Raw genomic sequence first — 55,574 nt, 5'->3', positions numbered from 1 at the left:
AAAGCAGTCCTGCGCGCAAATAAAACGGAGACGCCCGCATGCCCATGATCGATGCCGACGGTTGCCTGATCAACGTCTCCGTCGAGGGCCGCGACGGCGGGCCGACGCTGATGCTCTCGAACTCGCTCGGCTGCACGCTGCAGATGTGGGAGCCGCAGATGAAGGCACTGACGCAGATATTCCGCGTCATCCGCTACGACCGCCGCGGCCACGGCAAGTCCAACGTTCCGCCCGGCCCCTACACCATGGAGCGCTTCGGCCGCGACGTGCTCGCCATCCTGGACGACCTCAATATCGAAAAAGTGCACTGGTGCGGCCTGTCGATGGGCGGCATGGTTGGGCAATGGCTCGGCGCGAACGCGCCGGAGCGCTTCGGTAAGCTCATCCTCGCCAACACCTCCTGCTACTACGCCGAGCCGACCAAATGGCTCGAGCGCATTGACGCGGTGAAGAAGGGCGGCATCGCCGCCGTCGCCGACGCCGTCATCGCCGGCTGGCTCACCCAGGATTTCCGCGAGCGCGCGCCCGACATCACCGCCAAGATGAAGGAGATGCTGCTGGCCTCGCCGCTCGAAGGCTATCTCGCCTGCTGCGAAGCGCTGTCGACGCTCGACCAGCGCGCGTTGCTGCCGAACATCAAGAACCCGACACTGGTGATCGCCGGCCGCCACGACATGGCGACGCCGATTTCGGCGGGTGAATTGATCCGCTCAAGCATTCCCGGCGCGAGCATGACCATCATTGACGCCGCCCACATTTCCAATGTCGAGCAGCCGCACGCATTCACCGACGCGGTCGTGGGCTTTTTGACGCAACGCTAGCCACAACCGTCGTTGGGAGCACAGCGATGCAACCAGAAATCCGTCTGCCGTGAGAGACTGGATTGCTTCGTCGCTTCGCTCCTCGCAATGACGAAGGAGGAAACAGCATGGACGACCAGAAACGCCGCGATGCCGGTATGAACGTGCGCCGAAAAGTGCTGGGCAATGCCTGGGTCGACAAGTCGATCGCGGGTCGCAATGCATTCAACACCGATTTCCAGGACATGATCACGCGCTACGCCTGGGGCGAGATCTGGACGCGGCCGCATTTCGACGAGCGCACGCGGCGGGTGCTGGTGATCGGCACCATGGTTGCGCTTGGGCAATGGGATGAATTCCGCCTGCATGTGCGCGCCGCCCTCGCCGAGGGTGGCTTCACGCCCAACGACATCAAGGAAATCCTGCTGCAGCAGGCGATCTATTGCGGCGTGCCGGCGGCGAACCACGCCGTCAAGGAAGCCTCAGCGATTGTGCAGGAGCTCGGCCTGCTCAAGACCTAGCGGCGGGGTGGCCTCGACGGGCTTCTGAACGATCTTGGGCGCCGCCGCGGGCCGCTCGATCACCACCACGATGGCGGCACCCAGCAAGAGCAGAAGTTCGGTGGCGTGCAGCCGCAGCGCGGCCATCTCGCCGACCTTCGAGGCCATGATCATGCTCGCAAACGAGATCAGGCTGCCGATCGCAAGCGCAATGCCGAGCGCTTCGTCGCTGCCGCCGTTCTTGCGGATACGGGGGATGCAGAGCAGCGCAAGGTAGATCGCAAAGAACGCCACCACCGTTAAGCGCCCCACCGCCAGCAGCCAGGCGGCGCGCACCGTGTCCATCCCCGCCATCTGGAGATGGTCGCTGAGGAAAAGAGCGACTGCGACGCTCGGCCGCTCATAGAGGCCGTGCACCGGCGCCACCATGATGTTGAAGGCAACGAGGGTCCAGGTCGGGATGAAATAGGCCGCCAGAAGTGCGCCGTTGATCGAACCGATCCGCCAGTTTCCGAACATGCCGCTTCCCGCTTCGTTTGGCCCGCGCCTTCGATGAAAGGCTCTGCCGGGAGCTAACTCGCATCAGACTGTGGCGGCAATTTAAACCCTTTGTTTACCTTAACTGCCTCCCGACAGGCATCCGATGGCGCTGGCGGAGCCGGTTCCGCCCATTGCGGGGGAACCGGAGCGCCAAATGATCTCTGTAAAAGCCTTGATGCGGAGGCGAGGCCGGTTGCAGCCGCCAGTTCCCTCCTGTTACAAAACGAGAATGCTTAAGGGCTGCCGGGGCCCGAGAAGAAACCAGCACTCTCTCTCGAAGAGCTCCCTTTGAGCCGCGTCAGATTTGGGTACGGCAGCCTATGGATTATTTCGCCCAGCAGCTCATCAACGGCCTCGTGCTCGGCTCGATCTACGGGCTGATCGCGATCGGCTACACGATGGTCTACGGCATCGTCGGGATGATCAACTTCGCCCATGGCGATGTCTTCATGATCGGCGGCTTCATCGCCCTGATCACCTTCCTTCTCCTGGTCTCGACGGGCCTGACTGCGGTCCCGGTGATCCTTTTGATCGTGATCCTGGTCTCGATGGCGATCACCGCCCTGTATGGCTGGACCATCGAGCGCATCGCCTACCGTCCGCTGCGCCACTCCTTCCGCCTCGCGCCGATGCTGTCGGCGATCGGCATGTCGTTCGTGCTGACCAACTATTCGCAGGTGGCGCAAGGCGCGCGGGTGAAGCCAGTGCCGCCAGTGATCACCGGCGGCTATACGCTGCACGAGAGCGCTGATGGCTTCGTCATTCAGCTCTCCAATATCCAGATCGTGGTGGTCATCACCACCATCGTGCTGCTGGCAATCTTCACCTGGCTGGTGTCGCGCACACGGCTCGGGCGCGACATGCGCGCCTGCGAGCAGGACCAGACGATGGCGGCGCTGCTCGGCGTCAACGTCGACCGCACCATCTCCATGACCTTCGTGATCGGCGCTGCGCTCGCCGCAGTGGCCGGCCTGATGTACCTGCTCTATTACGGCCTGGTCGATTTCTTCATGGGCTTCGTCGCCGGCATCAAGGCTTTCACCGCGGCCGTACTCGGCGGCATCGGCTCGCTGCCCGGCGCCATGCTCGGGGGGCTCGCGATCGGGCTGATCGAGACGTTCTGGTCGGCCTATTTCTCGGTCGAATACAAGGATGTCGCCGCGTTCTCGATCCTGATCGTCGTGCTGATCTTCATGCCGACCGGCCTGCTCGGCCGTCCCGAAGTCGAAAAAGTCTGACGGTCGCGCGCGTGAAAGCTCCCTCGATCAATACGGCCAAAACCGCATCGGGCATCCCCGCTCTCCTGAAGACCGCCTGCGTCAACGCACTGATCGCGCTGGTGCTGTTCTCGCTGATGGTGGGCGTCCGCACCGAAGCCGGTTCCGACGGCCAGCTCACCTATTGGACGCGCTTCGGCGAGGTCGCCTCCCTCGTCGCCGCGGTATTCGGCGGCTCGATCGTGCTCGAGCTGCTCAAGCAATGGATCGGTCCGACCGGCGCCGAGAAGCTGGTGCCGCCGGCGGTGCAGAGCGGAATGTCGTTCCTCGGCCGCTATCTCGCACCGGCGCTGCTGATCTTCACCCTGCTGGTGCCTGTGATCTTCTATGACCAGCGCTACATCCTAGATCTCGCCATCCTCGTGCTCACCTATGTGATGCTGGGCTGGGGGTTGAATGTCGTGGTCGGGCTGGCTGGCCTGCTCGATCTCGGCTATGTCGCTTTCTATGCGGTCGGCGCCTATTCCTACGCGCTGCTTGCGACCAATTTCGGCTGGTCATTCTGGATCTGCCTGCCGCTAGCGGGCGTCCTCGCCGCATTCTGGGGCGTGCTGCTCGGCTTCCCCGTGCTGCGCCTGCGCGGCGACTACCTCGCGATCGTGACGCTCGCCTTCGGCGAGATCATCCGCCTCGTCATCATCAATTGGCAGGATCTGACCGGCGGGCCCAACGGCGTCTCCAGCATTCCCCGCCCCTCCTTCTTCGGCATCCCGCTCGACAACAGCGACAACGGGCTCGCCGCCAGGCTCGGCATCGAATATTCTCCGACCCATCGCATCGTCTTCCTGTTCTACCTGATCCTGGCGCTCGCGCTGCTCACCAACTGGGTGACGATCCGGCTGCGCCGCCTGCCGATCGGCCGTGCCTGGGAAGCCCTGCGCGAGGACGAGGTCGCCTGCCGCGCGCTCGGCATCAACACCACCACGACGAAGCTCACGGCATTCGCGACCGGTGCGATGTTCGGCGGCTTTGCCGGGGCGTTCTTCGCGACCCGCCAGGGCTTCATCAGCCCGGAATCCTTCACCTTCCAGGAATCGGCGCTGGTGCTCGCCATCGTCGTGCTCGGCGGCATGGGCTCGCAGCTTGGCGTGGCGCTCGCAGCGCTCGCCATGATCGGTGGTTTCGAACTGTTCCGGAGCCTCGAGAGCTATCGCATGCTGGTGTTCGGCATGGCCATGGTGCTGATCATGATCTGGCGGCCGCGCGGCCTGATCGGCCATCGCGCGCCGACCGTGTATCTGACCAAGGCCCACGCGATCTCATCCGACCTCGTCAAGGAGGGGCACGGATGAGCCGCGACCAGATTCTCGAGGTCGACCGGCTCACCATGCGCTTCGGCGGCATCGTCGCGGTGCAGGACCTGTCGTTTGCCGCCGAGCGGAAGAAGATCACCGCGCTGATCGGACCCAACGGTGCCGGTAAGACGACGGTCTTCAACTGCATCACCGGGTTCTACAAGCCGAGCGGCGGCGCCATCCGCCTCGGCCATGACGACGGCAAGGTGATCGCGCTGGAGCGGCTGAACGATTTCCGCATCGCCAAGCAGGCCAAGGTGGCCCGCACCTTCCAGAACATCCGCCTGTTTCCCGGCATGACGGCGCTGGAAAACCTGATGGTGGCGCAGCACAACGCACTGATGCGCGCCTCCGGCTTCACCTTGCTCGGGCTCATTGGCGCGCCCGTCTACCGCGAAGCCGAGAAGCGCGCGATCGATCTCGCCACCGACTGGCTCAAGCGCGTCAATTTGCTCGATCGCGCCGACGATGCCGCCGGTAATTTTGCCTATGGCGACCAGCGACGACTCGAGATCGCGCGCGCGATGTGCACCGAGCCCGCGCTCTTGTGCCTGGACGAACCCGCCGCCGGCCTCAATGCGCGCGAGAGCGCCGCCCTGAGCGAGCTGCTGCTGTCGATCCGCAACGAGCTCGGCACCTCGATCCTGCTGATCGAGCACGACATGTCCGTGGTGATGGAGATCTCCGACCATATCGTGGTGATGGACCACGGTGTGAAGATCTCTGAAGGCTCCCCGCGCGAGGTTCGCGACGATCCGAAGGTGATCGCCGCCTATCTCGGCACCGATGAGGAAGAGGCGGCGGCCGTGATGGAGAGCGGGTCGTGACGTCGCCCACTGCCCTGCTCGCGATCCGCGGCCTTCGCGCTGCCTACGGCAAGATCGAGGCGCTGAAGGGCGTTGACCTCGAGATCAATGCCGGCGAGATCGTGGCGCTGATCGGCGCCAACGGCGCCGGCAAATCGACGCTGATGATGACGATCTTCGGCAAGCCCCGCGCCCGCGCCGGCCGGATCCTGTACGAAGGCCGCGACATCACCGAAGTGCCCACCCACGAGATCGCGCATTTGCGCATCGCGCAATCGCCGGAAGGCCGCCGCATCTTCCCGCGCATGAGCGTGGCGGAAAATCTCCAGATGGGGGCGGACGCCACCGAATGCACCGACGCCGAACGCGAGGTGACGCTACAACGCGTGTTCACGCTGTTTCCGCGGCTGAAGGAACGCTACGGCCAGCGCGGGGGAACCCTGTCTGGCGGCGAGCAGCAGATGCTGGCCATCGGCCGCGCTTTGATGAGCCGCCCTCGCCTGCTCCTGCTTGATGAGCCCTCGCTCGGTCTGGCGCCGCTGATCGCGCGCCAGATTTTCGATGCGATCCGCACTCTGAACCGGCAGGACGGCCTGACCGTGCTGATCGTCGAGCAGAACGCCAATCACGCGCTCAAGCTCGCCCATCGCGGCTATGTCATGGTCAATGGCCTGATCACCCTGGCCGGGACCGGTGCCGAGTTGTTGCAGCGCCCCGAGATTCGCGCCGCCTACCTGGAAGGCGGCCGGCACGGCTGAGGCCGCCCAAGCCGAACCCGTGCGGCCGAATTTGGCGATATCTCTGCCAATGCCCGTATTTTGCCGGTGACTTCTCCTCGAATTCATTCAAGAATGGCGCCGGTTTGAACCGGGCATGCCCGGTAACTTCCACAGGCGACCACCCTCGAGGTATCTCATGAAATCACTGAAGCTCATCGGTCTGGCATTCGGCGCATCGATCGCGCTGTCGAGCGCGGCATTCGCGCAGGATGTCACCGTCGCAGTCGCAGGTCCGATGACCGGCGGCGAGTCCGCCTTCGGCCGCCAGATGAAGAACGGCGCCGAGATGGCCGTAGCCGATATCAACGCCGCCGGCGGCGTCAACGGCAAGAAGCTCGCGTTGTCCGTCGAGGACGACGCCTGCGATCCGAAACAGGCGCGCTCGATCGCCGAGAAGATCGCCGGCGCGAAAATTCCGTTCGTGGCCGGGCATTATTGCTCGTCCTCGTCGATCCCCGCGTCGGAAGCCTATGCCGACGGCAACGTGCTCCAGATTACTCCCGCCTCCACCAATCCGAAGTTCACCGATAGCGGACTGTGGAACGTGGCGCGCGTCTGCGGCCGCGACGACCAGCAGGGCCTGGTCGCCGCCCAGTTCATCGCCAAGAACTACAAGGGCAAGAACATCGCCATCCTCAACGACAAGACCACCTACGGCAAGGGTCTTGCGGACGAGACCAAGAAGGCGCTCAACAAGGCCGGCGTCACCGAGAAGATGTACGAGTCCTACAACAAGGGCGACAAGGACTTCAACGCGATCGTCTCGCGGCTGAAGCGCGACAACATCGATCTCGTCTATGTCGGGGGCTACCATCAAGAGAGCGGCCTTCTCCTGCGCCAGATGCGCGACCAGGGCCTGAAGACCGTGCTGATGGCCGGCGACGCACTCGCCGACAAGGAATACGCCTCCATCACCGGCCCGGCCGGCGAAGGCACGCTGTTCACCTTCGGCCCCGATCCGCGCAACAAGCCGACCGCGAAGAAGATCGTCGAAGCCTTCAAGGCCAAGAACATCGACCCCGAGGGCTACACGCTCTACACCTACGCAGCGATGCAGGTCTGGTCGGAGGCGGCCAAGAAGGCCGGCACCACCGACGCCAAGAAGGTCATGGCAGCCATCAAGGCCGGCAAGTGGGATACCGTGATCGGGCCGATCGAGTATGACTCCAAGGGCGATATCAAGCAGCTCGACTACGTCGTCTACAAATGGGACGCCAAGGGCGGCTACGCCGCGATCAGCGGCAACGGCACCTAAGCACGCTTGCCGGGGCCTGAAGGCCTCCTCCAATCATCATCGCGCCCCGGCTCGCCCGGGGCGTTTCTTCCTGCGTTAGGATCAGACTGCTGCTTGTATCGCGCCGTCCACCGCGGCTTGGGCCTTCCTCAGCGCTTGAAGAAGATCGTTCGGCCGAAACGGCTTTTGCAGGCAGACCACGCTGGCGAGGTGGGGCGATTGTTCCATGAAGTCCAGCGCCGTCATCCCCGACACGGCAACGACCGGGAGGCTCGGTGCAAGCTCGCGCAGGGTCGTGATGACCTCGACGCCACTGGTATCGCCGAGGAAAATGTCCACGATTGCCGCGTCGAAGCCGACCTCGGTGAAGGCTTTCACCCCGGCTGCGCCGCTGTCGGCCTCAACGACCTCATAACGGTTGACGCGCAGCACGATCGCGACCATCGCACGGACGTCCTTCTGGTCGTCGATGATGAGAACGCGGGGCATAGGGAACAACTCCCGGATCCTGAAATCAAAATGCCTGGTTCAAACCTGGAACCCGCAGCTGCGGGAGAGCATTATTGCACCATCCAGTAAAGCGCATCTTACCCGATCCCCGGTGCGCGTTCCCCCCAAAATTAAGTAAACTGTAACCTTCGGTTGAGTCGCAGTGGGTTTTGTCATGATGCGTGCCCAGAACCCGCTACCATGGGCAGAAATTGATTGGGCCAAATGAGATTGGCGAAGATGCTCAAAACCGATCTGCGCGAGCTGCACGTGTCTGCGACGACCGATCGAAGCACATTCCTTTCGACGTTGCCGGCTACCCCGAAGGACCGCACCGCAGCATTGGCGATCGTGGGCGTCTCGTCGATCCTGTTCGCAGTGGCCGTGCCCTTCGCGGGTATCTCGCTACTGCCCGTGCCAGCCTTCGTCGCCAGCTATCAATCCGCCCTTGTGGTCGCGGACATTGTCACCGCCGTCCTGCTGTTGTCGCAGTTTGCGGTGCTCAGGACCAGCGCGCTGCTCGTGCTCGCGACGGGCTATCTGTTCACAGCCGCCGCGGCCGTGGTCCATGCCCTCACCTTCCCCGGACTTTTTTCGCCGACCGGGCTGCTGGGGGCCAACCAGCAGACCACGGTCTGGCTCTACATGATCTGGCACGGCGGCTTTCCGCTCTGCGTGCTGGCCTACGCCTGGCTGAAGGAGGCCGACGGCGGCGCCCGGATCACGGGCTCGGCAAGCAAGGCGATCTACGCCAGCGTGGTCGGCGTCGTCACGATCATGATCGTCTTGACCTGGATCGTCACTGCGCAGCACGACCTGCTTCCGGTCCTGCTGCGCGATGGCGGCTACACGCAGATCATGATCGGCGTGGTGTCCTTTGTCTGGTCCTTGAGCTTCGCCGCGCTGGTCTCGCTGTGGTTCCGCCGTCCGCATTCGGTCATCGATGTCTGGCTCATGGTGGTGATGTGCGCATGGCTGTTCGACATCGCGCTGTCGGCGATCGTCAACGTGGCGCGCTTCGATCTCGGCTTCTACGCCGGTCGTGTCTACGGCCTCTGCGCGGCGACCTTCGTGCTCGCGGTGCTCCTGATCGAAAATGTCCGCCTCCAGGCGCATACGCTGGGTCTCGTCGGCAGGCTGCGCCAGCAGTCGGCATTGGATCGCGACTATTATGGCAAGCGCCTTGCCCTGTACGGCGCCGTCGTCGAATCCGCCAATGATGCCATCATCACGAAGACGCTCGACGGTGTCATCACGGGCTGGAACAAGGCCGCCGAACATCTGTTCGGCTATGCCGCCGCGGAGGCCATCGGGCAGCCGATCGACATCATCGTCCCGGAGGACCGCAAGGCCGAGGTCAGGGGTATCCTGAACCGGGTCGGCGGCAACGAAACGATCGCACAGCACGAGACGGTCCGGATCCGAAAGGACGGCCGGCGGGTCGACGTCGTCCTCAATGTTTCTCCGCTGAAATCAGCCAACGGACAGATCATCGGCGCTTCCAAGATCGCCCACGACATCACGGAAGAGAAGCAGGCACGAGAAAAACTGCGCCGCGAGGTCGAGGAGCGGCAGCGGATCTTCGAGACCTCACAGGACCTGATCCTGGTCACCGACGGTTTTGGCAATTTCATCCAGGTCAGCCCGAGCGTGAAGACCATTCTCGGCTTGAATCCGGAAGACATGATCGGGCACAGCGCCACCGAGTTCATTCATCCCGATGACCTCCAGAAGACGCGCGACGAGATGCGCGCGGCGCGGCGTGGCGCGGTCAAGCGCAGCTTCGAGGCGCGCTACTACCACTACGACGGTCACGAGGTCACGCTGAACTGGATGGGCACCTGGTCCGAGCCGGTCAAGCGCCATTTCTTCATCGGCCGCGACCTCACCGAGAAGCAGGCGGCCGAGGCGCAGTTCAGGCACGTCCAGAAGATGGATTCGATTGGTCAATTGACCGGCGGTGTCGCGCACGACTTCAACAATGTGCTGACCGTCATCACCGGCACGATCGGAATTTTGGCGGACGCGGTCGCTGACCGTCCCGAGCTCGCCGCCATCACCAAGCTGATCGACGACGCCGCCGAGCGCGGCGCGCAACTGACCAAGCATCTGCTCGCGTTCGCCCGCAAGCAGCCGCTCCAACCGCGCGAAATCGACGTCAACGCATTGACGCTCGAGGCCGCAAAGCTCCTGCATCCCACGCTCGGCGAGCAGATCACCATCATGCCGCAACTCACCGAGGATGCGTGGCCGGCACTGATCGACCCGGGTCAGCTTTCCACCGCGATCCTCAACCTCGCGCTGAACGCGCGCGATGCGATGCCCGACGGCGGAACGCTGGTGCTGGAGACGCGCAACATCTTCCTCGACGACGGCTATGCCAGCATGAATCCCGACGTGGTGGCCGGCAATTACGTCATGATCGCCGTCAGCGACACCGGCTCCGGAATCCCGCCGGAGTTGATGGACCGGGTGTTCGATCCCTTCTTCACCACGAAGGAGGTCGGCAAGGGCACCGGCCTCGGGCTCAGCATGGTGTTCGGCTTCGTCAAGCAGTCCGGCGGACACATCAAGATCTACAGCGAGGAAGGCCACGGCACGAGCGTGAAGATTTACCTGCCGCGCTCGAGCGGCGTGCAGGAGACCGAATTCGAGGCGCTGCAGAACGCGCCGGTCACCGGCGGCCACGAAAAGATCCTGATCGTCGAGGACGACGCGCTGGTGCGCCAATATGTCGTGACCCAGATCAAGAGCCTCGGCTATACCGCCCTCGAAGCCGCCAACGCGGCCGAGGCCCTCGTCATCATCGACGCCGACAAGGACATCGACCTGCTATTCACGGACGTCATCATGCCCGGCAACATGAACGGCCGCCAGCTCGCCGACGAGGCGGCTCGCCGCCGCCCCGACCTGAAGACGCTGTTCACCTCGGGCTACACCGAGAACGCCATCGTCCATCACGGGCGGCTCGATTCCGGCGTGCTGCTGCTGGCAAAGCCCTACCGTAAGTCCGAGCTCGCCAAGATGCTGAGGACCGCGCTCGCGGGTTGAGCCTGCGGCATCCCTGCGATATCGCTGAAGCGAGCGCCTTTCAGCCTGCGGAGCCGCCTTGAAAAACCTTCTCACCGATATCGCCGGCGTCCGCGTCGGCCATGCCGAGGATGCGAAAATCGCCACTGGCACGACCGCGATCATCTTCGACGCCCCCGCGGTTGCGGCCATCGATGTTCGCGGCGGCGGACCCGGCACGCGCGAAGACGCGTTGCTCGACCTCGCCAGCACCGTCGATCGCGTTGACGCCATCGCGCTGTCCGGCGGCTCCGCCTTTGGAATCGACGCCGGCGGCGGCATCCAGGCCTGGCTCGCCGAACAAGGCCGCGGCTTGCGGATTCGCGAGGCGGTGATTCCGATCGTGCCTGGCGCAATCGTTTTCGACTTGCTCAACGGCGGCGACAAGGCCTGGGGACGCTTCGCGCCCTATCGCGACCTCGGCTACGCCGCAGCGTTGGCCGCCAGCGACGATTTCGCACTGGGCAGCGTCGGCGCCGGCCTCGGTGCCACCACCGCGACCTTCAAGGGTGGACTGGGGTCGGCCTCCGCGGTCCTGGCCAATGGTATCAAGGTCGCCGCGATCATGGTCGTCAACGCGGTCGGCAGCACAACCGTTGGCGAAGGGCCTTGGTTCTGGGCTGCGCCCTTCGAGGAGAACGGCGAGTTCGGCGGGCGCGGCCTGCCGTCCACGTTCACACCGGACATGCTGGCGATGCGCATCAAGGGCGGACCCGCCGCGAACGCGCGCGAGAACACCACGATCGGCGTCGTTGTCACCGATGCCACGCTGACCAAACCCCAGGCCAAGCGGCTTGCGATGATCGCGCATACCGGGTTCGCCCGTGCGATCTATCCGGTGCATGCCCCGACCGACGGCGACGTGCTGTTCGCCGCCGCAACGGGCGAGAAGCCGATCGAGCCGCTGGTCGGCCTTACCGAGCTCGGAACGATCGCCGCCAACGTGGTCGCACGCGCCATCGCTCGCGGCGTCTACAATGCGACGGCCCTGTCCTTTGCCGGCGCAATGCCGGCGTGGAAGGACCGGTTCGGATAGAAACGAAACGGCTGACACGGCGTTACCCTGGCCGACAAGGTGCACAACCATGCCGTCTTCCGTGATCCGCTTTTTCCGCTACGCCCCCGATAGGCGCGAGCTGACGGTGACTTTCGTCAGCGGACGCGTCTATGTCTACGCGGACGTTCCGCCCGAGGTCGCCGCCGCGTTCAAGAATGTGCGCTCAAAGGGTACGTTCTTCAACCGCGAAATCCGTGATCGGTATGTCTATCGTGACATCACGCACGAATATGCAGGCTAGCCGTGAGCAAGGTTACACGCTCATCGACATCGATGAACCGACAGCCGCTGAGGCGCCTTGTCCCTGCCCGCCCTGCCGCTGCATCAACTGCGCGAACAGATCGTACGCCGAATTACGGGAGCTGGGGGCGCCCGGGACCGTCGTCGACATCTTGAAGCCGTCGGCATAGGTGACGGTGGTGGTGGTCGAACCGTCGGCGCCGGTCGTCGAGGTGGAGGTCGAGCCGCCGCTGGATCGCGAGGAGGAATCCGAACCGCTGCCGGAGGCATCGCCCGCACCTTGCGCGTGATGGTGGCCGCGATGGCCGCTCTTCAGCGCCTTCGACATCTCATCGAGGCTGACGCTGCCGTCGGTATTCGAATCCAGCTTCGAGAAAACGTCGTCGGCCTGCGCGAGATTGGTGCCGCCGGCGCCGAGCGCATTCTCGAATTCCGACTTGGTGATCTTGCCGTCGCCGTCCCCATCGATCTGCGAGAACAGATCCTTCAAGGCGGCGTCGCGGCGCGTCGAGGAGGAGGACGTCGAACTCGACGAGGTCGAGCTGGCGGCGCTGCCGGTGCTGTCCGAGGATTGGCTCTGCGCAGCGAACAGCGCGTTCATCGTCTCCGGCGAGATCTGCGGGGTCTTGCCCGCATTGACCGACGAGGCCGCGCCGGTCGTGCTGTTGCTGCCGCTCTCGATCGCGAACGGATTGGTCGCGGGCTTTTGCGAGGATCCCGTCTTCTGCGTCGACGAGGACGATTTCGAATTCGTCAGCGACTGGATCGCGTCGAGTGCGCTCGATACGGCCCCAAGAGCAAACAACATTGCACAACTCCAACCGATGCGGCATGCCGCGGCCAATGTTCTGTTCAGGTGAAGTCAGCAAGCGCCGTGCCAGCGCAAAAAGCTCAATGAAATCCGCTTTCACCGCACTTTGCACGGCCCGGAACACCGGCAATTCATGCCGGTCGCGGCAGAAATTTCCGCCCACAGGAAGCACGCCGCCCCTGCATTGCCCGGCTGAGAGGCCCATGTTAGGCGAGTCCATCTTCCACGGCCGCCACGGGAAACCGCCATGACCCAAGCCTTCGCTCCCCGCCCCCTGGCAATCGCGCCCTCGATCCTGGCCTCGGATTTCTCCAGGCTCGGCGAGGAGGTGCGCGCCGTGGACGCCGCTGGAGCCGACTGGATCCATCTCGACGTCATGGACGGGCACTTCGTTCCCAACATCTCGTATGGCCCCGACGTCATTAAGGCGATGCGCCCGCACACCAAGAAGATCTTCGACGCGCATCTGATGATCTCGCCCTGTGACCCCTATCTCGAGGCCTTCGCGAAAGCCGGCTGCGACCACATCACCGTGCATGCCGAGGCCGGTCCCCATCTGCACCGCTCGCTTCAGGCGATCCGCGCACTCGGCAAGAAGGCCGGCGTTTCGCTCAATCCGGGCACGCCGATCAGTGCGCTCGAATACGTCCTGGACCTGGTCGACCTCGTGCTGGTGATGTCGGTCAATCCCGGCTTCGGCGGCCAGGCCTTCATCCCCTCCGCGATCGGCAAGATCCGCGACATCCGCGCCATGACAGCGGGCCGGCCGATCGATATCGAGGTCGATGGCGGCGTCGGGCCCGACGTCGCAGGTCCCCTGGCTGCGGCCGGGGCCAACGCCTTCGTCGCCGGCACGTCCGTGTTCAGGGGCGGCACGCAGGACGCCTATAAGACCAACATCGCCGCAATCCGCAACGCCGCCGCGGGTGCACGCGGCGAGGCGATCTGAGGGCCCGCTCGACTCCGCAGACGTGCGGCCTCTACGGGTGTTGCGGCGCGTAATGCCTAAATTTGCAACTTGATCCGTACTCCTCCGGGCTTCCCTGATTCGCGCAAATCACCGCAAGTGATTCTTGCCTGTTTTCGCGGGAGCACATCATGACGACGACCCTGGTCTGGACTGGCGTGGCGTTGTGGCTTGGTTTTTGTGCGTTTGTTTTGTTTGGTCCATCGGCCGGACCGGTGAAGGTCTCGGTACGCTCGGCCCGCATCGCTCGTCGCGACTGATATCGGGCCTGACCCCATGCAGATCGCGCTCGTGAAACGTCAGCCGAAGCGCCGGTGCCGCATCCCGCGGCGCCCACATCCTGACCTCGATTTTTTCTTCGGTCGGCTCGAACGCACCGAAGGCGAGATGCGCGACGACACCGGGCCCGAGATGGACCTGGATCACCCGCTCCGGTCACCGCGCCGGCATTGAATTCTTTTCTGGACCAAGCTCATGAAGCCGCATTGCCCGAACTGCCTCAAGGAAATGACCAAGGCATCCGCGTCGCGTAACCTGTTCAACTGCGAGCCGTGCCGCGAGATCATCCAGTTCTTCGGCGGCAGCGCGGATCACTGCGAGCCCGGCCCGCAATTCTCCTGGCCGATCCGTCGCAAGCGCTCCGTCCACACCGCTCACGCGGCCTGAGCCTCCAGGATCCAGAGCGCGGCCCTATCCGGCCTCCTCGCCCGCATCCGCAGCCATTCGCGGCGGCCGTACCACGGTGACGGTGCAGGCCGCTTCCGAGGCCACCTTGGCCGAGACGCTGCCGAGCAGCGTGCGCCTGAACGAGCCCTGCCGCGCGCCGATGATGACGTGGTCGACGTGGTTGACCTCGCAAAACTCCAGGATGGCCGCCGCGGGATCGACGGCTTCCAGCACGTGAGCCGAGAGCCGGCTCTCATCGAGCTTGAGCGGCGTGGCCCAGTGTCTGAGCGCCACCAACCGGTCGATATGCTTGTTGGAGCCCTGCTCATCCAGCGTCCTGTCAATCGCGATGCGGTTGAGCCTCAGCACGTTGAGACAGGCGAGCCGCGCCGACGGCAGCGTGGCGAGAATACGCTCGGTGGTGACGTGCAACGCTTCGTTCAGCTCGGGGGCGCCTTCCACCGTGTCGAGCGCGACCGCGAGGATCGGGCTTGATGCGATCTGGGCTGCGACATCCGATTTCGCGCGCGGCTGCATGACGCCCTGGTTGAAGCGGCGCCGCCAAGCGACGCTTAACGGGTCGCGCTTCATCCGCTCCGAGCGTGTGGTGAGCCTGATCTGGTCCGGATGGGTCAGATCGAAGGCGAGCTGCGACGCCGTCGGATAGCGCCGCACCGGTTCGATCTCGAGGCACCGCAGCACCACCTCCTGGAGCCAGGGCGGATAATCAGCGCGCAAGCCGCGCGGCGGGTGCGGATCGCGCCAAAGCCGGCGCCGCATCGCACGCAGTGTCTCGCCCTCGCCGAACGGCCGCTCGCCGGTCGTGAAGAAATAGAGCAGCACGCCCAGCGAGAACAGATCGCTGCGCGGATCGTCGCGCACCCCTGACAACCGTTCTGGCGCCATATAGGGCGCGGTGCCGTAAGGCAGGCGGAATTCCTCCTGCAACAGGTCCGGCAGATGGTTGTGATGCGACAGGCCATAGTCGATCAACACCGCCTCGCCGCTCTCGCGGAACATGATGCTGCTCGGCTTGATGTCGTGATGGATCACGTTCTGCCGGTGCAAATCAGCAAGCCCCGTTGCGATCCTGGCGACGAGCTGCCGCGCCTCGTCATACGGCAGCGGCAGGTCGGGCAACCGCTTGTAGAGCGTGGTCCCGGAGATGCGCTCGATCACGACATAGGCCTGGTGGGCGAAATCGCCGGTGCCGAAACAGGAGGGCACGTGCGGACCCGCAAGCCGCGGCAGGATCATCATCTCCATCTCGAAGGAGACGATCGCCGCGGGGTCCTCGCCCTCCGACACCCGCGGAATTTTCATCAGCAGCGGCACGTCGAGGCCGGGACGGGTGACGGTCCACAGCGTCGCCATTCCGCCGGCATGGACGCATTCGCCAATCGTGTAGCCGTCGATCTCTGCGCCCGATTTGACGAGGGGTTTCGGCATCGGCCTCTAACGCCCCTGCGACAGCCGGTCGGCGAGCCAATGCGGCAGGCCGTTCTCGCGGATCCGGTTCGCGGCCGTCTCGACGTCGTAGGGCGCGCGGCAATAGGTGATCTGGCACGAGACCGTGTCGAACAGCGCGAAAGCCGCGGATGGATCGCCATCGCGCGGCTGGCCGACCGAGCCGAGCACCGCAAGCCATTGCCGGCCGCGCAGCAGCGGTACGGAGACGTCAGTCTTGGGCACGAGTCCCGACATCTTCGCCGTCACCGACATCGAATAGATCGCCGGGCGGTGGATGTGGCCGCAGAACGTGACATGAGCCGGCGTCGCGATCAGGCTCTTGGCTGCGTCGGCGGTCGATCGGACATAGTGCCAGCTTCGGGGGCTGGAGGCTTCCGAATGCACGAACAGGCGATCGCCGTCCTCCACCAGCATCGGCAATTCCGCCAGGAACCGCCGCTGCGCGGTGTCGAGCCGGCCGCGGGTCCATTCGATCGCGATTTGCGCCTCGGCATTCATGGTCTCGGCCGAGGAATTCACCGCCTGGTCATGATTGCCGCGCACGGCGACGGCGCCTTGGACAACCAGCTCCATCGCGGTATCCACCACCCATTCCGGATCGGCGCCATAGCCGACGAAGTCGCCAAGCAGGATGAAGCGCTCGGCGCCACGCGCCCGCGCGACTTTCAGGCACGCCTCGAACGCCTGCCGGTTGCCGTGGATATCCGAGAAGACAGCGAGAAGCACGCACCCTCCACCCTCGAACCTTATTGGGAGCCGATAAGGCTAAATTGAGGGAGGTCAAGAACATGCGCCAGCGGCGCGCGGTTTGCCAGCACTGCCCTGTCGCGATGGTGAAGAGCCTATTGCTCGTCCTTCGGCGGCATCCGGGGCGGCGGCAACGGCGTGAACACGGCGCCCTGCGCGCCGGCCGGTGGTGCCAGGAATTCGCCGGTCGAGGAATCGCCTCCGCTCGTCTCCATGATGGTCTTGGGCGTCACATATTCCCGGACCATGTCGATGAGGCTGCCATCGCCGCCGCCGAAATCGGCGGCCCGGCCGCCTTGCGGATGTCCCAGCGCGATCTCGTTCTCCGCCGCATGGGTCTTGTCGGCCAGCCTGTCATTGTAGGGCACACGAAAGGCGCGCGGGATGCCACTCGGCCGATTGTCCTCGTCGAGCTGCTCGACCCAGAGATAGATCGAGCCGGGATCGCCCTCCAGCGAATGCGGCTCGACGATGCGGGCCTTCAGCAGCTTGAACGAGGCCGGCAGCCGATCGGCGCTGGCCCAGCCGAGCAGCCCGCGCATCTCGGTAAAGCTGACGACATAGAACGCACTGGTCACGACCACCGCGACCGCCTTGAACGACCAATGCAGCCGCGCATAGACCAGAACGACCAGCAGCAGCGCACCGATGACGGCGTAGGCTATCGATAGCGTGAGGATGACCGTTGGCAGGCTAGTCACGGCGCACCCTCACAGCGTTCTTGCTCACGCCGGTGCTCGGGTCGAGATCGGCGCCGTTGCGCCAGCCGCTGCGAAAGGTCTCCAGCAGCGATTTCGGCCGCTGGTCCACATTGACGACCTTGCCTTCGGCGTCGAGCCGGAACCGCACCGCAGTCTTCTCGTCGCCGGTGTGATCGACCGTGAACTTGTTATCGAAGATCACCTGCGCCGTCGGATTGAGTTTTTGCACCTTCACATTGGCCGTCACAGGCTCGCCGGTCGTAGCCACGAAATGTGAGACATTGACGGTGTATTCGCCGGGAACGATGCCCCGCACCGTGACGATCTCCTCGCGGATCGGCGAGGCAATCTTTTTGCCGTTGACCATGATGAAGTCGTTGGCTCCGCCGCGATCGTCGCGGTCGAGCGTGAGGAAGCCGGCCTCGCGGTGGCGATACCAGGCGATATTGCCCACGGGATCCTGCACGAACAGGTCGAGATCGTCGGGATGGCTGTCGGGCCAGTCCAGCGTGATCATGAACTCGGCCTTGGAGTCGATCTTGCCGTCCTTGGCGTCCGGCGAGACCGCGAGCAGCGCGAGGAAGAACAGGAAAGCGATCACCTGGAGCGCCTTGAACAGCATCACGCCCAAGGGATCGAACGGCTCCTCGCGCGGATAGAGACCGAAATCATCCATCATGTCGCGATTCCAGCGCCCTTACGTTCCAGCACCGGCGTCACATAGGTCTCGGTCAGCACCACCGCATCCGAGAACACCTTCTGGGTCGCGGCATCCAGCATGTAATACTGGATGCGGACCAGGATCGAACCGACGAGGCCCGCCAGCGTCGTGTACATCGCGACCGCCATGCCGTCGCTCATTAGTCCCATCGAGGATCGCATCGCGACCTTGTCGGCGGCATCCAGTCCCGCGATCGGCGCCAGCATGATGATGAAGCCGACGATGGTGCCGAGCAGGCCGAGCTTCATCAGCGTATCCGAGACGAAGGCCCCGAAGCCGTTGGAGCCGCGCAGCCGGTCGGCGAGCGTTCGCAGCAATAGCGTCTGGTCGACGGGGCGGTAGTCCTGCGCCGCGGCCTTGGTCACGAGGCTCTCAATGTGGTCCCGCACCAGCCCGCGCGGCAGCGCGGCAGCGCCGACGTCGAGCGCCCTGCCGCCCTCGGGGGCCGCAAGCACCGCGCGGCAGCGCCTTGCCGCCGCGCCCTCGCGGGCAATGGCCCGCGTGCGCAGGAAGCAGTGACCGCAGGTGAGGACATAGAGCAGCGCGATCACGCTGGAAATGTAGGTCCGATCTGAGGTCAGCATCAAGCGGATCAGGCCGAACCGCCACAGCAGCACGACGGCGAAGATCGAAAGCCCGGTGAAGATCATCCAGAACAGGAGCGCACTGCGCTCGGATGGGTCGGCAGCAGGCCCCGCGATCGGCCCAATCGTCATCGAACTCATGCTGCACCGCTCCTGGCCGTGAATTCCGCCCATTAGATCAAAGCCGCCGCGCCCGGTCCAAAGAGCCATGCCCAATCCAGCATGGGAAATTTGCCCGAGCTACCATCTTGCCGTGCCTCGCAATTGGCAAGGCGCGGCGGCGTTGTTAGGCTGACCTTAGCAAACTTTGGGGTGATCGCATGCGCCTTGTGCTTCAGCTTGTCGCCCGTCTGTTTCTCATCGTCGTGCTCTGCCTTGGCGCGGCGACCATCTGGGCCACGTTCGACGCCTATCGCAGCGTGGACCGGGCGACTGCGGCCTCGGCGCAGCGGGTCGCCCAGGCGCTTCAGGCCCTGTATTGGCACGAATTCCTGTTGCGTAGCAGCAGAACACGCGAGCAGCTTCTGCCGGTTCCGGAGTGGCGCACGCTGGAAACGATGAAGCTGATCTCACCCGGCGTCTGCGTCGAATTCCAACCGGCCATCGCATTCGAAAAGCCGCTCTGCGGCCAGAGCGAGGGGCTGGGCAAGACGCCGCCGCGCTGGTTCGCGTCGATCGTGCCGACCTTCCTCGGCAGCCATGCCGAAGTGATACGGCCCGTCAGTCCCCGCGCGGCGACCGCCGGAACGGTGGTCGCGACGCCGGATGAAACGGCCGCCATCTCGCTTGCATGGGAGTACATCCTCAACGTGATCGACGTCGCGCTTTTGATGGCGGCGGCGATCGCGCTGCTGGCCTCGCTCGCGATTGCGCATGCGCTGGCGCCGGCGCGCACGATCGTCACGGCCTTGCAGCGCATGGCCCGCGGCCAATATCGCACGAAACTGCCGCGCTTCCGGTCGATGGAGCTGGCGATGATCGGCAGCGCCGTCGGCGAGCTCGGCGGCCGGCTGGAGGAGGCTACCGAACAGCGCGCGGCGCTGACGCGGCGCCTGATCGAGATCCGCGACGACGAACGCTGCGCGCTCGCCCGCGAGCTGCACGACGAGTTCGGACAAAATCTCTCTGCCATCCTTGCCTTCGCCAACACCATCGAAACGGCGAGCACGAAGGGAGACAAGCACAACGACGTCGCGCAGGACGCGCGGATGATCTCGCAGGCCACGCATCATCTGATGGCCTCGCTGCGCGACGCGCTGAAGCGCCTGCGCAATCCCCTGCCCGCCGAGCTTGGGCTGGAGGCGAGCCTCGTGAATTTGGTGGATAGCTGGCGCTCGCAGAGCTCGGCGCGGCCGACGATCCAGCTCGATCTCAAGGGCGACCTCACCGACATCAGCGGCCCGGCCGCTATCACGGCCTATCGCGTCGCGCAGGAATGCCTGACCAACGCGTTGCGCCACGGCGCGGCACGCGAGATTTCGCTCAGCGTGGAACGGCGCGCGGGCGACGACGATGCATTGCTGATCCGTGTCGACGACGATGGCGGCGGCGACGCGGCACGCGTCAAGCAGTCGGCCGGCTTCGGCCTCACCGGCATCTGCGAGCGCGTCGCAGCGGCCGGTGGATCATTCTCGATCCTGCCCGCCCGAGGCGGACTCAGCGTCGCCGCCACCATCCCGCTCGCCGCATGAGGCCGGCATGAACGAGATTACGGCAACGGGCATTTCCGTGCTGCTGGTCGACGACCATCCGATCGTGCGGCAAGGCTATCGGCGCGTGCTGGAAAGCCAGGGTGATCTGCATGTCGTGGCGGAAGCCGACAACGCTGCGGATGCCTACAGCGCCTTCAAGGCGCGCGATCCTGATGTCGTCGTGCTTGATATCTCGATGCCCGGCGCGAGCGGACTGGAAGCCATCCGCAACATCCGCGCGCGCAGTCCGCGGGCGCGCATCCTCGTCTTTACCATGCACAACGAAGCCGTTCTGGTGAAGGCAGCCTTCAGTGCCGGCGCCAGCGGCTTCGTCACCAAGAGTAGCGAGCCGTCCGCAGTCGTGTCCGCGATCCGCAGCGTTGCCCGCGGCGAGCGCGCCATGAGCGACGACATCGCGCACATCTTGGCCGAGGACAGTCTGTCGGCGGGCTCGGCGCTGGATCAATTGGGAGAACGCGAGATCGAGATCCTGCGCCAGTTCGCCGGCGGTGCCACGACCGAACAGATCGCTGCGCATCTCAATCTCAGCGTCAAGACGGTGCAGAACTATCACTATCTGATCAAGACCAAGACCGGCGCGCGCACGGATGCGCAGCTGGTGCGGCTGGCAGCCAATTGTGGACTGACGAAGATCTAGATGTTTGCCCCTCCCTGAAGGCAGGCGCACGGAGCCATCCTCCGCATGCGGGCGTCTCCCAGGTATATTTCGACCGCCTTGCGATGCGGATTGGAACGGAGGCCATCGAACTCCAGTTAGTACCGCAGTGAAGGAGTTCCGCCATGAGTAAGGCTATCCGCGAAGCTACCTATCCCGCGCTCATCACTGTCGGCGAGCTCATCGATGAACTCTGCCGCTTGCCAGACACAGCAACCATTCGATTCCACTGCCCCATGCTCGAACAGGAGCTTGCATTCTACAGGCTTCGAAAGCGGGCGAAGGACCTCGTCGAAATTGAAGTCAATGCGTATCCGGAAAGCCCGCCGGTCGTGCCATTGGCGGATACCGCTCTTCGTGCGCGGAAAAAGTCCCACCATCCGCGTTCGCTCCGCGATGGTGCCCTCGCCCACAAGGTCGAGGGATAAAAGCGCCGCCCATGCGGGCGATCGAACGGCTTTGGAACAGCGCGTGGAGTATTCGGCCTACGCCTTCAGCCCGCGCAATACCAGCGCCAGCGTCGCATCGACACGCGCCGAGAGATCGGCATCCTTCCACTCGTCGGCATGGGCCGGATGGTGAAAGCGGACTGTGGCATCGAAGATCGCACGCGCGGTGGTCTTGACGTCATCGACGGCGAACACGCCCTGCGTCACACCGTCGGACAGGATTGCCGCGATCTGGTCGATCATGGTGTCCTTGTGACATTTGACGGCCGCGCAGGCTTCGCGCGCCAGGGTCAGATAAGTGTCGAACATCTCGGGGTCGTCGAGCACACGCGAACGCTTGGCGGCGAACAGGGTGCGCAGCCAGCGGTCGAGCCGCGCCGGAGCCGGGCCCTGCTCTTCGGCGAGCTGGCGTAAGGGCGCGTCAATGCGGTCCAGCCAGCGTTTTGCGACGGCCTCGCGCAGCGAAGCCTTGCTCGGGAAATGGCGATAGACGCTGCCATGGCTCACATCGAGCGCACGGGCAACGTCGACCACGGTGGCTTTGGCCAGTCCGTAACGCCGCAGCACGTCCTCGGTGACTTCGAGGATCCGCTCCGGCGTCAAGATAACGGCTTCGTTCATGCCAGCACCATGTTCCCGTTGAGGGCTCAGTTACCCGGCGACAGAGCTGCTTCCGAAGCGCCCGTGCCGGTCGTTTCGGAAAGCTCTCGCCTTAATGAGGCAGTTTTGCAGCCTGCGCCGCGATCTGGCGCGCCACCAGTAAATTGAGCCAGTGCCCAATCGTCCCGGTCAAATTGATGATTTCGGTCGTCATTGTCGTAAGTCTCCAATCAATTGGCGGTCCCCGTTGTTCAATTGCGACCCTCAATCCCCCATCTGCTTGGGACGTCAGGCTCCCGGGATGCCGCCAGACGCCCAATCGGAACGTCCGAGAACGGATATACACGTCTCGCTGACAGATTTCAATATCTGTCAGTCAATGATCCGTGATTGACAGTTAATATCTGCGGCCCCGGGGCACGTGCCGCTCATCGCGCGCCGCGGCCGGCCGATGCCCCCCACCCAGCCCAATCATCCCCCGCTACGTTGCCGGTGCCGTTTGTTTCGCTCTCCCCGCTCTGCTAAGTCACGGCGTAAAAAGCATTTTGGCAGGTCGCCCCTTCTGGGTCGCCCGCCCACCTTCCTGGAGCAGTCCAATGATCCCCCGCTATACCCGCCCGGAAATGGCCTCGATCTGGGAGCCGCAGACCCGGTTCAAGATCTGGTTCGAGATCGAGGCGCATGCGGCGGACGCCCTTGCCGAGCTCGGCACGATTCCCAAGGAGGCCGCCAAAACGGTCTGGGCCAAGGCCAAGGACGCCACTTTCGACGTCGCCCGCATCGACGAGATCGAGCGCGAGACCAAGCACGACGTAATCGCCTTCCTCACCCACCTCGCCGAGATCGTCGGCCACGAAGCGCGCTTCGTGCATCAGGGCATGACCTCCTCCGACGTGCTCGACACCTGCCTCAACGTCCAGCTCACCCGCGCCGCTGACCTGCTGCTCGCCGACCTCGACAAGGTGCTGGCGGCGCTGAAGAAGCGCGCCCTCGAGCACAAGATGACGCCGACCATCGGCCGCAGCCACGGCATCCACGCCGAACCCGTGACCTTCGGCCTCAAGCTCGCCTACGCCTATGCGGAATTCTCGCGCGCCAAGGAGCGCCTGATCGCGGCGCGCAAGGAAGTCGCCACCTGCGCCATCTCCGGCGCGGTCGGCACGTTTGCCCAGATCGATCCGCGCGTCGAACAGCATGTTGCGAAAGCCATGGGCCTCGTCCCCGAGCCGATCTCGACGCAGGTCATCCCCCGCGACCGCCACGCGATGTATTTCTCGACGCTCGGCGTGATCGCTTCCTCGGTCGAGCGTTTCGCGGTGGAGATCCGCCACATGCAGCGCACCGAAGTGCTGGAAGCCGAGGAGTTCTTCTCCGAAGGGCAGAAGGGTTCGTCCGCGATGCCGCACAAGCGCAATCCGGTGCTCTCGGAAAATCTCACCGGACTGTCGCGCATGGTGCGCGCCTATGTGACGCCGGCGCTGGAGAACGTCGTGCTCTGGCACGAGCGCGACATCTCGCATTCCTCCGCCGAGCGCATGATGGGCCCCGACGCGACCGTGACGCTCGACTTCGCGCTGGTGCGCCTCGCCGGCCTGATCGACAAGCTGCTGGTGTACCCCGCCAACATGCAGAAGAACCTCGACCGCCTCGGCGGCCTCGTGCATTCGCAGCGCGTTCTGCTGGCGCTGACGCAGAAGGGCGCAAGCCGCGAGGACGCCTACAAGCTCGTGCAGCGCAACGCCATGCCGGTCTGGCGCGGCGAAGGCGACTTCCTCCAGCTCCTGAAGAAGGACGCTGACGTGAAGAAGTATCTCACCGACGCCGAGATCGAGGAGCAGTTCGACCTCGGCTATCACTTCAAGCACGTCGACACGATCTTCAAGCGCGTGTTCGGTGAAAGCTGAGCGTCATTCGTAGCCCGGGTGAGCGCAGCGATACCCGTGACTTCTCTCACAAAGATCCCGGATGTCTCTTCGCTCATCCGGCAACAACAACAGAGACGGAGCCTCCATGCCCATCGTCAATCGCGTTGCCGCCCTCTCCGACGAAATGGCCGCTTGGCGCCATGACTTCCACGAGAATCCGGAGCTGCAATACGACGTCCACCGCACCGCCGGCATCGTCGCCGACCGCTTGCGCGAGTTCGGCTGCGACGAGGTGGTGACGGGCATCGGCCGCACCGGCGTCATCGGCGTGATCCGCGGCCGCAAGTCCGCCTCGGGCAAGACCATTGGCCTGCGCGCCGACATGGACGCGCTGCCGATCATGGAGACGTCGGGCGTGCCTTATGCATCGAAGGTCCCGGGCAAGATGCACGCCTGCGGCCATGACGGCCATACCGCGATGCTGCTGGGCGCGGCAAAATACCTGACCGAGACGCGCAACTTCGACGGCACGGCCGTGGTGATCTTCCAGCCCGCCGAGGAAGGCGGCGGCGGCGGCAAGGCGATGGTCGAGGATGGGCTGATGACGCGCTGGAACATCCAGGAGGTCTACGGCATGCACAACATGCCGGGCCTGCCCGAAGGACATTTCGCGACCACGCCCGGCGCGATGCTCGCCTCCTCCGACAACATCCAGATCACGGTCCACGGCAAGGGCGGCCACGCCGGCGCGGGTCCGCACAAGTCGATCGACAGCGTGCTGATCGGTTCGCAGATCGTCAATGCGCTGCAGTCGATCGTCGCGCGCAACGTCGATCCGCTGAAGTCCGCCGTAATCTCGATCACGCAATTCCACTCCGGTACGGCCTTCAACATCATCCCGGAGATCGCCGAGCTCGGCGGCACCGTGCGCACGCTCGACCCTGAAGTGCGCGATCTCGTCGAGCGCCGCATCGGCGAAGTCGCTGAGAGCATCGCGCGCGCCTATGGCGGCTCGGCGGAGACCAAATACACGCGCATGTATCCGGTGACGATGAACCATGCGCGCGAGGCCGGCCTTGCCGCCGACGTCGCCCGCGACATCGTCGGCGCCGAGCGCGTCAACGACAAGTTCATTCCGATGATGGGCGCCGAAGATTTTTCCTTCATGCTGGAAGCACGCCCCGGCGCGATGATCCTGGTCGGCATGGGCGACGGCAATGAGTGCCACCACCCGGCCTACGTCTTCAACGACAACATTTTGGGCCACGGCGCATCGTTCTGGGCGCGGTTGGTGGAGACGCGGATGCCGGCGGGTTAGTGCAGGTCCGCCGGGTGGGCAAAGCGAAAGGGTGCCCACCACAAACTTCTCCGCTGCAAATGGTGGGCACGGCGCTTCGCGCCTTTGCCCACCCTACAACACCGCTCATCCCTGATATTGCAGCACGTGCATGCCGGCGTTCCAGTCGGAGACGAACATCAGCCCGTCAGGCCGGACATAGGCGTCGCAGGTTTTGGCCGCGAGCGCGACGTTCGGGCGCGGATCGATGAGCTTTTTCGGTGTCGGCGGCACCCAATACGCGATCTCCTTCGGTGCGAAGGCGTCCCTGACGTCGAACACCCTGACGCCGGCATTGTTGTAGGTTGCGAAGATCGTCTCCTCGCTCTGGAACGAGCCCGGGCGGTTCTCGTGCAGATTATGCGGACCGAAGGTGCCGTTCGTGCAGAAATCGCGGTCGCGCGGGGTCGGCAGGGTCGCGATCGGCACCGGATTTGCCGGCGCGCGCACGTCGAGAACGAATGTATGGAACAGCCCCTTGGCGCAATTGTCCGCGTTCGCTTCGTCGGCGACGATTGCGAGCTGTCGCTTGGGCAGCGGCAGCGGCGTATGCGTCCCGCCGGCGAAGGGCGGCGACCAGTTGATGTGGGACAGCAGCTTTGGATTCACGGGATCGCTGATGTCGTGAATGGTGAAGCCGCCATCGCGCCACGCAGCATAGCCGCGATCACCCGCCGTGATCATGTGATGGAGCGCAAAGCGCTTGCCCTTCGGCGTTGCCGGCTCGCCGGCCGCACGGTTCATGCCCGGCAGCCACCATTTCGCGACGATCTCCGGCTTGGTGATGGTCTTGAGATCGACCACGCAAAGGATGTGGTCGGTGAACCCGTCGAGATGCGCCGATACATAGGCATAGCGGCCGCCCGGCCACCACAGCCGATTGATGCCGAAGCCGGGCATTTCGAGGAATGCGATTTCGCGCATCTCGTTCGGTTTCGATATGTCGTGGATCGACAGCCCACAGCGGAATTTCTTGGCCTTGGTGATGCTGTCGACCAGCGTGTTCTCGAAATAGCCGCGCATATTGTCGTAGGACTGCATCGCGACGATGTTGGCGCCGTTTGCAAGCAGCAGCAGGTCTTCCGCCACCTGTAAATGGTGGGTGCGAGTGTATTGTCCCGCGGTGAAGAAATTGACCGGCTTCAGCGCACGCGGATCGGATGCGTCCAGGACCGTCACGCCGTCGCTGAACATATGTCCGACATAGACATGCTGCCGGTTGAACATCACCTGCACGCTGTCGGGCCGTCCGCCGATGTCGCTGTAGGAGATGTGCTTGATGCCCTTGCCGATGCCCTCGGGGGGAATGTCTGCCTCCGAAGCCCTAGCGCATCTCGACCACCCAGGCAGCGCGGCGGATCCGAGCACGGCCGACAATTGCTGAAGGTGACTGCGGCGCGAGAGCTCAAGCATCGGTTTTCCCCATTTTTTTGGGAATGATGCTCGCTTGCGGCGGGGCACGCAAGCCTCGTGTCGCCTGCCCTCACCTCAACCGCAGACGTGTCTGGTCCGGCCGGACATCACCGCTGCCTGGCCCTCAGTTGCAGACCTCGCCGGTGATCTTGGCGCTGGCGTTCGCATTGGGCACCGGCCCGAGGTGACAGCCCTTTGCGACCGGTCTGCATCCGGCGTTGTTGCAGATCATCTGCCCGGAGGACTGCGACTTCGGAGCCGCGGACTCCGCCTCCTTGCGGTCCTGGTCGCGCCTCTTCGAATCCTCGCGCGTGACCACCGGCTTCTTCTCCGGCACCTTCTCGCATTCATTGTCATCGCCGACGTGATAGCCGGCGCGGCAGGTGATCTTCGCGCATTGATCGCCGTCGGCCTTGAAGCCGAAATTGCATACGAGCGGACAGACGCGTCCTGGCTTCGCCTTCAGCGCATCGAGCGCGTCGACGCTTGCAAGCTTCGCGTCGAGTTGGGTGCCGGCATATTTGTTGAACAGCGTCAGCGAGCGTTGCGATGCGGCGTTCCAATCGCCGTCAGCGGCGGCCGAAAGACAGCCGACGCGGCGCAGCTCGCTCTGAACGGATTTCGCGAGATCGCCGGGCGGCGGGGAGCTTGGCGGCGGCGACAGCGCGGCGACCTTCCTGCTTTCGGCATCAGCCGCCTGCTTGTCCGCCGCCTGCTTCGTTGCGGCCTCCGTCGCCGCTTTCTCGAGCGCCCGCTTCTCCGCGAGCGACTTGGCCGCGGCAGCTTCCGCCGCCTTGCGATCTCGTTCGGCCGCCTCCGCCTTGGCCTGCTCGATCTGCTTGGCTTTCTCGGCCGCGATCCTCGCCTCTTCCGCGGCTTTGGCAGCTGCGGCGGCTTTCTCCTGCTCGGCCTTCTGGGCTCGTTCGGTCGCGAGCCTCGCCTTCTCCTGTTCGGCCAGACGCGCCTTCTCGGTCGCCACCGTGCGATCCTCCTCGGCGGCAATCTTCTTCAACTGCACACGAGCGAGGTTGGCGTAAAAGCCGTCCGGATAGGTCTGGAGGAATGCTTCCCAGGCTTCGCGCAGGCCGGCCTGAAGCGCCAGCTCGTAGTCCTTGCGCACACTGTCCTGCGGGTTCGCCTGCGGACCTGCTGCGGCGACTGGCCTCAGCGGCACCAGCGGCACGTCGCTGCCGCCCAGGGAGCCATAGACATACGGCTCCTGCTTGTTGCCGGTCTTCTTCAAGACGTCGTCACGGACAAACCCGAATGCCTTGCGCAAGTCGAGCCCGGGCTTCGGGAGATGATCGGTCAGCGCGACCGCGAACGGGCTGTTGCGGGAGTCGCCATCCGACGCCGTCGATCCCGCCTTGGCCGCAAAGGCGATCATCGTGTTCGGACTGGTCGGCTCGACCTTGGCAAGTCCGCCACCAATCGCGCGCGAGGCCAGGGTGCGCTTCATCGTCTTGGCGAATGGGTTGTCGCGGCACGCATCGAGGATGACGAGACGGAGTTGTTTGGCCGGTTCGACCGCGTACAGCGCGCGATCCAGCGCGACCGTCTCGTCGAGGACGTCACCGTCAGTTTCCAGCATCGCATCGGTCGGAACGAGATAGTTGCTGCCGTCCAGCTCGATGCCATGGCCTGCATAGTAGATCACCGCCATGTCGGCATCGCGCGTCCTGGCCGCGAACTCGCGTAGCGATCGCCGCATTTCGCTGGCATTGAGGTCCAGCCGGATCTCGACCGTATCGAAACCCGCGTTCCTGAACATGCTGCCCACGAGCCCGGCGTCATTCACCGGGTTCGCAAGCCGCGGTGCGTTCTTGTAAGCGGAATTGCCAATGACGAGCGCAACGCGCTTGTCGGCCTGGGCCGATCCGCACCCCAGCCAAAGACCGAAAATCAACAGTGAAAGAGATCGCAAGACGATCATGAAACGCCGAGCCTTTTACGGGCGATTGCCTGTGATACCCTAATTGCAGACCTCGAAGTTGCCGCCTGTGGCTGTATTCGAACTAACCCTGCCGGGGATCGTCCCGCTGACAAGCCGACATCCCTTTTGCACCGGGCGACATCCCGTCGAGCTGCAAATAATCTGTCCACTCGCCTCAGGCCTGGACGGCGAAGATTCGCTTGCCTTCCGGTCCGTATCCCGCCTCCGCGAATCCTCACGCGTGGCGACCGGCTTCTTCTCCTGAGTCTTTTCGCACTCGTTGTCATCACCGACGCGATAGCCGGCGCGGCAGGTAATCTTCACGCATTGATCGCCGTCGGCCTTGGAGCCGAAATTGCAAATGAGCGGGCAGACGCGTCCCGGCTTGGCTTTCAGGGCATCGAGCGCGTCGGCGCTGGCGAGCTTGGCATCGAACTGAGTACCGGCGTATTTGTTGAACAGCGCCAGCGAGCGCTGCGAAGCTGAATTCCAGTCGCCGTCCGCAGTGACGGACAGGCAGCCGACGCGGCGCAGTTCGCTCTGGAGTGATTTCGTCAGATCAGCCACCGACAATGTGGATGCCGGCGCCGGCGCAAGGGCTGCAACTTTCTGCTCGACCTCAGGCATCTGCCGATCGGCCGCCGGTTTTACCGCCTGCTCCGCCTTCTCGGCGGCCTGCTTGGCGGCAAGCTCGGCCCTGGCCTTCTCCGCTGCCTGCTTCTCGGCTTGTGCTTTTGCCGCGGCAGCCTCAGCCAGTTTGCGCTGGTGCTCGGCCGCGTCCGCCCTTGCCTGCTCGATCTGCTTCTGCTTCTCCGCCGCGACCCGGGCCTCTTCGGCGGCCTTGGCAGCCGCGGCCGCCTTGTCCTGCTCGGCCTTCTGGGCGCGTTCGGCAATGAGCCTTGCCTTCTGCTGCTCGGCCGCGTTCGCTTTTTGCTCGGCCGACGCGCGCGTCTCTTCAGCAGCGATCTTGTTCATCTGGCCCTTGGCCAGATTGGCATAGAAGCCTTCGGGATATTGCGCCAGGAAGGCTTCCCAACCGTCGCGCGTGGCAAGCTGCAGCGCGAGCTCGTAATCCCTGCGAATCGAATCCTGCGGATTTGCCTGCGGACCGGTTGCAGCCGGCTTGGCAGAAACCAACGGCACGTCATCGCCGCCCAGCGAGCCATACACGAAGGGCTCCTGCTTGTTCCCGGTGCTCCTCAGCACGTCGTCGCGCACGAATCCGAACGCCTTGCGCAAATCTAGGCCCGGCTTGGGCAAGTGCTCGACCAGCGCGGTGGCGAACGGGCTGTTCCTCGAATCGCCGTCGGACGCAGTCGAACCGGCCTTTGCCGCGAAGGCGATCATGGTGTTGGGGCTGGTCGGCTCGACCTTGGCGAGTCCGCGTCCGATCGCGCGCGAAGCCAGCGTTCGCTTCATGGTCTTGGAAAACGGATTGTCGCGGCAGGCATCCAGGATGATCAGGCGCAGCTGTTTGGCCGGCTCTACCGCGAACAGCGCGCGCTCCACCGGGATGGTCTCGTCGAGCACGTCGCCATCCGTCTCCAGCGTCGCGTCGATCGGAATGAGATAGTTGGTGCCTTCCAGCTCGATGCCGTGGCCGGCGTAATAGATCACCGCCATATCGGCATCGCGGGTCCTGCCGGCGAACTCGCGCAACATGCGCCGCATCTCGCTGGCGCTGAGATCCAGCCTGACATCGACGGAATCAAAGCCCGCCTTCTTGAACATGCCGCCGACCAGAGTGGCATCGTTGACGGGATTGCCGAGCTTGGGCGCGCTCTTGTAGGCGGAATTGCCGATGACAAGCGCCACCCGCCGGTCCGCATGGGCTGGTCCGCAGGCGAGGCCAATGGCCAAAATCAACAAAACAAATATCCGAAACGGAATCACTTGCGTCCCCCCGGATGCAATTCCACGAGACTATTCGGACCATCGCTCAATTACCAACTCTTCCTATGTGATATTTGTCACATAAGAGGCTCTACCGGCGTTATGGATAATGCGGCGAAGCGTCGCCCCGCTTTCGGGCCGACGGTCGAAGCCGTCTGTTGGGTCCGCTACATTTGCACCACCTCATGGCGCATCACGAACGGTGCAAGCAGTGCGTGCACCTCGCTCGCAACCGCCTCGCGCTGATCCGCCGGCAGGCCCGCCAGCGTCACAGTCGCGATCGAACCGTGGCTGCCGTGAGCACCGACCCTGACCTTGCAGTCGATGCCGCGCTCAGTGAGCGGTGTCAGCACCTTCGTGAACACGCGCTGGGCTGCGTCCCAGCGCAGCTGCGGCTTGAACACCTTGCCGACGCCCGTCACCGGCATCGGATCGATCGGGATGACCTGCACCGGGACAGCTGCGCGCTCCGGCGTACGCTCGCGCACCCATGTCTCCAACTCGCCCGGCTCGACGGTCGCGCCCGGCTTCAGCTGCACGTAACCGACCGGCAGCTCGCCGGCATAGGCGTCGGGTTGGCCGACCACGGCGGCAAAGCCGACGGCGGCATGCCGGAACATGATCTCCTCGATCGGCGCCGGATCGATGTTGTGGCCCCCGCGGATCACGAGATCCTTGGCGCGGCCGGTGATCCAGAGATAGCCGTCGGCATCGAGCCGGCCAAGATCGCCGGAATTGACCCAGACCTCGTCGACGAAGGCACCCTTGTTGTGCTCGTCGTTGAGATAGCCGCCGAACACGCCTGGGCCAGCCATGATGACGACGCCAATCTCGTCCGGCGCGCAGTCGCGGATCAGCTTGCCCTCGGCATCGAGCTGGACGATGCGGACCCGCGCGTAAGGCATGGGAAGGCCGACCGAACCGAGCCGGATCGGCCGCGACCGATAGGCCAGCGTGTGCACGCTCGAGGTCTCGGTCATGCCGTAGACCTCGACGACCGGCAGCTTGAGCTTGTCCTGGATCGCAGACCCCACCGCGACCGGGATCGCGGAGCCGCCACCGGCTGCATATTTCAGGCTGGAGATGTCTGCATTGCCAGGCGGTACCGCGAGCGTCGCGGCGAGTACCGTCGGCACGCTCGACAGCGCCTCCGGCTTGAAGCGCTCGACCAGTTGCCAGATGTTCTTCACCGCATTCGGGTTGCGCCATCCGCTCGGCGACAGCACGACCAGCGAACCGCCAGCCGACAGCGTCGTCAGCACCTGCGTCAAGGAGCCCCCGACGTGAAACAGCGGCATGCCGAACAGCATGTTGGCGCCCGGCTTCGACTTCAGCAGCAGATTGAGCGCCCAGGCCTGATAGACTTGGTTGGCATGCGTGTGCCGCACCAGCTTTGGCGTGCCGGTGGTGCCGCCGGTGTGGAAATAGGCGGCGATGTTGCTGCCGAGAATCTTGCGTCCGCTGATAAGGCGGTCCGAAGGCTGCGGCTTGATGAGGTCGTTGAAGGCAAAGATTCCTCTCGCCGGATCGCCAGCACCGAACACCTGCACGATCGCCTTGAGCTGCTTGAGTTGCGGCCTGATCTGCTCGACTTTCTGCCAGATGTCGGTGCCCGGCATCGGCCCGAGCGCCACCAGGATCTTCGTATTCGCGGCCTCGAGGATCTCAGCGATCTGGTGCGGCTCCAGGAGCGGATTGACGGGATTGGCGATGCCGGCGGCCTCCGCGCCGAACAGCGTTACAAAGGCGTCCGGCACCAGCGGCAGCATGAAGCTGACGACGTCGCCCTTCTCCACGCCGAGTGCGTGAAACATGTTGGCCGCTTGCGTGACGCGCGCGATGAAGTCGCGGTACGTGACCACGACCGGCGTGTCGGCGGGATCGGCATTTTGCAGGAACTGGATCGCCGGCCCGTCGGGGTTGCGGACCGCACCCAGCCTGACGGCGTCGTAAGTGCTCTCGGCCGCGACGCGATCGGCGTAAGGGACCTGCTCGAAGGCTCGAACCTCTGCGTCGGTCGCCAGGTCGGGATAGTCGCTGCCGATGAGCCGATCGAGCGCATGGATGCCCGCCATGGAATTCCGTCCTCCCTCAGATGCATTTCCCCGCGCCCTGTCTTTTGACTTTTGGGTTGGCGGGGCCTCGACCGATGGCCGGCCGAGCACGGGCAGAATGATGGATGATTTCGCGTTCGTCCATGACCTAACGGCCGCCGTAATCGGGCTGTGGTGAGAGGCTTTTGAACCTGCGCGCCCGATCCGGGGACCAAGAACTGGCATAGGACTCACATGCCGGCGTCCTCGCCAGCGCCCTGGCGCAAGACTGAGGTGATCATGACTACGCCCCCGCGGGATTGCGCTACCCGGCTGTTCATCGCGCTCGCCGTGACAGCGGGGATCATGACATCGGTGATCGCCCTCCCCCGCGCGGCACTCGCCGAGGACGGCCAGCTCGACAAGATGCGCGCCAAGATCTCGGCCTTCATCGGCGACAAGATGGAGAAGCTCGGCGGGTCACGCATCGTCTACAAGGTGGACACCGATGGCCTGCGCGAGAGCGTAGTCACGGATTTGCGCGACGACGTCTACAAGAACCTGCGCGAGGGCAAGATCGCCTTCTCCGGTCTTGCGATCCGCGACGGCGGCGTTGAGTTGAAGATTGCCGACGTCAAGGGCCGCGAGCAACTCGCGCGCAAGCTCGCGTCGGCCGCGGAAGGATTGCCGTCGCATGCACTCGCCGTGACCGACGGCGACGGACTGGTCAGGCTCGTGCCGACCAATGCGGCATCCGCCGCGCGGTTGCACGAAGTCGTCCAAGATGCCATCGCCATGATCGAGCAGCGTCTGAAGGAGGCCGGCGTCCAGCTGGCCAGCGTCCAGCCCGATGGGACCGACCGCATCCGCATCTTCCTGCCCGGTGTGATGGAGCCCGAGCGCGTCACCGCGGTCTTCGCCCGCAGGGTCAAGGTCGGCTTCCGCCTGATCGACCTCTCGGTGCCGCCGGAGCAGGCGCAATCCGGCACGCCACCGGCAGGCACGGAAGTCCTGCCCGGCTTCAAGGACAAGAGCCTTTATCTGGTCGCCAAGGACAGCGTGCTCGACGGCGACGACATCAGCTATGCGGGCCCGGGGTTTGCGAGCGCCACGAAAGAGCCGATCGCCTCGTTCCGCTTCAACGGCCGCGGCACGCGGCGCTTTGCCCACATCACCGAAGAGAATATCGCAAAGCCCTTCGCCATCGTGCTCGACGGCAAGGTGATCTCCGCCCCCATCATCCGCGAGCCCATCACCGGCGGCTCGGGCCAGATCTCCGGCAATTTCGCCCTGGAGGAAGCAAACAGCGTCGCCATGCTGCTGCGCGCTGGTTCACTGCCGGGGCACCTCGGCTTGGTCGAGCAGGAGGTCGTGCCGCCCGCCAAGCCCTAAGGCGGGGGGATCGCCCCACGCCCACGCCTGGTCCCCCTCGCCCGGTCGGCCGCCGAGGTCGACCACGCCGAGGCTCGTACCCACTGGCCCCCGAATCGCGGGCGCGCCACGGCCATATGCACCGCCAAACAGGCAATTGCCGAAACGCCCGATCAGGCTAAAATTTGCCTCTTGCGGCACGGCGGCCCAAAACTTCATTCAAGCGGTCGTCGTTCGATTTCGGCTATAGGTGTCGAGAATACCGACCGGGACTGAAGGCCTTACGCGGGGATAGTACCATGCCGTCCGGCAGCACAGACATTTCGTCGATCCTCGACCGCATTCTCGAGGCGGCGACGGATAACCTCAGGATCGCGAAGATCCTGGTCCAGATGGGCCTCGATCCAAACAACGTCACCTATGACTCGATCTTCAATCGGATGCTGGAGATCTTCGTCCAGAACATCACGTTGGCCAATATGTTCGCCGCGGTCGGCGCCGGCTTCTTCGTCGCCACCCTCCTGATGCGAACGATGGTGCCGCTGCGCGTCGCCAACATGGTCGGCTGCGCGTTCTTCGCCGTCTTCGGCGCGCTCTCCGCCAACGTGTCGACCTTCCTGCTCTATCTCCTGCTGCTACCGATCAACGCCTTGCGCCTGCGGCAGATGCTCAAGCTCGTCAAGAAGGCGCGCCATGCAGCCGAAGGCGACATGTCGATCGAATGGCTCAAGCCGTTCATGACCGAACGCAAATATCGTCGCGGCGATACGCTGTTCAAGCTGCGCGATCCGGCTAACGAGATGTTCCTCACCGTCACCGGCAAGTTCCTGGTCAAGGAGATCAACATCGAGATCCTGCCCGGAACGCTCATGGGCGAACTCGGCTTCCTCACGCCGGACAACCGGCGCACCGGAACGGTCGAATGCATCGAGGACGGCCAGGTGCTGACGATCACCTACGACCGGCTGCTCGAGATCTACTTCCAGGACCCGCAGTTCGGCTATTACTTCCTGGTGCTGACCAGCCAGCGGCTGCTGCAAAACATCGAGCGCCTGCAGAAGCAGCTGGCAACAGAGAGGGCCGCCACCACGAACAGGATCGCGTGAGCGATCGCCTCGCCGCTCAGTCCAAGAGCAGCGCCATGCCCGGGTCGCCCTTCTCCATCGCACGCCGATAGCCCGCCCGCGCACTGATGCGGCCGAGATATTTGACCACGTTCGGAGAGCGCTGGAGGTCATAGGGCTGGAAGTAGCGCATCGTGGTCAGCGAGAAAACTGTCATGATGTCGGCGGTCGTGAAGGCGCTGCCCGCAAGATATTCGGCCTCGCGAAGCCTTGCGTCGAGAAGATCGTAGGCCTGATCGAGACGCCCCTTCATCGCGAGCAGGGTCGGATTGTCCTTGGCGAGATCGAGCCGGTTCAGGATCATCATCCGTCCCATACCGGGTTGCAGGCTGCCATTGGCGAAATGAACCCAATACAGAAACTGCGCGAAGGCGGGATCAGTGGGACCGAGCACGAGTCGGCCGTTGCCATATTTTGCAACGATGTAGTCGACGACGGCGCCGGATTCCGCGAGCACCAACTCGCCGTCGGTGATCACAGGCGCCGTGCCGGCCAGATGCAGCGCCTTGTACTCGGCCGGAGCCAGCATGGTGACGGGATCGCGCGCATAGCGCTTCAACTCGTAGGGAATCCCCAGCTCCTCGCACAGCCAGACGATACGCTCGGACTGCGACTTGCCGAGATGATGGACGGTGAGCATGAGACCTCCTGCGATCGCAATTGGATAGTTCGTGACCCCACACCTTACTCCGTCATTGCGAGCGCAGCGAAGCAATCGCGGGCGCGATGCTTCCTCCCATGTCCGCCCTACCCCGCCTCGTCCGTCACCATCCGCGCCACAATGCGGTCGCGGCGGATGAAATGGTGCCACAGGGCGGCGATCACGTGAATCGCGATCAAGGCGAGCAGCACATAGGCAAAGAGGATGTGGCGGTCTTCATAGACGCCAGCCGCCGCGCGGTCGGGAGCCGTGAATTGCGGCACGTGAAACAGGCCGAAGAAGTTCGAATAATCAGGTGCGTGCGCACCGGAATGCGCCCAGCCGAGCATGGTGACGATGATGACGGCGAGGTAGAGCGCGCCGTGGCTGACATGGGCGGCGACCTTCTGCCAGCGCGAGGTCCCGGCCGGCATGATCGGCGTCGGGTTGACGAGGCGCCACACCAGGCGCAGCACGGTGAGCAGCAGGATCACATAGCCGATATCGGCGTGGATCGAGCGGTAGAAGAAGCGGTCGGGACGCGCCGGGATGTGGTTCATCCACCACCCGAAGCCGATCATGCCGATGATGGTCAGCGCCAGACTCCAGTGCAGCCATCGGGAAATGCTGCCCCAGCCGTGACTGGTATTTCTGATCATGTCGGTGCTCCGGAGTTTTGCGGGGCCTGTCCCTATCCGCACCGCCGTACGGCAGCTGATACCGGGAACATGTGGCCGTCGCGAAATTGAATCGTTCCAAAATAGCCCTAAGTGCCCCTGCCGCAAAACCGCCCCAAAAACCGAATGGTAACCATGGCGGGCTAGAGTGTTCACGTGACCAATTCCCCGACGATTCTGGTGTTCGATTCCGGCCTTGGCGGCCTCACGGTCCTGCGTGAGGTCGTGGCTGCGCGCTCCGACGCGCATTACGTCTACGTCGCGGACGACGCCTTCTTCCCGTATGGCCACCACAGCGAGGACGAGATCATCGCCCGCGTGGTGCCGCTGATGGGGGAATTGATCGGCATGCACGATCCTGACCTCGTCGTGATCGCCTGCAACACGGCGTCCACGCTGGTCCTATCGCATCTGCGCGCCGCTTATTCCCTGCCCTTCGTCGGCACGGTGCCGGCGATCAAGCCGGCCTGCGCGCAATCGAGGAGCCGGCGCGTGTCGGTGCTCGGCACCAGGGGCACCGTGAAGCGCGAATACACCAAGGCGCTGATCCGCGATTTCGCACAGGGTTGCGAGGTGACACTGGTCGGCTCGCCCGAGCTGGCCGCGCTGGCTGAGGCAGAGCTCAGCGGCTCTCCCGTCAGCGACGACGCCATCCTCGCCGAGCTCGCCCCGTGTTTCGTGGGCGATGCCGGGGACGCAGGCGCACGCACCGACACCGTGGTGCTCGCCTGCACGCATTACCCGCTGCTGCTCGACCGGCTGAAAAAGCTCGCCCCCTGGCCGGTCGACTGGATTGATCCGGCGCCCGCGATCGCCCGCCGCGTCTCGGATCTGCTCGGCCCGCACACCGGTGGCATCGCGCAATCCAGCGCCGAAATGATCTTCACCTCGAACCGCGTGCATGGCCTTTCGGCCATGCTGACGCCGTTCTTCGGCGGCCGCATTCCGGCCTGATCTTGCGCCTCGACGCCCCGCTGCTAGGGTCCGCCGTCGTCGTTTCCTACAGGTTCTTCCCATGTCCGTCCCGACCACGCCGCTCAACCGTCTTCGCCAGCTCTGGCGCGAGGGTCGTCCTGCCTTCGGCGCGATCGCGACGATCCCGAGCGTGCAGACCGTGCAGATCATGGCGCGCTCTCTCGACTGGATCATCGTCGATCTCGAGCACGGGCCGATTGGACTGACCGAAGCACATGCGATGATCGCGGCCACCACCGGCACCCCATGCACGCCGCTGGTGCGCATCGCGGCGAACGAGCCATGGCTTGCGAAGGCACCGATGGACATCGGCGCCTTCGGCATCAATTTCCCGATGATCACCAATAGCGCGGAGGCCGAGAAAGCGGTGCGCAGCGTGCGCTATCCTCCACGCGGCGATCGGCTCTGGGGTCCGTTCCATGCGCCATTCCGCTGGGGCCAGTCGATGCCGGACTACATGGCCAGCGCCGACGACGAGATGATCTGCATGATCACGATCGAGCACGTCGACGCCGTCAACCGCATCGACGAGATCATGGCCACGCCCGGCATCGATGTAGCTGTGATCGGCCCCGGCGATCTCGCCACCTCCATCAACAAGCGCGGCCAGATGGACGATCCGGAATTGCTGGAGCTGGTGGCGCGGGCCGAGGCCGGCATCCTCAGAAGCGGTGTGCCGATCGGCGGTGTGGCCCGTACCGCGGACCAGGCCAACGCCCTGGTCGACCGCGGCTACCGCGCGATCGCGCTCGGCTTCGACTGGTCGCTATTCCAGCGCGGCATCATAGCAGCGTTCGAGGGGATCAAGCGCTAGCCATTGAGTCTTGCCGGGAACCGCGGCGCTGCTAGGCTCAGCCGTTCCAGGGAGGAAAAACCATGCTCAAAAAGACTTTGCTCGCTCTCGCCTTCACCGGCCTCGCTGTTGCGGCCTTCGCCCAGCAGCCCGGCATCAAGCGCACCCCGCTCCAGAAGGTCGAGTTTCCGGATGGCTACAACACCATCACGGCCATCGCGGAGGTCCCGGCGGGCGGCGCGGCCGGACGCCATACCCATCCGGGCATCGAGACCGGCTACGTGCTCGAAGGTGAACTCAATCTCCTCATCGACGGGCAGCCGGAAAAGACGCTGAAAGCCGGCGATTCCTACCAGATCCCGGCGGGCGTCGTGCATGACGCCAAAGCCCACGGCGATAAGGCTATGAAAGTGCTTGGAGTTTACGTCGTCGACAAGACTAAGCCGCTGGCCTCGCCGGCGCCCTGATGCGGCGAACCGACCGGCCCCATGCGGGTTGGTTCGTGCTAGAGCAGGCGGCGAGCGGGAACCCCGCTCGCTGCACAAACTTTAATCAGGGGAAACCAAAGAGCGATGCGCGGGACGCCCAAGACCATTTCGCTGCCGCGTCGCCTGATTATCGACCTCATGCACGCCTCGATGGGCGTGCCCTTCGTGTCCCTGTCCCGTTCGCTCGATATTGGCCCCCTGCTGGAGGCCCGCGCGGGCGCGATGGCGCCAGCCGGCTGGGCGGCCATGTTCGTCAAGGCTTTTGCCCTCGTCGCCAGGGACGAGCCGGTCCTGCGTACCGTCTATGCCAAATGGCCCTGGCCGTCGCTTTACGAGCTGCCGAAGAGCGTAGCGTCGGTGGCCATTGCCCGGGTCGAGGGCGGCGAGGAATGCGTGATCCCGCAGCGAATCGCGGCTCCCGAGGCCATGACGCTGACTGCGGTCGACGCCGAGATCCGGCACGCAAAGACCGCCCCGATCGACGAAATTCCCATGTTTCGCAAGATCATGCGGGCGACCCGCCTGCCGCTGCCGTTGCGGCGGCTGTCTTGGGCGATCGGGCTGAATTTCGGCCGGCAGCGCGGCAACTGGTTCGGCAGCTTCGCAGTGAGCTCGGTGGCCGCCTATGGCGGTGGCGAGCTTCACCCGATCACGCCCGGCCCCTTCATCGTCAGCTATGGGGTGGTCGGGCCTGACCAGACCATCCATGTCGTGATCCGCTGGGATCATCGGGTCACCGACGCCGCCCCGATCGCCCGCGTCCTGACCCGGCTGGAACAGGTCCTGAACACTGAAATCGCTGCCGAATTGCGTGCGGCCGGGTCGAAGTCGATCCGGGCAGTCGGAACGTGATTCCGGGCCATTCGCATTGACAGCGAGCCCCAAATCCCCCTAAAAGCCGCTTGCTCGCGGGCCGATTTCGGCCCGCGAAGCGTTTCGCGACCCGTGGTCCTGTCCCTTAAGCTTTGGGATCGGACCTGTCAGTGCCGGGCTAGCCCGTCACACAGGAGGGCGCGTTTCCTCAAACCAAGTACCTGAAGAGGACGCGATGACTAAGCGCAGTGAGGCGAAGTACAAGCTCGATCGCCGTATGGGCCAGAACATCTGGGGCCGCCCGAAGAGCCCCGTGAACCGCCGCGAATACGGCCCCGGCCAGCACGGCCAACGCCGCAAGGGCAAGCTCTCCGACTTCGGCGTGCAGCTCCGCGCCAAGCAGAAGCTGAAGGGCTATTACGCCAACATCTCCGAGCGTCAGTTCCACAGCATCTATGTCGAGGCCAGCCGCCTCAAGGGTGACACCGGCGAGAACCTGATCGGCTTGCTCGAGCGCCGTCTCGACGCGGTTGTGTACCGCGCCAAGTTCGTCTCGACGATCTTCGCCGCGCGCCAGTTCATCAACCACGGCCACGTCAAGGTGAACGGCCGCAAGGTCAACATCTCGAGCTATCTGGTCAAGCTCGGCGATGTGATCGAGGTCAAGGAATCATCCAAGCAGCTTGCCCACGTCCTCGAAGCCAGCCAGCTCTCCGAGCGTGACACCCCCGACTATCTCGAAGTCGACCATGGCAAGATGACCGCGAAATACATTCGCATCCCGCACCTCTCCGACGTGCCGTTCCCGGTGCAGATGGAGCCGCATCTGGTCGTCGAATTCTATTCGCGCTAAGATCTGAATATCGAAAGGCCCCGGTTCGCCGGGGCCTTTTTTGCTTAAAGAGCCACACTTCAGTGGCCGTTTACCTTCAGGAGGCGTCGCATGCTCTATACCCCTCCCCCGATCGATCCCAAGGCGCCGCCGGTGCGCATCAATCTGCTCTCGGACACGCAGACAAAGCCGACACCTGCGATGCGCGAGGCGATGGCGCGGGCGGAGGTCGGCGACGAGCAGGTCGGCGACGATCCGACCGTGAACGCCCTGTGCGAGCGCGTGGCCGAGCTGCTCGGCAAGGAAGCCGCGGTGTACATGCCGTCAGGCACGATGTGCAACGTCACCGCGACGCTGGTGCATTGCCGCCCCGGCGACGAGATCCTCGCCCATGAGAGCGCCCACATCATCGCGCGCGAAGGCGGCGCGCATGCCGCGATCGGCGGCTTTCAGGTCACGCAGCTGAAGGGACCCGACGGCCAGTTCACGCCGGAGACCTTTCGCAGAGCGCTGCATCCGCGTACCCGCTACCAGCCGCCGCAGACGGTGGTCAGCGTCGAGCAGACCGCCAATATCGGCGGCGGTACGGTCTGGAAGAAGGCCGCGCTCGACGAGATCGTCGCGATCGCGAAACAACATGGCCTCGTCACCCACATGGACGGCGCGCGCCTGCTCAATGCCACAGTTGCGAGCGGCATCTCTCCGCGCGACATGACCGCGGGGTGGGATTCGGCCTGGATCGACTTTTCGAAGGGCTTGGGCGCGCCGATCGGAGGCGTGCTCGCGGGCTCGCGCGCCTTCATCGATGCGGTCTGGCAGTGGAAGCAGCGCCTCGGCGGCTCGATGCGACAGGCCGGAATCTGCGCGGCGGCTTGCATCTACGCGCTCGACCATCATGTCGATCGGCTCGCCGACGATCACGCCAACGCGCGCGCGCTCGCCCGCGGACTGTCGCAGATCGCAGGCATCGAGGTGCAGGAGCCCGAAACCAACCTGGTGTTCTTCAAGCCCGATGGTACCGGCGTTCCCGGCGACAAGATGGTCGCGGCGCTGCGCCAGCGCGGCGTGACGCTTGCGATGATGGACGGCCGCATCCGCGCCTGCACGCATCTCGACGTCAATGCGAGCCAGGTCGAGGAGACGATCGGATATATCCGCGAGATCGTGCGCGGAGCGTAATCACCGCCCCATCGCCTGGTAGATCAGCGTCTTCAGCGCCAGTTGAATCCGGCCGCGCTGCGTCGGGGTCTGCACCATGAAGATCCCGAACAGATCGTCCTCGGGATCGATGAAGAAGAACGTGCCGCCGACGCCGTCCCAGCGATATTCGCCAAGCGGCCACGTTGTTCCAGGAGGCACCGAGATGCGCACGGCGAGGCCGAGGCCGAAGCCGGAAGACCCGCCCGGATAATAGTTCTGGTCGCGCGCGATCTTCGTCTCCGGACCGATATGATCCGAGGCCATCAGCGCAATGGTCTCCGGTTTGAGATAGCGTCGGCCGTCATAGGTGCCGCCATTCAGCAGCATCTGGGCGAAGCGGGCGTAGTCGCCAATCGTACCGACCATGCCGCCGCCGCCCGATTCCCAGGTCGCAGGCCGCCTGATGTCGCGGACCTGCGTCGTCGGATTGATGTTGCGGTCCTCCGGCATCGGCTCGGCGATGCGCGGGAATTTGGCGGGATCGGCGACGAAGAAAGCCGTCTCGGTCATGCCGAGCGGATCGAGCAGCCGCTCCTTCTCGAACTGCAGCAGCGTCTTTCCCGCAATGATTTCGACGACGCGGCCGAGCACGTCGGTGGAATAGCCGTAATCCCACACCGTGCCGGGCTGCTCGACAAGCGGCAGCGTGGCGATCTTGGCGGCGAATTCGGCGTTGGTCAGATCGCTGTTGAAGAGATTGGCGTTCGCATAGAGCTCGCGCACCATGCCGCCGCCGTAATAGCCGTAAGGCAGCCCCGAGGTGTGGCGCAGCAGATCCTTGATCGTGATGGGTCGCTCCAGCGGCTCCAGCACCAGGGCGACTTTGCCGTCCTCGGCCTTCTTCTCGATGCCGACCTTCATGCCGGCGAAGGCCGGAATGTATTTCGAGACGGGATCGTCGAGCGACAGCTTGCCCTCCTCAACCAGCATCATCGCCATGACTGAGGTCACCGGCTTTGACATCGAATAGAGGCGGAAGATCGTGTCCGCGCTCATCGATAACTCGGTCGCGACGTCGCGGACGCCGAAATTCTGATAATAGACCGGCTTGCCGTGCTGCTGAAGCAGCAGGATGGCTCCGGGGATCTTGCCGGTGGCCACCTCGTTGCGGATGTAGTCGGAAACCTTCGCCAGCCCCGCGGGCGCGAGCGTGTGGACCGCAGGTCTCTCGGAACCTGCCTTCGCAACGATGCCGCCGGCGAGAAGGACGAGCGCCGCGATCAATGCGCGGCGCCCGAACATGTCAATTCTCCATCGCTTCATAAACCAGCTGCTTCAATGTTCGCTGCACGCGCTGGCGCTCGGTCGGGGTCTGCTCCAGCAGCACGAAGAACATGTCCTGCTTGGGGTCGACCACGAAATAGCAGCCGGAGGCGCCATCCCATTTCAATTCGCCGAGATCGCCGGGCGGCGGCGGTTTTGCGTTGCCGGGGTCGGTGCGCACCGCAAGTCCGAGACCGAAACCAAAACCGTCACCGGGGAAATAAAAATAATCGCGATCGACGCCCGACTTGAGGCCGATCTGGTCAGTCACCATCAGCTTGAACGTCTCGGGCTTGAGAATGGTCTTGCCGTCGAGATTGCCGCCCTGTAGCAGCATCTGCGTAAAGCGCTCATAATCGGCCATGGTCGTGACCATACCGCCGCTGGCGAACTGGATCTTCTTGACGACTGTCGGATCGTTGATCCGCCCGACCCGGAAATCGCTGTCGTTCGGCACCGGCTGCGCCAGCAGCTTCTGCTTCTCGGGATCGGTGACGAAGAAGCCGGTGTCGACCATGCCGAGCGGGTCGAGCAGCTTCTCCCGTTCGATCTCGATGAGCGGCTTGCCGGCCGCGACTTCCATGACCCGCGCCAGGATGTCGGTGGAATGGCCGTATTGCCACAGCGCGCCCGGCTGGTTGTGCAGCGGCAGTTTTGCGATGCGCTCGGCGAACTCCGCGAGGTCGAAATCGCCGGCATAGATGTTGGCGTCGCGATAGGCCTTGCGGACCAGGCTGTCGCCATAGAAGCCGTAGGTGACGCCGGAGGTGTGCGTCATCAAATCGTGCACCGTCATCGGCCGGTTGGGCGGCACGAGCTCGAGCGACTTGGTGCCGTCCTCGGCCTTCTTCTCGACGCCGACTTTCACATTGGCGAAGGAGGGAATGTATTTCGAGACGGGATCGTCGAGCTTGATCGTACCTTCCTCGATCAACTTCACTGCAACGACGGAAGTGATCGCCTTGCTCATCGAGAACAGGCGGAAGATCGTCTTGTCGGTGATCGGCGCCTTGCTGACGGCGTCCTGCACGCCGAAGACTTCGTGGTAGACGGGCTTGCCATGTTGCTTGATGAGGACGTTTGCCCCTGCGATCTTGCCGGTCGCGACCTCGTTCTTGAAGAACTCGGTGATCCTCGCGAGCTTGTCCGGATTGAAATGCGCGCCGGCCGGAATCTCGTAGGTGCCCTCCGCCCGCGCGAACGACATCGTACCTAACGATACAAGCGCGGCGCAGACAAGCGCGCGCAGTCCAGACTGTGAAATCATATCCCCTCCCCGGAACATGGCCCGGCGGAGTGTACCGACCACGTCATCAGGCACAAGGGCCGCCGTACCGCGCCAAAGCGTCCGCGTGCAGAGCCGCGCTCTTTTCCGAGAAACAGCAAAATATGACGTCGACGACCAACGGCGCGGCCGGCAGGGCCTCAATGGTCGCATGGACCGCAATCTTCGCGGCCTGGTCGGCTGGAAAGCCGTAAACCCCGGTCGAAATCGCGGAGAACGCCACGGAGGTCAGCTGATTGGCCCCGCAGAGCTCAAGCGCACGGCGATAACAGGAGCCCAGCGCCTCTGCCTCACCGCGAGTGCCGCCGTGCCAGACCGGACCGACTGCATGGATGACATGACGCGCAGGGAGAAGGTAGCCCTTCGTGATCTTGGCATCGCCGGTCGGGCATCCTCCGAGCTTCCGGCACGCGGCTAGAAGCTCGGGCCCGGCCGCCCGATGGATCGCGCCATCCACGCCGCCCCCACCCAGGAGCGACGTGTTGGCCGCGTTGACGATGGCGTCAACGCTCAGCGTGGTGATGTCAGCAACGATGACCTTGAGCTCCGCGCCGCCGATCCGGCGCGTCAGCTGGGTCACGTATCAGGCCGCGACAGCGACGCCCTTTTCGGAGAAGAGCTGCTGCAATTCACCGGCTTGGAACATCTCGCGGACAATGTCGCAGCCGCCGACGAACTCGCCCTTCACATAGAGCTGCGGAATGGTCGGCCAGTTCGAATAGTCCTTGATGCCGTTGCGCAGTTCGGCGGATTCGAGAACGTTGAGGCCCTTATAGCCGACGCCGATGTGGTCGAGGATCTGGACGACCTGGCCGGAGAACCCGCACTGCGGAAATTGCGGTGTGCCCTTCATGAACAGAACCACGTCGTTCGACTTCACTTCGTTGGCGATGAATTCCTCGATGCTCATATCCGTGTCCTTATGGGGCGGAGCCCACTCCAATTGCTTCGGGCTGGCTCCGCCGATCTAACCCGATACCTGGGTATATATGTAGCCCAAACCGTTGTGCATCCAAAGTAAAATGGCGGCGAGCTGCCTCTTGTGGACCGCTCTCGGCTGCACCGGCCCATTGCATGATGCCACGAATATCATCGTCAGGGAGGACTTTCATACCGTCACGGAGCCCCTATCTAGGACGAACCCGGCGTTTTGGAACCCGTCCACACCAACAACGTTCTCTTGTCCTGTCTGGAGAAAAACGTGACGAAACAAGCCTCCGCTCCGGCCCCCGCTCCGTCACTGTCGGTCGATTTGGGCGGCCTTGCCCAGAGGCTGGAAGACGCGTTTCTCGCCGTTCGCGACGAGACGGAGCGCCGGGCCGCGCCACTGTCGCCGGAGGACCAGCAGATCCAGTCCATGCCGGATGCGAGCCCGACGAAATGGCACAGGGCGCACACCACGTGGTTCTGGGAGCAGTTCGTGCTCGGCGAGCACTGTGCGGGCTACCGGCCCTTTCACCCTGACTTCGCCTTCCTGTTCAATTCCTATTACGTCAGCGCCGGTCCGCGCCATTCCCGCAATCACCGCGGCGACATCACCCGTCCGAGCGCCGATCAGGTCGGCGCTTATCGAAAACATGTCGACGCTGCCGTCGTGAAATTCTTCCGCGACGCCGGCGAGGACAAGCTTCGCGAGATCGCGCCGCTGGTCGAGGTCGGCCTCAATCACGAGCAGCAACATCAGGAATTGATGTTCACCGACATCCTGCACGCCTTCGCGCAGAACCCGATCCCGCCGGCCTATGATCCGGAGTGGCGCTTCCCGGCCGCGACGCCGGCCAGCGAGGATTGGCTGACGCTGAACGAAGGCATCCACACCGTCGGTCACGTCGATGATAGTTTTCATTTCGACAACGAGAAGCCGGCGCACCGCGCCCTCGTCGGCCCGGTCAAGCTCGCACGCAATCTCGTCACCAATCGCGAATGGCTCGCCTTCATGCGTGACGGGGGCTACCGGACCGCAACGCTGTGGCTGATGGACGGTTTTGCGGCCGTGAACAACGAGGGCTGGGACTGCCCCGGTCATTGGCGCGAGATCGACGGCCAATGGCATGTGATGACGCTGGCCGGCCTCAAGCCGGTCGATCCCGACGCGCCCGTCTGCCACGTCAGCTATTACGAGGCTGACGCCTTTGCGCGCTGGGCCGGAAAACATCTGCCGACCGAGATGGAATGGGAGGTCGCGGCCCGCTCGGGCCAGCTCAACGATGCCTTCGGCATCGTCTGGCAGTGGACGCGATCGTCCTACTCGCCCTATCCCGGCTATCGCGCGATCGAAGGCGCGCTCGGCGAATACAACGGCAAGTTCATGGTCAACCAGCTGGTGCTGCGCGGCTCTTCGCTTGCAACTCCGGAGGGGCACAGCCGTATCACCTATCGCAACTTCTTCTATCCGCACCACCGCTGGCAATTCACGGGACTGCGGCTCGCCGACTACGAGTAAAATTCTCATCCGACGACAAATGCGCGCCGGACAGCGCGTTCAGGAGAGTATCATGAATGTGCACGCTAGCGCCTTGGCCGAAGCCCATCTTCCCGACGAACAGACCACCGCCTTTGCCCGCGAGGCCATCGAGGACCTGTCGCAGCAGCCTAAAAAGCTGTCGCCGAAATATTTCTACGATGCGGCCGGATCTGAATTGTTCGAGGCCATCACGCGGCTGCCGGAATATTACCCGACGCGCACGGAGCTAGCGATCCTGAAGGAGCGCGGCAGCGAGATCGCGAAAATCATTCCGGAGCACGCGGCCCTCGTCGAATTCGGCGCAGGCGCGACCACAAAGGTCCGCCTGCTGCTCAACCACTGCAAGTTCGCGGCCTATGTGCCCGTCGACATCTCCGGCGACTTCCTGACGGCGCAGGCAAACGGACTGAAGCGGGATTTTCCGTCACTCGGCATCTACCCGGTGGCGGCCGACTTCACCACGCCGTTCGAGCTGCCCAAGGCGGTGGCGACCATGCCCAAGGTCGGGTTCTTCCCAGGCTCGACCATCGGCAATTTCGAACCGCATGAAGCGCAGGCCTTCCTGAAGAGCGCACGCGCCATTCTGGGCCGCGGCGCGCAGATGATCATCGGCGCCGATCTCGAGAAGGAGGAGCGCCTGCTCCACGACGCCTATAACGATGCCGCCGGCGTCACCGCTCGCTTCAATCTCAATGTGCTGGTGCGGATCAACCGCGAGCTCGGCGGCAATTTCGACCTTTCCGCCTTCACCCATCGCGCGATCTACAATCGCGAGCGGCACCGCATCGAGATGCACCTGATCAGCAAGAAGAGCCAGACCGTGCGCCTGCTCGGCACCAGCTTTTCGTTCCGCGCCGGCGAGAGCATCCACACCGAGAACAGCTACAAATACAGCATCGAGCGCTTCGCGACGCTGGCGCAAGGCGCGGGTTGGCGGGTGCGCGAGAGCTGGACGGATGCGGCGAAGATGTTCTCAGTGCACGCGCTGGAGGTGGCGGAGTAAGCGCTCCGGCGCCAATGGCGGCGGCTCAATGCTCCTCGGCTTCTTCCGGCGTCGATCCCAGCGAAACCGACTCCCATACCGCAACAACGATCATGATCACCGTCGCGGCGACCGACAGCCATAGCGGCGACAGTTCGGCGGCAAACCACCACAGTGCCGCGAGCGCGATGATGCCAATCCCGTGCGAGAGCTGGAGGAAGCCGCGGATCGCGTGCTTGAACAGGATGGTGCCGACCAGGAACAGCAGCGGCCCGCCGATCGTGCTCACGATGATCCTGACATCTGAATGCCCCACCGGATGCTTCAGCACGAGTTCGTCGGAGACCGCGGTCAGGATGATGCCGGCGACGATCGGCATATGCAGGTAGGTGTAGGCGAGCCGCGCCAAGCGGCCGGATTCGGCGGATCTCGAGATGCGCTCGGCTCCGGCCTCGGCGCCCTTGTGGAAATAGACCCACCACATCGCGATGCTGCCGACCAGCGCGGAGACGAAGGCCGAAATGTTGTCAGCGGTCCAGTCAAGCTCGGCAAACGTCGCACCGTTGACGACAACGGCCTCGCCAAGCGCGATGATGACGAACAGCGAGCAGCGCTCGGCCATGTGGCCGCCTTCGACGGCCCAGGCCTCGACCGACGAGAAGCCCAGCTTGGGGATCCAGAAGCGCACCGCCGGCGAGACATATTCGATCGTCAGCGCCACAATCCAGAACCATAGCCGCGCCTCGTCATGGGCGAGGCCGCCGAGGATCCAGAAGATCGCGGAGACCGAGAGCCACGTCAGGATGCGGATCGCATTGTGCCGGACCGCAGTTCGATGCCGCGGCGTTGCAAACATCCAGAAGGCGGTGCGCCCGACCTGCATCGTTGCGTAAGCGATCGCAAACCACAGGCCCCGCCCCTCGAAGGCGGTCGGGATCGTCGTCGACAGCACGAGGCCGCCCAGCATCATCAGGAAGAGCAGGATCCGGACCGGCGTCAGCTCGGGATCGAGCCAGTTGGTGACCCAGGCGGTGTAGACCCACACCCACCATACCGCGAGAAACAGCACCGCGACGTGCACGGCACCGAGCGGCGTGAAATGGTGCAGCAGTGTGTGCGAGACCTGCGTGATCGCGAAAACGAAGACCAGGTCGAAGAACAGCTCGGCATTGGTGACGCGGCTGTGCTGGTTTGGCAGGATGACGCGAAACATCGCGCCGCGCGGATTGTCCGCAGCCATCGTCATCCCCCCGTCACGATCAGATCAAGCGCCCGGCACCCCGGTTTGCAGCGCCAGCGCATGCAGCACGCCGCCCATTTGGCCGCGGAGGGACTGATAGACGATCTGGTGCTGCTGGACGCGGGACTTGCCGCGGAAGGTCTCCGAGATCACGGTCGCGGCATAGTGATCGCCGTCCCCGGCGAGGTCACGGATGGTCACCTCGGCATCGGGGATCGCCGCCTTGATCATCGCCTCGATATCGTGGGCGTCCATTGGCATTCGGGTCGTGCTCCTGTCTCGGCTGCAATCAGTCTTGTCGTCGAATCGCTGCCGGGGTCCGGTTCTACAAAGCCAACCTTCCGGCGCGGCCAAACTTAGCGTGAACGGCCTTCTACGTCACGCCTTCCGGCACTATATCGGTGATCCGATCTGGATAAAGCCACGACAAAGTGCCGCGCGCGGCAGAGTGATCGAAAAAGGCGTGAAATCATGAAGCTTCCAGGGCCCGACCACCCCATCACCATCACCCCAAATCCCCGGCGCGTCCGCGTCACAGCCGGCGATATCGTGATCGCCGAGACCACCAAAGCGCTGACGCTGAAAGAGGCGAAATATCCGGCGGTGCAATATGTGCCGCGGCAGGACGCCAACATGGCGCTGCTAGAGCGCACCGACCGCGTCACCCACTGCCCCTACAAGGGGGATGCGAGCTATTACAGCGTCAAGGCGGACGGCAAGACACTGGACAACGCGATCTGGACCTATGAGGCCCCCTTTCCCGCGATGACCGAGATTTCGGGCCATCTCGCCTTCTATCCGGACAAGGTGAAGATCGAGGAATTGGGGTAGCTGCTTCCGTCATGGCCGGGCTCGTCCCGGCCATCCACGTTTTTGGGCAATCGCGGATACAGAACAACGTCGATGCCCGGGACCCGGCTCCGCCGAGGCTTCGCCGGGCTATAGGTGTTGGGCCGGCGAAGCTTCAGCGAAGACGGCAAGCCCGGGCATGACGACTGTGTGCGTGGGCAGCGCCCCGCTACGCCCTGAATATCGTCAGCCCCAGGATCAGCAGCACCAGGAAGATCGCGACGAACACGTAGAACAGGAAGCGGGCGATGTCGGCGGAGGCGGCCGAGATGCCGGTGAAGCCGAGCACGCCGGCTACGATCGAGACAAGTAAGAAGATCAGTGCCCATTTCAGGATCGTCATCGCCAGCTCCGAAATTGTACCGCCCGCCGCGGTCCTCAAGCCCTTTTGGCGAACGCTAACTTCGTCGCAGGGAACTGGTTCCTAGCGGTCTCAGGGACCTGCGGGCGTCCCAAACGACCCTTGCTGAATCCGGTTCCCGGCGGCAAAGTCCGGGCGGGACAGAAGCGCGACCGGGGCGGCCACGATGACGATGTCACATTCAGCGACGATCGGGGCAGAGGCGCACGCGGCGCCGAGGGCCAAGGCGCGCAATCTGTCGCTCGATCGCGCCCGCACCTTCCTGACGCTGGTGGTGCTGCTGCACCACGCCGTGATTCCCTACACCTATTTCGGGCACACCGATCCGGCGTCCTGGGCCGGTTTCGACGTGGTCGTGCTGGCCACCGACAGCTTCTTCATGGCAATGTTCTTCTTCCTGTCGGGACTGTTCACCTGGCCCGGCATCGCGCGCAAGGCGCCGTCAGTTTTTCTCCGCGACCGCCTGTTGCGGCTCGGGCTGCCGTTCGCGATCGCGGCGTTCACCGTCATCCCGCTCGCCTATTACGCGATCGCGCTGCGGCACGATCCCGGGCTGAGCTTCACGGCGTTCTGGTGGAAGACGATCACGGTTGGCCCGTGGCCGAGCGGCCCGATCTGGTTCGTGTGGGTGCTGCTGGCATTCGACCTGACCGCGAGCCTGCTCTACCGGGTCTCCGCGCATCTGGTCGACCCGGGCAACCGCGTGTCGCTGCGCGGATTCGACCAGCCGGCCGTATTCTGGCTGCTGCTCGTCGTCGTCACGGCAATCGCCTACGTGCCGGCGCTGCTCTATTTCGGCGGCAGCAAATGGTTCGAGCTCGGGCCGTTCTCAGTGCAGGCGAGCCGCATCCTGCTCTACTTCGCCTATTTCTTCATCGGCGTCAGCGTTGGAGCGGCGAACTTCGATCGCGGCATTCTCAGCGCCGGCGGGCAGTTGCCGAAACAGCGCTGGCTGTGGGTGATCGCCACGCTGATCCCCTACTGCCTGATGTGGGGCATGATCTACATCAAGCGCGAGATCCTCGGTAATCCCGACCCGCAGCCGCACTGGTACCAGGCGATCTACGGCACGTTCTTCGTGCTGTTCTCAGGCTCGATCCTGCTCGCGATTCTCGCGTTCTTCCTACACCAGAAGTCGCCGGGCCCGAACCTGCTCGACCGCATGCAAGCGGATGCCTACGGCATCTTCCTGGTGCACTACCCGATCGCGTTGTGGATCCAGTACGCGCTGTTCGACTACAGCCTGCCGGCGATCGTGAAAGCCACGATCGGCTTCGTGCTCACGGTGGTCCTGAGCTGGGTTCTGACGGCGGCCTTACGGAAGATTCCGGGGGCCTCGCACGTGTTGTGAGGCGCGATACCCGTAGCCCGGATGAGCGTAGCGATATCCGGGAAACCTCACGACAAAGACCCGGATATCGCTTCGCTCATCCGGGCTACCGGTTCAGCCCCTCAGGCCGCCTTGCCGCCCATATACTCCGGCAGCCAGCGCTCGAACGAGGTCCGCAGCGCCTCGATCGTTACAGGCGCTTCGCCCGCGATCGCGACGGCAGCGCCGCCGGTGGTGCCGATCCGCACGCAGGGCACTTCGCAGCCGCGCATCTTGGCGAGCACGCGGCCGGCTTCCGCTTCAGGCACGGTGACGAGATAGCGCGCCTGGTCCTCGCCGAACCAATAGGCCTGAGGCACCAAGGAGGTCGGCGCCGCGAGCAGTTTGGCGCCGATGCCGCTCGCCATCGCCATCTCGGCCAACGCGATCAGCAGGCCACCGTCGGAGAGATCGTGCACGGCGGTCGCGGTGCCCGCATGGATCATGCCGCGCACGCAGTCGCCGTTGCGCTTCTCAGCCGCGAGGTCGACCGGCGGCGGCGCGCCCTCCTCGCGACCGCAGATGTCGCGCAGGTAAACGGACTGGCCGAGCCAGCCATGGGTCTCGCCGATCAAGAGGATCGCCTCGCCTTCGGCCTTGAAGGCGAGTGACGCCGACTTGGTGAAATCATCGAGCAGGCCGACGCCGCCGATCGAGGGCGTCGGCAAGATCGCGCGGCCGTTGGTCTCGTTGTAGAGCGAGACGTTGCCGGACACGACCGGGAAGTCGAGCGTGCGGCAGGCTTCCGAGATGCCCTTCAGGCAGCCGACGAACTGGCCCATGATCTCGGGCCGCTCAGGATTGCCGAAATTGAGATTGTCGGTGATCGCAAGCGGCTTGCCGCCAACCGCGGTGATGTTGCGCCAGGCTTCCGCCACCGCCTGCTTGCCGCCTTCAAACGGATCAGCCTCGCAATAGCGCGGCGTCACGTCGACGGTCAGTGCCAAGCCCTTCGGGCCGTCCTGCACGCGCACAACCGCGGCATCGCCGCCGGGACGCTGCATGGTGTTGCCGAGAATCACGTGGTCGTACTGCTCCCAGACCCAGCGCTTGCTGCACATATCGGGCGTTCCGATCAGCTTTTCGAGCGCGGCACCGAGACCCATCGGCGCCGCCACCTCGCGCGCATGCACGACCGGCAGCGCGGCGGAGGGGACATGCGGGCGATCATAGAGCGGCGCCTCGTCGCCGAGCTCCTTGATCGGCAAATCGGCCATGACGTCACCGCCATGCTTGACCACGAAGCGCTTGCTCGGCGTGGTGTAGCCGACCACGGCGAAATCGAGGCCCCACTTCTTGAAGATCGCCTCGGCCTCTTTCTCCTTCTCGGGCTTGAGCACCATGAGCATGCGCTCCTGGCTCTCCGAGAGCATCATCTCGTAGGCGCTCATGCCGATCTCGCGCGTCGGCACCGCGTCGAGATCGAGATCGACGCCGAGGTCGCCCTTGGCGCCCATCTCCACCGCCGAACAGGTCAGGCCCGCCGCGCCCATGTCCTGGATCGCGATGACGCAGCCCTTCTCCATGATCTCGAGACAAGCCTCTAACAGCAGCTTTTCGGCAAAGGGATCGCCGACCTGCACGGTCGGACGCTTCTCTTCGGACTTGTCGTCGAACTCGGCCGAGGCCATCGAGGCGCCGTGGATGCCGTCGCGGCCGGTCTTGGAGCCGAGATAGACGATCGGCATGTTCACGCCGGAGGCGGCGGCATAGAAGATCTTGTCGGTATCGGCGAGGCCGACCGCCATCGCGTTGACGAGAATGTTGCCGTCATAGCGGGTGTGGAAACGGACCTGGCCGCCGACCGTCGGCACGCCGAACGAGTTGCCGTAGCCGCCGACGCCAGCGACGACACCGGAGACGAGATGCCGCGTCCTGGCATGCTCCGGTGCGCCAAAGCTCAGCGCGTTGAGGCAGGCGATCGGCCGCGCGCCCATGGTGAAAACGTCGCGCAAGATGCCACCGACACCGGTGGTCGCGCCCTGGTAAGGCTCGATGTAGCTCGGGTGGTTGTGGCTCTCCATCTTGAAGACCACGGCCTGGCCGTCGCCGATGTCGATCACGCCGGCATTCTCGCCCGGGCCCTGGATCACCCAGGGCGCCTTGGTCGGCAAGCCCTTGAGATGGAGGCGCGAGGATTTGTACGAGCAGTGCTCGTTCCACATCGCCGAGAAGATGCCGAGCTCGGTGAAGGTCGGCTCCCGCCCGATCAGCTTGAGAATGCGCTCATACTCGTCGGGCTTGAGCCCGTGGGCGGCAATCAGCTCGGGGGTGATCTTGGGTTCGTTCTTCATGGAATTTGGGCTTTCGACAGCGGTTGGCCGTTCTTAGGAACATCGGACGGCTTGGAAAAGCCCTTTATGGCGCATTTTCCCGCTGTCCCACGTTTTGCGGCCGGGGGCTGCGGGAACAGGAATTGCACAGCGCGGACAGATCGGATTTAAGGACAAAAGACCCGCAATTGAAGGCCCATTTCCTTGCATGAATTGACCAAAGCGCCCCCGCCTCGCCGCCCCGACCTCCACGTCGCCACCGATGGGGAATTCCAGGGCTGGCGAACCTGGATTCGTGACAGTTTTGAGAGCCATATCGGCCCGTTCTGGCACAAGATCGAGGACGACGGCAGCGTCCGCTCGGCGTTCCGGGTCGAGAAAAAGCACCTCAACGGCTCCGGAAACGTCCATGGCGGCTGCTTCATGGCGTTTGCCGACTATTGCCTGTTCGCGATCGCCACCCACGAACTGGATGGGCCGGCGGTGACCACCAATTTCGCCTGCGACTTCCTCGACGCGGCGCGCGAAGGCGAGTTGATCGAATGCGTCGGCGAGGTCTCCCGCGCCGGCGGCTCGCTGATCTTCCTGCGCGGCAAGCTGATATCGGGCGGGCGGCCTCTCTTCACCTTCTCCGGTACGATCAAGCGGGTGAAGCGGAAGCCGGCACCGCAGCCAAACGCATAGCTCGCCGCCTTCCCTTTTGGCGCCCCCTCGCCCAGACTTGTGTCCAGCGCTGTCGCGCCGGGGAGCAACATCAAGGTGCCGCAGAGCACATCGCCGACGGGGCGGGCCACAGTCTCGCAATTGCCGTCCATGCCCGCCACAGGCGCGCGCAACTGGCGCGACTATGCGCTGCTGTTCGCGCTGGCCTGCTGCTGGAGTTCAACCTATCCGTTGGCGAAGCTCGCGCTGGATACGATCCCGCCCGTGACCTTCATCTCGGCGCGCTCGCTGATCGCGGCCGCCTTCCTGTTCGCGATCCTGTGGATGCGCGGCGTCAGGATCCCGACCGACGCCAAGGCGTGGAAGTTGTTCGCGACCCAGCAATTGATCAACTCGACCTTTCCGTTCCTGATCATCACCTGGTCGCAGCAATATGTGCCGGCGTCGAACACGGTGGTGCTGGCCTCGACCACGCCGATCTTCGCCTTCCTGATCACCTCCCTGATCACGCGTCACGAGCCGGCAACGCTGTTGAAGCTCTTGGGCGCGCTCCTCGGCCTCGCCGGCACCATCGTCATCGTGGGCCTGGATGCGCTGCGCGGCTTCGGCAGCGAGATCGTGGCGGAGATCGCTATCCTGCTCGCCACCATCTCGTTCGCCTGCGCCACGATCTTCGGCCTGCGGCTGTCCGAATACGATCCGATGGTGGTGGCAGCCGGCTCGCTGCTGTTCGGCGGCCTCGTGCTGCTGCCGCCTTCGATGATCGTCGACCAGCCCTGGACGCTGCACCCGACACCGACCGCGATCATAGCCACCATCGTCATGGGCATCGTGTCCAGCGCCCTGGGGCTGATGCTGTTCTACATGTGCCTGGGACGGCTCGGCACGCTGACGACGAACGCACAAGGCTATTTGCGTATCCCGATTGGCGTCGGCCTCTCCGTGCTGCTGCTCGGCGAGAGCGTGCCCTCGAACCTGGCGCTGGGACTGGTGCTGGTCATGGCGGGCGTCGCCGCGATGACGGTGCCGACGGAGCGGTTGAAGCTGCGGTGACCCGCTGCTTCCGCCGTTCGGCACGAGGCACTCAATGCGGCTTGCGCAACAATCCGCTCGCCAACGCTTGGAAGGCGTCAACGGCCTTGGTCAGGACGCCTGGCGGATCGTCGGCTGCGGCGACCCACAGCGCTGCGCTCAGCGCAGCCCCGTTCAGCAAGCGTCCCGCCGCTTCGACATCGACGGGCTTCACAATCCCCTGTTCGATCAGCGACCG

General features: G+C 64.2%; 58 protein-coding genes (2 of these 58 running past the window's edge). 34 read left to right on the top strand and 24 right to left on the bottom strand.

Annotation, left to right across the window (positions count from 1 at the left end):
- The 3 genes from IVB13_RS31450 to IVB13_RS31440 form a co-directional block, all read left to right on the top strand.
- Positions 1–2: a 2-nt sliver of a 3-carboxy-cis,cis-muconate cycloisomerase gene (locus IVB13_RS31450; protein WP_247491220.1), read on the top strand. The gene continues 1,354 nt to the left of window position 1, outside the view; just 2 of its 1,356 coding nucleotides fall inside the window; its start codon lies off the left edge, out of view; the stop codon is cut by the window's left edge — 2 of its three bases fall inside, at positions 1–2.
- A gap of 36 nt (positions 3–38) precedes the next feature.
- Positions 39–821, top strand: coding sequence for a 3-oxoadipate enol-lactonase (gene pcaD / locus IVB13_RS31445; RefSeq protein ID WP_247440535.1), 783 nt, complete (start codon positions 39–41; stop codon positions 819–821).
- Positions 822–928: 107 nt separating this feature from the next.
- Entirely contained in the window at positions 929–1,321 is a 393-nt protein-coding gene (locus tag IVB13_RS31440; RefSeq protein WP_085351059.1) for a carboxymuconolactone decarboxylase family protein, read from the top strand.
- On the opposite strand, the gene IVB13_RS31435 is transcribed toward IVB13_RS31440, so the two are convergent.
- The gene (locus IVB13_RS31435) at positions 1,283–1,819 is read right to left on the bottom strand and encodes a hypothetical protein (RefSeq protein WP_247491218.1); all 537 of its coding nucleotides are present in this window, start codon (positions 1,817–1,819) and stop codon (positions 1,283–1,285) included. The two genes, IVB13_RS31440 and IVB13_RS31435, sit on opposite strands and share 39 nt — an antisense overlap.
- Before the next feature lie 341 nt (positions 1,820–2,160).
- Between IVB13_RS31435 and IVB13_RS31430 the strand changes: the two genes are divergently transcribed.
- From IVB13_RS31430 to IVB13_RS31410, 5 genes are all read left to right on the top strand, one after another.
- Positions 2,161–3,078: a branched-chain amino acid ABC transporter permease gene (locus IVB13_RS31430; protein WP_018455577.1), complete on the top strand. Its 918-nt coding sequence runs from the start codon at positions 2,161–2,163 to the stop codon at positions 3,076–3,078.
- An 11-nt stretch (positions 3,079–3,089) separates the two neighbouring features.
- Positions 3,090–4,409 carry a high-affinity branched-chain amino acid ABC transporter permease LivM gene (gene livM, locus IVB13_RS31425; protein WP_018455576.1) on the top strand — a complete coding sequence of 440 codons (1,320 nt, stop codon included), beginning with the start codon at positions 3,090–3,092 and terminating at the stop codon, positions 4,407–4,409.
- Complete coding sequence (locus IVB13_RS31420; protein WP_247453057.1) at positions 4,406–5,239, top strand: ATP-binding cassette domain-containing protein; 834 nt, start codon at positions 4,406–4,408, stop codon at positions 5,237–5,239. The genes livM and IVB13_RS31420 overlap by 4 nt, the downstream gene beginning before the upstream one ends.
- Positions 5,236–5,976: an ABC transporter ATP-binding protein gene (locus IVB13_RS31415; RefSeq protein ID WP_247453058.1), complete on the top strand. Its 741-nt coding sequence runs from the start codon at positions 5,236–5,238 to the stop codon at positions 5,974–5,976. Before IVB13_RS31420 ends, IVB13_RS31415 begins: the two co-directional genes overlap by 4 nt.
- A 157-nt stretch (positions 5,977–6,133) precedes the next feature.
- Positions 6,134–7,252 (top strand): branched-chain amino acid ABC transporter substrate-binding protein, encoded by a 1,119-nt coding sequence (locus IVB13_RS31410; RefSeq protein ID WP_018455573.1) that lies wholly within the window; start codon positions 6,134–6,136, stop codon positions 7,250–7,252.
- Between the two features lie 81 nt (positions 7,253–7,333).
- Here IVB13_RS31410 and IVB13_RS31405 read toward each other — a convergent pair whose 3' ends face one another.
- Positions 7,334–7,720 (bottom strand): response regulator, encoded by a 387-nt coding sequence (locus tag IVB13_RS31405; RefSeq protein ID WP_018455572.1) that lies wholly within the window; start codon positions 7,718–7,720, stop codon positions 7,334–7,336.
- Between the two features lie 240 nt (positions 7,721–7,960).
- Here IVB13_RS31405 and IVB13_RS31400 point away from each other — a divergent pair, with 240 nt between their 5' ends.
- Genes IVB13_RS31400 through IVB13_RS31390 form a run of 3 tightly spaced genes read left to right on the top strand, consistent with a single transcriptional unit; the run spans position 7,961 to position 12,087 of the window.
- Positions 7,961–10,771 (top strand): PAS domain S-box protein, encoded by a 2,811-nt coding sequence (locus tag IVB13_RS31400; RefSeq protein WP_085385070.1) that lies wholly within the window; start codon positions 7,961–7,963, stop codon positions 10,769–10,771.
- A 58-nt stretch (positions 10,772–10,829) separates the two neighbouring features.
- Complete coding sequence (locus tag IVB13_RS31395; protein WP_085361688.1) at positions 10,830–11,825, top strand: P1 family peptidase; 996 nt, start codon at positions 10,830–10,832, stop codon at positions 11,823–11,825.
- A gap of 49 nt (positions 11,826–11,874) precedes the next feature.
- On the top strand, positions 11,875–12,087 hold the full coding sequence (locus tag IVB13_RS31390; RefSeq protein ID WP_085361687.1) for a KTSC domain-containing protein: 213 nt from the start codon (positions 11,875–11,877) through the stop codon (positions 12,085–12,087).
- Between the two features lie 12 nt (positions 12,088–12,099).
- On the opposite strand, the gene IVB13_RS31385 is transcribed toward IVB13_RS31390, so the two are convergent.
- Positions 12,100–12,894, bottom strand: a complete 795-nt coding sequence (locus IVB13_RS31385) for an EF-hand domain-containing protein (protein ID WP_247297303.1) — start codon at positions 12,892–12,894, stop codon at positions 12,100–12,102.
- A 250-nt stretch (positions 12,895–13,144) separates the two neighbouring features.
- On the opposite strand from IVB13_RS31385, the gene rpe reads away from it, so the two are divergent.
- The 4 genes from rpe (at position 13,145) to IVB13_RS31370 (ending at position 14,530) form a co-directional block, all read left to right on the top strand.
- Positions 13,145–13,846, top strand: a complete 702-nt coding sequence (gene rpe / locus IVB13_RS31380) for a ribulose-phosphate 3-epimerase (RefSeq protein WP_018455567.1) — start codon at positions 13,145–13,147, stop codon at positions 13,844–13,846.
- 149 nt (positions 13,847–13,995) lie between these two features.
- Positions 13,996–14,124 carry a hypothetical protein gene (locus IVB13_RS40235; protein ID WP_256467701.1) on the top strand — a complete coding sequence of 43 codons (129 nt, stop codon included), beginning with the start codon at positions 13,996–13,998 and terminating at the stop codon, positions 14,122–14,124.
- Positions 14,125–14,140: 16 nt separating this feature from the next.
- Positions 14,141–14,317, top strand: a complete 177-nt coding sequence (locus tag IVB13_RS31375; protein WP_162847283.1) for a hypothetical protein — start codon at positions 14,141–14,143, stop codon at positions 14,315–14,317.
- 21 nt (positions 14,318–14,338) lie between these two features.
- A complete protein-coding gene (locus tag IVB13_RS31370) occupies positions 14,339–14,530 on the top strand; it encodes a hypothetical protein (RefSeq protein WP_085351052.1) in 192 nt (63 codons plus the stop codon).
- Between the two features lie 24 nt (positions 14,531–14,554).
- Here IVB13_RS31370 and IVB13_RS31365 read toward each other — a convergent pair whose 3' ends face one another.
- The 5 genes from IVB13_RS31365 to IVB13_RS31345 all read right to left on the bottom strand — a co-directional run bounded on the left by IVB13_RS31365 (position 14,555) and on the right by IVB13_RS31345 (position 18,894).
- The gene (locus IVB13_RS31365; protein ID WP_247491215.1) at positions 14,555–15,979 is read right to left on the bottom strand and encodes a bifunctional serine/threonine-protein kinase/universal stress protein; all 1,425 of its coding nucleotides are present in this window, start codon (positions 15,977–15,979) and stop codon (positions 14,555–14,557) included.
- A gap of 6 nt (positions 15,980–15,985) precedes the next feature.
- On the bottom strand, positions 15,986–16,726 hold the full coding sequence (locus tag IVB13_RS31360; protein ID WP_085351051.1) for a metallophosphoesterase family protein: 741 nt from the start codon (positions 16,724–16,726) through the stop codon (positions 15,986–15,988).
- A gap of 116 nt (positions 16,727–16,842) precedes the next feature.
- The gene (locus IVB13_RS31355; protein WP_018455562.1) at positions 16,843–17,448 is read right to left on the bottom strand and encodes a hypothetical protein; all 606 of its coding nucleotides are present in this window, start codon (positions 17,446–17,448) and stop codon (positions 16,843–16,845) included.
- Entirely contained in the window at positions 17,441–18,127 is a 687-nt protein-coding gene (locus IVB13_RS31350; protein ID WP_085351050.1) for a hypothetical protein, read from the bottom strand. Before IVB13_RS31350 ends, IVB13_RS31355 begins: the two co-directional genes overlap by 8 nt.
- On the bottom strand, positions 18,124–18,894 hold the full coding sequence (locus IVB13_RS31345; protein ID WP_085351049.1) for a MotA/TolQ/ExbB proton channel family protein: 771 nt from the start codon (positions 18,892–18,894) through the stop codon (positions 18,124–18,126). Before IVB13_RS31345 ends, IVB13_RS31350 begins: the two co-directional genes overlap by 4 nt.
- Positions 18,895–19,073: 179 nt before the next feature.
- Here IVB13_RS31345 and IVB13_RS31340 point away from each other — a divergent pair, with 179 nt between their 5' ends.
- From IVB13_RS31340 to IVB13_RS31330, 3 genes are all read left to right on the top strand, one after another.
- Complete coding sequence (locus IVB13_RS31340; protein ID WP_247491214.1) at positions 19,074–20,444, top strand: histidine kinase; 1,371 nt, start codon at positions 19,074–19,076, stop codon at positions 20,442–20,444.
- A gap of 7 nt (positions 20,445–20,451) precedes the next feature.
- Entirely contained in the window at positions 20,452–21,102 is a 651-nt protein-coding gene (locus tag IVB13_RS31335; protein ID WP_085396093.1) for a response regulator transcription factor, read from the top strand.
- Between the two features lie 143 nt (positions 21,103–21,245).
- Positions 21,246–21,548, top strand: coding sequence for a hypothetical protein (locus IVB13_RS31330; protein ID WP_247361907.1), 303 nt, complete (start codon positions 21,246–21,248; stop codon positions 21,546–21,548).
- A 57-nt stretch (positions 21,549–21,605) separates the two neighbouring features.
- Here IVB13_RS31330 and IVB13_RS31325 read toward each other — a convergent pair whose 3' ends face one another.
- Positions 21,606–22,190: a TetR family transcriptional regulator gene (locus IVB13_RS31325; RefSeq protein WP_027518823.1), complete on the bottom strand. Its 585-nt coding sequence runs from the start codon at positions 22,188–22,190 to the stop codon at positions 21,606–21,608.
- A 575-nt stretch (positions 22,191–22,765) separates the two neighbouring features.
- Between IVB13_RS31325 and purB the strand changes: the two genes are divergently transcribed.
- Both purB and IVB13_RS31315 read left to right on the top strand, forming a co-directional pair.
- Positions 22,766–24,073, top strand: coding sequence for an adenylosuccinate lyase (gene purB / locus IVB13_RS31320; RefSeq protein ID WP_247361903.1), 1,308 nt, complete (start codon positions 22,766–22,768; stop codon positions 24,071–24,073).
- A 106-nt stretch (positions 24,074–24,179) separates the two neighbouring features.
- The gene (locus IVB13_RS31315) at positions 24,180–25,352 is read left to right on the top strand and encodes a M20 aminoacylase family protein (protein WP_247491212.1); all 1,173 of its coding nucleotides are present in this window, start codon (positions 24,180–24,182) and stop codon (positions 25,350–25,352) included.
- A gap of 105 nt (positions 25,353–25,457) precedes the next feature.
- Here the strand turns inward: IVB13_RS31315 and IVB13_RS31310 are convergent, their stop codons facing one another.
- From IVB13_RS31310 to IVB13_RS31295, 4 genes are all read right to left on the bottom strand, one after another.
- A complete protein-coding gene (locus IVB13_RS31310) occupies positions 25,458–26,783 on the bottom strand; it encodes a hypothetical protein (RefSeq protein WP_085358876.1) in 1,326 nt (441 codons plus the stop codon).
- A 124-nt stretch (positions 26,784–26,907) separates the two neighbouring features.
- Positions 26,908–28,716: a caspase family protein gene (locus IVB13_RS31305; protein ID WP_247297292.1), complete on the bottom strand. Its 1,809-nt coding sequence runs from the start codon at positions 28,714–28,716 to the stop codon at positions 26,908–26,910.
- Positions 28,717–28,755: 39 nt separating this feature from the next.
- A complete protein-coding gene (locus IVB13_RS31300) occupies positions 28,756–30,609 on the bottom strand; it encodes a caspase family protein (protein WP_247361893.1) in 1,854 nt (617 codons plus the stop codon).
- A gap of 167 nt (positions 30,610–30,776) precedes the next feature.
- The gene (locus tag IVB13_RS31295; RefSeq protein ID WP_247361890.1) at positions 30,777–32,684 is read right to left on the bottom strand and encodes an acyl-CoA synthetase; all 1,908 of its coding nucleotides are present in this window, start codon (positions 32,682–32,684) and stop codon (positions 30,777–30,779) included.
- 258 nt (positions 32,685–32,942) lie between these two features.
- On the opposite strand from IVB13_RS31295, the gene IVB13_RS31290 reads away from it, so the two are divergent.
- Both IVB13_RS31290 and IVB13_RS31285 read left to right on the top strand, forming a co-directional pair.
- Positions 32,943–34,034, top strand: coding sequence for a preprotein translocase subunit SecD (locus IVB13_RS31290; protein ID WP_247491209.1), 1,092 nt, complete (start codon positions 32,943–32,945; stop codon positions 34,032–34,034).
- 278 nt (positions 34,035–34,312) lie between these two features.
- Positions 34,313–35,119, top strand: a complete 807-nt coding sequence (locus IVB13_RS31285) for a cyclic nucleotide-binding domain-containing protein (protein ID WP_018455547.1) — start codon at positions 34,313–34,315, stop codon at positions 35,117–35,119.
- Positions 35,120–35,135: 16 nt separating this feature from the next.
- Here IVB13_RS31285 and IVB13_RS31280 read toward each other — a convergent pair whose 3' ends face one another.
- Entirely contained in the window at positions 35,136–35,777 is a 642-nt protein-coding gene (locus IVB13_RS31280) for a glutathione S-transferase family protein (RefSeq protein WP_018455546.1), read from the bottom strand.
- Positions 35,778–35,884: 107 nt separating this feature from the next.
- Positions 35,885–36,436, bottom strand: a complete 552-nt coding sequence (locus IVB13_RS31275) for a cytochrome b (protein ID WP_247491206.1) — start codon at positions 36,434–36,436, stop codon at positions 35,885–35,887.
- Positions 36,437–36,610: 174 nt separating this feature from the next.
- Between IVB13_RS31275 and murI the strand changes: the two genes are divergently transcribed.
- The 6 genes from murI to IVB13_RS31245 all read left to right on the top strand — a co-directional run bounded on the left by murI (position 36,611) and on the right by IVB13_RS31245 (position 41,534).
- The gene (murI, locus tag IVB13_RS31270) at positions 36,611–37,408 is read left to right on the top strand and encodes a glutamate racemase (RefSeq protein ID WP_018455544.1); all 798 of its coding nucleotides are present in this window, start codon (positions 36,611–36,613) and stop codon (positions 37,406–37,408) included.
- Between the two features lie 61 nt (positions 37,409–37,469).
- Complete coding sequence (locus IVB13_RS31265; RefSeq protein ID WP_247297281.1) at positions 37,470–38,243, top strand: aldolase/citrate lyase family protein; 774 nt, start codon at positions 37,470–37,472, stop codon at positions 38,241–38,243.
- A 62-nt stretch (positions 38,244–38,305) separates the two neighbouring features.
- The gene (locus IVB13_RS31260; RefSeq protein WP_027518835.1) at positions 38,306–38,689 is read left to right on the top strand and encodes a cupin domain-containing protein; all 384 of its coding nucleotides are present in this window, start codon (positions 38,306–38,308) and stop codon (positions 38,687–38,689) included.
- Positions 38,690–38,794: 105 nt separating this feature from the next.
- On the top strand, positions 38,795–39,562 hold the full coding sequence (locus IVB13_RS31255; RefSeq protein WP_018455541.1) for an acyltransferase: 768 nt from the start codon (positions 38,795–38,797) through the stop codon (positions 39,560–39,562).
- A gap of 196 nt (positions 39,563–39,758) precedes the next feature.
- Complete coding sequence (rpsD, locus tag IVB13_RS31250; protein ID WP_007602315.1) at positions 39,759–40,376, top strand: 30S ribosomal protein S4; 618 nt, start codon at positions 39,759–39,761, stop codon at positions 40,374–40,376.
- 90 nt (positions 40,377–40,466) lie between these two features.
- Positions 40,467–41,534 (top strand): threonine aldolase family protein, encoded by a 1,068-nt coding sequence (locus tag IVB13_RS31245; RefSeq protein WP_247297275.1) that lies wholly within the window; start codon positions 40,467–40,469, stop codon positions 41,532–41,534.
- Here IVB13_RS31245 and IVB13_RS31240 read toward each other — a convergent pair whose 3' ends face one another.
- From IVB13_RS31240 to grxD, 4 genes are read right to left on the bottom strand one after another with little or no spacing between them, the layout of a single operon-like run.
- The gene (locus tag IVB13_RS31240) at positions 41,535–42,797 is read right to left on the bottom strand and encodes a serine hydrolase domain-containing protein (RefSeq protein WP_018455539.1); all 1,263 of its coding nucleotides are present in this window, start codon (positions 42,795–42,797) and stop codon (positions 41,535–41,537) included.
- Position 42,798: 1 nt separating this feature from the next.
- A complete protein-coding gene (locus IVB13_RS31235) occupies positions 42,799–44,085 on the bottom strand; it encodes a serine hydrolase domain-containing protein (RefSeq protein WP_026232971.1) in 1,287 nt (428 codons plus the stop codon).
- 46 nt (positions 44,086–44,131) lie between these two features.
- Positions 44,132–44,683 (bottom strand): O-acetyl-ADP-ribose deacetylase, encoded by a 552-nt coding sequence (locus IVB13_RS31230; RefSeq protein ID WP_018455537.1) that lies wholly within the window; start codon positions 44,681–44,683, stop codon positions 44,132–44,134.
- 3 nt (positions 44,684–44,686) lie between these two features.
- Positions 44,687–45,013, bottom strand: a complete 327-nt coding sequence (gene grxD / locus IVB13_RS31225) for a Grx4 family monothiol glutaredoxin (protein WP_007602294.1) — start codon at positions 45,011–45,013, stop codon at positions 44,687–44,689.
- A gap of 240 nt (positions 45,014–45,253) precedes the next feature.
- Between grxD and egtB the strand changes: the two genes are divergently transcribed.
- Together egtB and egtD are read left to right on the top strand one after the other, a co-directional pair.
- Positions 45,254–46,546 carry an ergothioneine biosynthesis protein EgtB gene (gene egtB / locus IVB13_RS31220; protein ID WP_247491203.1) on the top strand — a complete coding sequence of 431 codons (1,293 nt, stop codon included), beginning with the start codon at positions 45,254–45,256 and terminating at the stop codon, positions 46,544–46,546.
- A gap of 52 nt (positions 46,547–46,598) precedes the next feature.
- Positions 46,599–47,570, top strand: coding sequence for an L-histidine N(alpha)-methyltransferase (gene egtD, locus IVB13_RS31215; protein ID WP_085384329.1), 972 nt, complete (start codon positions 46,599–46,601; stop codon positions 47,568–47,570).
- A 25-nt stretch (positions 47,571–47,595) separates the two neighbouring features.
- Here the strand turns inward: egtD and IVB13_RS31210 are convergent, their stop codons facing one another.
- Both IVB13_RS31210 and IVB13_RS31205 read right to left on the bottom strand, forming a co-directional pair.
- Positions 47,596–48,789 carry a low temperature requirement protein A gene (locus tag IVB13_RS31210; RefSeq protein ID WP_026232969.1) on the bottom strand — a complete coding sequence of 398 codons (1,194 nt, stop codon included), beginning with the start codon at positions 48,787–48,789 and terminating at the stop codon, positions 47,596–47,598.
- A 24-nt stretch (positions 48,790–48,813) separates the two neighbouring features.
- Positions 48,814–49,050: a BolA family transcriptional regulator gene (locus IVB13_RS31205; RefSeq protein WP_007602284.1), complete on the bottom strand. Its 237-nt coding sequence runs from the start codon at positions 49,048–49,050 to the stop codon at positions 48,814–48,816.
- Between the two features lie 210 nt (positions 49,051–49,260).
- Here IVB13_RS31205 and IVB13_RS31200 point away from each other — a divergent pair, with 210 nt between their 5' ends.
- Positions 49,261–49,620: a DUF427 domain-containing protein gene (locus IVB13_RS31200; protein WP_018455532.1), complete on the top strand. Its 360-nt coding sequence runs from the start codon at positions 49,261–49,263 to the stop codon at positions 49,618–49,620.
- A 187-nt stretch (positions 49,621–49,807) separates the two neighbouring features.
- On the opposite strand, the gene IVB13_RS31195 is transcribed toward IVB13_RS31200, so the two are convergent.
- Positions 49,808–49,981 carry a DUF1328 domain-containing protein gene (locus tag IVB13_RS31195; RefSeq protein WP_007602280.1) on the bottom strand — a complete coding sequence of 58 codons (174 nt, stop codon included), beginning with the start codon at positions 49,979–49,981 and terminating at the stop codon, positions 49,808–49,810.
- Between the two features lie 190 nt (positions 49,982–50,171).
- On the opposite strand from IVB13_RS31195, the gene IVB13_RS31190 reads away from it, so the two are divergent.
- Positions 50,172–51,350, top strand: a complete 1,179-nt coding sequence (locus IVB13_RS31190) for an acyltransferase (RefSeq protein ID WP_247491406.1) — start codon at positions 50,172–50,174, stop codon at positions 51,348–51,350.
- 101 nt (positions 51,351–51,451) lie between these two features.
- Here IVB13_RS31190 and purL read toward each other — a convergent pair whose 3' ends face one another.
- A complete protein-coding gene (purL, locus tag IVB13_RS31185) occupies positions 51,452–53,662 on the bottom strand; it encodes a phosphoribosylformylglycinamidine synthase subunit PurL (RefSeq protein ID WP_247491201.1) in 2,211 nt (736 codons plus the stop codon).
- A gap of 183 nt (positions 53,663–53,845) precedes the next feature.
- On the opposite strand from purL, the gene IVB13_RS31180 reads away from it, so the two are divergent.
- The gene (locus IVB13_RS31180; protein WP_085384292.1) at positions 53,846–54,325 is read left to right on the top strand and encodes a PaaI family thioesterase; all 480 of its coding nucleotides are present in this window, start codon (positions 53,846–53,848) and stop codon (positions 54,323–54,325) included.
- A 75-nt stretch (positions 54,326–54,400) separates the two neighbouring features.
- A complete protein-coding gene (locus IVB13_RS31175) occupies positions 54,401–55,357 on the top strand; it encodes a DMT family transporter (protein WP_247440490.1) in 957 nt (318 codons plus the stop codon).
- Positions 55,358–55,388: 31 nt separating this feature from the next.
- Here the strand turns inward: IVB13_RS31175 and IVB13_RS31170 are convergent, their stop codons facing one another.
- On the bottom strand, positions 55,389–55,574 hold the final stretch of the coding sequence (locus IVB13_RS31170; RefSeq protein WP_085349363.1) for a TetR/AcrR family transcriptional regulator. Its footprint extends 411 nt past the window's final position; 186 of the gene's 597 nt are visible here — the last part of the coding sequence; its start codon lies beyond the right edge, outside the window; its stop codon occupies positions 55,389–55,391.

The sequence above is a fragment of the Bradyrhizobium sp. 17 genome, assembly GCF_023073515.1.
GTDB lineage: Bacteria > Pseudomonadota > Alphaproteobacteria > Rhizobiales > Xanthobacteraceae > Bradyrhizobium > Bradyrhizobium canariense_D.
Note: the sequence above shows the minus strand (reverse complement) of the source record. Positions and strands in the feature narration are given on the sequence as shown.

What these genes read in the sequence shown, in the direction of transcription:
- pcaD (WP_247440535.1), top strand. Translation starts at nt 39, where the DNA reads ATGCCCATGATCGATGCCGACGGTTGCCTGATCAACGTCTCCGTCGAG.
- IVB13_RS31440 (WP_085351059.1), top strand. Translation starts at nt 929, where the DNA reads ATGGACGACCAGAAACGCCGCGATGCCGGTATGAACGTGCGCCGAAAA.
- IVB13_RS31435 (WP_247491218.1), bottom strand. Translation starts at nt 1,819, where the DNA reads ATGTTCGGAAACTGGCGGATCGGTTCGATCAACGGCGCACTTCTGGCG.
- IVB13_RS31430 (WP_018455577.1), top strand. Translation starts at nt 2,161, where the DNA reads ATGGATTATTTCGCCCAGCAGCTCATCAACGGCCTCGTGCTCGGCTCG.
- IVB13_RS31420 (WP_247453057.1), top strand. Translation starts at nt 4,406, where the DNA reads ATGAGCCGCGACCAGATTCTCGAGGTCGACCGGCTCACCATGCGCTTC.
- IVB13_RS31410 (WP_018455573.1), top strand. Translation starts at nt 6,134, where the DNA reads ATGAAATCACTGAAGCTCATCGGTCTGGCATTCGGCGCATCGATCGCG.
- IVB13_RS31405 (WP_018455572.1), bottom strand. Translation starts at nt 7,720, where the DNA reads ATGCCCCGCGTTCTCATCATCGACGACCAGAAGGACGTCCGTGCGATG.
- IVB13_RS31400 (WP_085385070.1), top strand. Translation starts at nt 7,961, where the DNA reads ATGCTCAAAACCGATCTGCGCGAGCTGCACGTGTCTGCGACGACCGAT.
- IVB13_RS31390 (WP_085361687.1), top strand. Translation starts at nt 11,875, where the DNA reads ATGCCGTCTTCCGTGATCCGCTTTTTCCGCTACGCCCCCGATAGGCGC.
- IVB13_RS31385 (WP_247297303.1), bottom strand. Translation starts at nt 12,894, where the DNA reads ATGTTGTTTGCTCTTGGGGCCGTATCGAGCGCACTCGACGCGATCCAG.
- rpe (WP_018455567.1), top strand. Translation starts at nt 13,145, where the DNA reads ATGACCCAAGCCTTCGCTCCCCGCCCCCTGGCAATCGCGCCCTCGATC.
- IVB13_RS40235 (WP_256467701.1), top strand. Translation starts at nt 13,996, where the DNA reads ATGACGACGACCCTGGTCTGGACTGGCGTGGCGTTGTGGCTTGGTTTT.
- IVB13_RS31375 (WP_162847283.1), top strand. Translation starts at nt 14,141, where the DNA reads ATGCAGATCGCGCTCGTGAAACGTCAGCCGAAGCGCCGGTGCCGCATC.
- IVB13_RS31370 (WP_085351052.1), top strand. Translation starts at nt 14,339, where the DNA reads ATGAAGCCGCATTGCCCGAACTGCCTCAAGGAAATGACCAAGGCATCC.
- IVB13_RS31365 (WP_247491215.1), bottom strand. Translation starts at nt 15,979, where the DNA reads ATGCCGAAACCCCTCGTCAAATCGGGCGCAGAGATCGACGGCTACACG.
- IVB13_RS31350 (WP_085351050.1), bottom strand. Translation starts at nt 18,127, where the DNA reads ATGATGGATGATTTCGGTCTCTATCCGCGCGAGGAGCCGTTCGATCCC.
- IVB13_RS31345 (WP_085351049.1), bottom strand. Translation starts at nt 18,894, where the DNA reads ATGAGTTCGATGACGATTGGGCCGATCGCGGGGCCTGCTGCCGACCCA.
- IVB13_RS31340 (WP_247491214.1), top strand. Translation starts at nt 19,074, where the DNA reads ATGCGCCTTGTGCTTCAGCTTGTCGCCCGTCTGTTTCTCATCGTCGTG.
- IVB13_RS31335 (WP_085396093.1), top strand. Translation starts at nt 20,452, where the DNA reads ATGAACGAGATTACGGCAACGGGCATTTCCGTGCTGCTGGTCGACGAC.
- IVB13_RS31330 (WP_247361907.1), top strand. Translation starts at nt 21,246, where the DNA reads ATGAGTAAGGCTATCCGCGAAGCTACCTATCCCGCGCTCATCACTGTC.
- IVB13_RS31325 (WP_027518823.1), bottom strand. Translation starts at nt 22,190, where the DNA reads ATGAACGAAGCCGTTATCTTGACGCCGGAGCGGATCCTCGAAGTCACC.
- purB (WP_247361903.1), top strand. Translation starts at nt 22,766, where the DNA reads ATGATCCCCCGCTATACCCGCCCGGAAATGGCCTCGATCTGGGAGCCG.
- IVB13_RS31315 (WP_247491212.1), top strand. Translation starts at nt 24,180, where the DNA reads ATGCCCATCGTCAATCGCGTTGCCGCCCTCTCCGACGAAATGGCCGCT.
- IVB13_RS31310 (WP_085358876.1), bottom strand. Translation starts at nt 26,783, where the DNA reads ATGCTTGAGCTCTCGCGCCGCAGTCACCTTCAGCAATTGTCGGCCGTG.
- IVB13_RS31305 (WP_247297292.1), bottom strand. Translation starts at nt 28,716, where the DNA reads ATGATCGTCTTGCGATCTCTTTCACTGTTGATTTTCGGTCTTTGGCTG.
- IVB13_RS31295 (WP_247361890.1), bottom strand. Translation starts at nt 32,684, where the DNA reads ATGGCGGGCATCCATGCGCTCGATCGGCTCATCGGCAGCGACTATCCC.
- IVB13_RS31290 (WP_247491209.1), top strand. Translation starts at nt 32,943, where the DNA reads ATGACTACGCCCCCGCGGGATTGCGCTACCCGGCTGTTCATCGCGCTC.
- IVB13_RS31285 (WP_018455547.1), top strand. Translation starts at nt 34,313, where the DNA reads ATGCCGTCCGGCAGCACAGACATTTCGTCGATCCTCGACCGCATTCTC.
- IVB13_RS31280 (WP_018455546.1), bottom strand. Translation starts at nt 35,777, where the DNA reads ATGCTCACCGTCCATCATCTCGGCAAGTCGCAGTCCGAGCGTATCGTC.
- IVB13_RS31275 (WP_247491206.1), bottom strand. Translation starts at nt 36,436, where the DNA reads ATGATCAGAAATACCAGTCACGGCTGGGGCAGCATTTCCCGATGGCTG.
- IVB13_RS31265 (WP_247297281.1), top strand. Translation starts at nt 37,470, where the DNA reads ATGTCCGTCCCGACCACGCCGCTCAACCGTCTTCGCCAGCTCTGGCGC.
- IVB13_RS31260 (WP_027518835.1), top strand. Translation starts at nt 38,306, where the DNA reads ATGCTCAAAAAGACTTTGCTCGCTCTCGCCTTCACCGGCCTCGCTGTT.
- IVB13_RS31255 (WP_018455541.1), top strand. Translation starts at nt 38,795, where the DNA reads ATGCGCGGGACGCCCAAGACCATTTCGCTGCCGCGTCGCCTGATTATC.
- rpsD (WP_007602315.1), top strand. Translation starts at nt 39,759, where the DNA reads ATGACTAAGCGCAGTGAGGCGAAGTACAAGCTCGATCGCCGTATGGGC.
- IVB13_RS31245 (WP_247297275.1), top strand. Translation starts at nt 40,467, where the DNA reads ATGCTCTATACCCCTCCCCCGATCGATCCCAAGGCGCCGCCGGTGCGC.
- IVB13_RS31240 (WP_018455539.1), bottom strand. Translation starts at nt 42,797, where the DNA reads ATGTTCGGGCGCCGCGCATTGATCGCGGCGCTCGTCCTTCTCGCCGGC.
- IVB13_RS31235 (WP_026232971.1), bottom strand. Translation starts at nt 44,085, where the DNA reads ATGATTTCACAGTCTGGACTGCGCGCGCTTGTCTGCGCCGCGCTTGTA.
- grxD (WP_007602294.1), bottom strand. Translation starts at nt 45,013, where the DNA reads ATGAGCATCGAGGAATTCATCGCCAACGAAGTGAAGTCGAACGACGTG.
- egtD (WP_085384329.1), top strand. Translation starts at nt 46,599, where the DNA reads ATGAATGTGCACGCTAGCGCCTTGGCCGAAGCCCATCTTCCCGACGAA.
- IVB13_RS31210 (WP_026232969.1), bottom strand. Translation starts at nt 48,789, where the DNA reads ATGGCTGCGGACAATCCGCGCGGCGCGATGTTTCGCGTCATCCTGCCA.
- IVB13_RS31205 (WP_007602284.1), bottom strand. Translation starts at nt 49,050, where the DNA reads ATGCCAATGGACGCCCACGATATCGAGGCGATGATCAAGGCGGCGATC.
- IVB13_RS31200 (WP_018455532.1), top strand. Translation starts at nt 49,261, where the DNA reads ATGAAGCTTCCAGGGCCCGACCACCCCATCACCATCACCCCAAATCCC.
- IVB13_RS31195 (WP_007602280.1), bottom strand. Translation starts at nt 49,981, where the DNA reads ATGACGATCCTGAAATGGGCACTGATCTTCTTACTTGTCTCGATCGTA.
- IVB13_RS31190 (WP_247491406.1), top strand. Translation starts at nt 50,172, where the DNA reads ATGTCACATTCAGCGACGATCGGGGCAGAGGCGCACGCGGCGCCGAGG.
- purL (WP_247491201.1), bottom strand. Translation starts at nt 53,662, where the DNA reads ATGAAGAACGAACCCAAGATCACCCCCGAGCTGATTGCCGCCCACGGG.